This window comes from Kribbella sp. NPDC003505 (assembly GCF_040610875.1).
GTDB lineage: Bacteria > Actinomycetota > Actinomycetes > Propionibacteriales > Kribbellaceae > Kribbella.
Window position 1 is genome coordinate 112,001 of sequence record NZ_JBEXNA010000016.1, and the last position, 48,100, is coordinate 160,100.

At 70.0% G+C, this 48,100-nt stretch carries 62 protein-coding genes (1 of these 62 only partly in view); 24 read left to right on the plus strand and 38 right to left on the minus strand.

What is annotated here, in order from left to right; translation table 11 throughout:
• On the minus strand, window positions 1–220 hold the 5' portion of the coding sequence (locus ABZX12_RS38780; RefSeq protein WP_355700458.1) for a fumarate hydratase. The gene continues 1,445 nt to the left of window position 1, outside the view; only the first 220 of its 1,665 coding nucleotides appear in the window; its start codon is at window positions 218–220; its stop codon lies beyond the left edge, outside the window.
• 80 nt (window positions 221–300) lie between these two features.
• Complete coding sequence (locus tag ABZX12_RS38785; protein ID WP_355700459.1) at window positions 301–630, minus strand: hypothetical protein; 330 nt, start codon at window positions 628–630, stop codon at window positions 301–303.
• Window positions 631–726: 96 nt separating this feature from the next.
• On the opposite strand from ABZX12_RS38785, the gene ABZX12_RS38790 reads away from it, so the two are divergent.
• Window positions 727–1,416 carry a DUF1707 domain-containing protein gene (locus tag ABZX12_RS38790; protein WP_355700460.1) on the plus strand — a complete coding sequence of 230 codons (690 nt, stop codon included), beginning with the start codon at window positions 727–729 and terminating at the stop codon, window positions 1,414–1,416.
• A gap of 4 nt (window positions 1,417–1,420) precedes the next feature.
• Here the strand turns inward: ABZX12_RS38790 and ABZX12_RS38795 are convergent, their stop codons facing one another.
• Window positions 1,421–1,903 carry a hypothetical protein gene (locus ABZX12_RS38795; protein ID WP_355700461.1) on the minus strand — a complete coding sequence of 161 codons (483 nt, stop codon included), beginning with the start codon at window positions 1,901–1,903 and terminating at the stop codon, window positions 1,421–1,423.
• Window positions 1,904–1,980: 77 nt separating this feature from the next.
• On the opposite strand from ABZX12_RS38795, the gene ABZX12_RS38800 reads away from it, so the two are divergent.
• Window positions 1,981–2,844, plus strand: a complete 864-nt coding sequence (locus ABZX12_RS38800) for a hypothetical protein (protein ID WP_355700462.1) — start codon at window positions 1,981–1,983, stop codon at window positions 2,842–2,844.
• On the opposite strand, the gene ABZX12_RS38805 is transcribed toward ABZX12_RS38800, so the two are convergent.
• Complete coding sequence (locus ABZX12_RS38805; RefSeq protein WP_355700463.1) at window positions 2,786–3,574, minus strand: ATP-binding cassette domain-containing protein; 789 nt, start codon at window positions 3,572–3,574, stop codon at window positions 2,786–2,788. The two genes, ABZX12_RS38800 and ABZX12_RS38805, sit on opposite strands and share 59 nt — an antisense overlap.
• A complete protein-coding gene (locus ABZX12_RS38810) occupies window positions 3,562–4,890 on the minus strand; it encodes a 2-isopropylmalate synthase (RefSeq protein ID WP_355700464.1) in 1,329 nt (442 codons plus the stop codon). Before ABZX12_RS38810 ends, ABZX12_RS38805 begins: the two co-directional genes overlap by 13 nt.
• 188 nt (window positions 4,891–5,078) lie before the next feature.
• Here ABZX12_RS38810 and ABZX12_RS38815 point away from each other — a divergent pair, with 188 nt between their 5' ends.
• Window positions 5,079–5,747 carry a FadR/GntR family transcriptional regulator gene (locus tag ABZX12_RS38815; RefSeq protein ID WP_355700465.1) on the plus strand — a complete coding sequence of 223 codons (669 nt, stop codon included), beginning with the start codon at window positions 5,079–5,081 and terminating at the stop codon, window positions 5,745–5,747.
• On the opposite strand, the gene ABZX12_RS38820 is transcribed toward ABZX12_RS38815, so the two are convergent.
• Genes ABZX12_RS38820 through glpX form a run of 3 tightly spaced genes read right to left on the minus strand, consistent with a single transcriptional unit; the run spans window position 5,736 to window position 8,187 of the window.
• Entirely contained in the window at window positions 5,736–6,209 is a 474-nt protein-coding gene (locus ABZX12_RS38820) for a hypothetical protein (protein WP_355700466.1), read from the minus strand. The genes ABZX12_RS38815 and ABZX12_RS38820 overlap by 12 nt on opposite strands.
• 2 nt (window positions 6,210–6,211) lie before the next feature.
• The gene (locus tag ABZX12_RS38825) at window positions 6,212–7,156 is read right to left on the minus strand and encodes a carbohydrate kinase (protein ID WP_355700467.1); all 945 of its coding nucleotides are present in this window, start codon (window positions 7,154–7,156) and stop codon (window positions 6,212–6,214) included.
• A complete protein-coding gene (gene glpX, locus ABZX12_RS38830) occupies window positions 7,153–8,187 on the minus strand; it encodes a class II fructose-bisphosphatase (RefSeq protein WP_355700468.1) in 1,035 nt (344 codons plus the stop codon). The genes ABZX12_RS38825 and glpX overlap by 4 nt, the downstream gene beginning before the upstream one ends.
• A gap of 69 nt (window positions 8,188–8,256) precedes the next feature.
• Between glpX and ABZX12_RS38835 the strand changes: the two genes are divergently transcribed.
• From ABZX12_RS38835 to ABZX12_RS38845, 3 genes are all read left to right on the plus strand, one after another.
• Window positions 8,257–8,883 (plus strand): DUF4245 domain-containing protein, encoded by a 627-nt coding sequence (locus ABZX12_RS38835; protein ID WP_355700469.1) that lies wholly within the window; start codon window positions 8,257–8,259, stop codon window positions 8,881–8,883.
• Window positions 8,884–9,068: 185 nt separating this feature from the next.
• A complete protein-coding gene (locus tag ABZX12_RS38840) occupies window positions 9,069–9,719 on the plus strand; it encodes an NTP transferase domain-containing protein (RefSeq protein WP_355700470.1) in 651 nt (216 codons plus the stop codon).
• Between the two features lie 367 nt (window positions 9,720–10,086).
• Window positions 10,087–10,995: a hypothetical protein gene (locus ABZX12_RS38845; protein ID WP_355700471.1), complete on the plus strand. Its 909-nt coding sequence runs from the start codon at window positions 10,087–10,089 to the stop codon at window positions 10,993–10,995.
• Window positions 10,996–11,245: 250 nt separating this feature from the next.
• On the opposite strand, the gene ABZX12_RS38850 is transcribed toward ABZX12_RS38845, so the two are convergent.
• From ABZX12_RS38850 to ABZX12_RS38865, 4 genes are all read right to left on the minus strand, one after another.
• Window positions 11,246–11,932 (minus strand): response regulator transcription factor, encoded by a 687-nt coding sequence (locus ABZX12_RS38850; protein ID WP_355700472.1) that lies wholly within the window; start codon window positions 11,930–11,932, stop codon window positions 11,246–11,248.
• Between the two features lie 21 nt (window positions 11,933–11,953).
• Window positions 11,954–12,265 carry a hypothetical protein gene (locus tag ABZX12_RS38855; protein ID WP_355700473.1) on the minus strand — a complete coding sequence of 104 codons (312 nt, stop codon included), beginning with the start codon at window positions 12,263–12,265 and terminating at the stop codon, window positions 11,954–11,956.
• Window positions 12,262–12,912: a methyltransferase domain-containing protein gene (locus tag ABZX12_RS38860; RefSeq protein WP_355700474.1), complete on the minus strand. Its 651-nt coding sequence runs from the start codon at window positions 12,910–12,912 to the stop codon at window positions 12,262–12,264. The genes ABZX12_RS38855 and ABZX12_RS38860 overlap by 4 nt, the downstream gene beginning before the upstream one ends.
• 124 nt (window positions 12,913–13,036) lie before the next feature.
• Window positions 13,037–14,200, minus strand: coding sequence for a histidine kinase (locus tag ABZX12_RS38865; protein WP_355700475.1), 1,164 nt, complete (start codon window positions 14,198–14,200; stop codon window positions 13,037–13,039).
• 149 nt (window positions 14,201–14,349) lie between these two features.
• On the opposite strand from ABZX12_RS38865, the gene ABZX12_RS38870 reads away from it, so the two are divergent.
• Together ABZX12_RS38870 and ABZX12_RS38875 are read left to right on the plus strand one after the other, a co-directional pair.
• Window positions 14,350–15,639 carry an alpha/beta hydrolase gene (locus tag ABZX12_RS38870; protein WP_355700476.1) on the plus strand — a complete coding sequence of 430 codons (1,290 nt, stop codon included), beginning with the start codon at window positions 14,350–14,352 and terminating at the stop codon, window positions 15,637–15,639.
• Between the two features lie 59 nt (window positions 15,640–15,698).
• The gene (locus ABZX12_RS38875) at window positions 15,699–16,844 is read left to right on the plus strand and encodes a hypothetical protein (protein ID WP_355700477.1); all 1,146 of its coding nucleotides are present in this window, start codon (window positions 15,699–15,701) and stop codon (window positions 16,842–16,844) included.
• A gap of 19 nt (window positions 16,845–16,863) precedes the next feature.
• On the opposite strand, the gene ABZX12_RS38880 is transcribed toward ABZX12_RS38875, so the two are convergent.
• The gene (locus ABZX12_RS38880) at window positions 16,864–17,184 is read right to left on the minus strand and encodes a multidrug efflux SMR transporter (protein ID WP_355700478.1); all 321 of its coding nucleotides are present in this window, start codon (window positions 17,182–17,184) and stop codon (window positions 16,864–16,866) included.
• Complete coding sequence (locus ABZX12_RS38885; protein WP_355700479.1) at window positions 17,184–17,783, minus strand: flavodoxin domain-containing protein; 600 nt, start codon at window positions 17,781–17,783, stop codon at window positions 17,184–17,186. The genes ABZX12_RS38880 and ABZX12_RS38885 overlap by 1 nt, the downstream gene beginning before the upstream one ends.
• A 93-nt stretch (window positions 17,784–17,876) precedes the next feature.
• Between ABZX12_RS38885 and ABZX12_RS38890 the strand changes: the two genes are divergently transcribed.
• Window positions 17,877–18,452, plus strand: coding sequence for a TetR/AcrR family transcriptional regulator (locus ABZX12_RS38890; RefSeq protein ID WP_355700480.1), 576 nt, complete (start codon window positions 17,877–17,879; stop codon window positions 18,450–18,452).
• On the opposite strand, the gene ABZX12_RS38895 is transcribed toward ABZX12_RS38890, so the two are convergent.
• The 3 genes from ABZX12_RS38895 to xseA all read right to left on the minus strand — a co-directional run bounded on the left by ABZX12_RS38895 (window position 18,430) and on the right by xseA (window position 20,386).
• Complete coding sequence (locus ABZX12_RS38895; protein WP_355700481.1) at window positions 18,430–18,816, minus strand: GNAT family N-acetyltransferase; 387 nt, start codon at window positions 18,814–18,816, stop codon at window positions 18,430–18,432. The two genes, ABZX12_RS38890 and ABZX12_RS38895, sit on opposite strands and share 23 nt — an antisense overlap.
• A 143-nt stretch (window positions 18,817–18,959) precedes the next feature.
• Entirely contained in the window at window positions 18,960–19,154 is a 195-nt protein-coding gene (locus ABZX12_RS38900; RefSeq protein ID WP_355700517.1) for an exodeoxyribonuclease VII small subunit, read from the minus strand.
• A 17-nt stretch (window positions 19,155–19,171) separates the two neighbouring features.
• The gene (xseA, locus tag ABZX12_RS38905) at window positions 19,172–20,386 is read right to left on the minus strand and encodes an exodeoxyribonuclease VII large subunit (protein WP_355700482.1); all 1,215 of its coding nucleotides are present in this window, start codon (window positions 20,384–20,386) and stop codon (window positions 19,172–19,174) included.
• Window positions 20,387–20,431: 45 nt separating this feature from the next.
• Here xseA and ABZX12_RS38910 point away from each other — a divergent pair, with 45 nt between their 5' ends.
• Window positions 20,432–20,920 (plus strand): HAD domain-containing protein, encoded by a 489-nt coding sequence (locus tag ABZX12_RS38910; RefSeq protein WP_355700483.1) that lies wholly within the window; start codon window positions 20,432–20,434, stop codon window positions 20,918–20,920.
• 123 nt (window positions 20,921–21,043) lie between these two features.
• Window positions 21,044–22,084: a 4-hydroxy-3-methylbut-2-enyl diphosphate reductase gene (locus ABZX12_RS38915; RefSeq protein ID WP_355700484.1), complete on the plus strand. Its 1,041-nt coding sequence runs from the start codon at window positions 21,044–21,046 to the stop codon at window positions 22,082–22,084.
• 1 nt (window position 22,085) lies between these two features.
• On the opposite strand, the gene ABZX12_RS38920 is transcribed toward ABZX12_RS38915, so the two are convergent.
• From ABZX12_RS38920 to ABZX12_RS38930, 3 genes are all read right to left on the minus strand, one after another.
• Window positions 22,086–22,889, minus strand: coding sequence for a hypothetical protein (locus tag ABZX12_RS38920; protein ID WP_355700485.1), 804 nt, complete (start codon window positions 22,887–22,889; stop codon window positions 22,086–22,088).
• A gap of 3 nt (window positions 22,890–22,892) precedes the next feature.
• Window positions 22,893–23,411: a SigE family RNA polymerase sigma factor gene (locus tag ABZX12_RS38925; RefSeq protein WP_131334628.1), complete on the minus strand. Its 519-nt coding sequence runs from the start codon at window positions 23,409–23,411 to the stop codon at window positions 22,893–22,895.
• Between the two features lie 81 nt (window positions 23,412–23,492).
• Window positions 23,493–23,855: a helix-turn-helix domain-containing protein gene (locus tag ABZX12_RS38930; protein ID WP_355700486.1), complete on the minus strand. Its 363-nt coding sequence runs from the start codon at window positions 23,853–23,855 to the stop codon at window positions 23,493–23,495.
• 77 nt (window positions 23,856–23,932) lie between these two features.
• Here ABZX12_RS38930 and ABZX12_RS38935 point away from each other — a divergent pair, with 77 nt between their 5' ends.
• Entirely contained in the window at window positions 23,933–24,541 is a 609-nt protein-coding gene (locus ABZX12_RS38935) for an NAD(P)H-binding protein (RefSeq protein WP_355700487.1), read from the plus strand.
• On the opposite strand, the gene ABZX12_RS38940 is transcribed toward ABZX12_RS38935, so the two are convergent.
• The 10 genes from ABZX12_RS38940 to ABZX12_RS38985 all read right to left on the minus strand — a co-directional run bounded on the left by ABZX12_RS38940 (window position 24,525) and on the right by ABZX12_RS38985 (window position 32,953).
• Window positions 24,525–25,646: an aromatic ring-hydroxylating dioxygenase subunit alpha gene (locus tag ABZX12_RS38940; RefSeq protein WP_355700488.1), complete on the minus strand. Its 1,122-nt coding sequence runs from the start codon at window positions 25,644–25,646 to the stop codon at window positions 24,525–24,527. The two genes, ABZX12_RS38935 and ABZX12_RS38940, sit on opposite strands and share 17 nt — an antisense overlap.
• 40 nt (window positions 25,647–25,686) lie before the next feature.
• On the minus strand, window positions 25,687–26,097 hold the full coding sequence (locus ABZX12_RS38945; RefSeq protein WP_355700489.1) for a PPOX class F420-dependent oxidoreductase: 411 nt from the start codon (window positions 26,095–26,097) through the stop codon (window positions 25,687–25,689).
• Between the two features lie 14 nt (window positions 26,098–26,111).
• Window positions 26,112–26,561 carry an SRPBCC domain-containing protein gene (locus ABZX12_RS38950; RefSeq protein WP_355700490.1) on the minus strand — a complete coding sequence of 150 codons (450 nt, stop codon included), beginning with the start codon at window positions 26,559–26,561 and terminating at the stop codon, window positions 26,112–26,114.
• Window positions 26,558–26,908, minus strand: a complete 351-nt coding sequence (locus ABZX12_RS38955) for a metalloregulator ArsR/SmtB family transcription factor (protein WP_355700491.1) — start codon at window positions 26,906–26,908, stop codon at window positions 26,558–26,560. Before ABZX12_RS38955 ends, ABZX12_RS38950 begins: the two co-directional genes overlap by 4 nt.
• A gap of 40 nt (window positions 26,909–26,948) precedes the next feature.
• The gene (locus ABZX12_RS38960) at window positions 26,949–28,142 is read right to left on the minus strand and encodes a glycoside hydrolase family 64 protein (protein ID WP_355700492.1); all 1,194 of its coding nucleotides are present in this window, start codon (window positions 28,140–28,142) and stop codon (window positions 26,949–26,951) included.
• A 194-nt stretch (window positions 28,143–28,336) separates the two neighbouring features.
• Complete coding sequence (locus tag ABZX12_RS38965; RefSeq protein WP_355700493.1) at window positions 28,337–28,930, minus strand: DinB family protein; 594 nt, start codon at window positions 28,928–28,930, stop codon at window positions 28,337–28,339.
• 47 nt (window positions 28,931–28,977) lie between these two features.
• Window positions 28,978–30,147, minus strand: coding sequence for a DNA recombination protein RmuC (locus tag ABZX12_RS38970; RefSeq protein WP_355700494.1), 1,170 nt, complete (start codon window positions 30,145–30,147; stop codon window positions 28,978–28,980).
• A gap of 93 nt (window positions 30,148–30,240) precedes the next feature.
• Window positions 30,241–31,212 carry a methyltransferase gene (locus ABZX12_RS38975; protein ID WP_355700495.1) on the minus strand — a complete coding sequence of 324 codons (972 nt, stop codon included), beginning with the start codon at window positions 31,210–31,212 and terminating at the stop codon, window positions 30,241–30,243.
• Window positions 31,213–31,243: 31 nt separating this feature from the next.
• Window positions 31,244–32,011 carry a polysaccharide deacetylase family protein gene (locus ABZX12_RS38980; RefSeq protein WP_355700496.1) on the minus strand — a complete coding sequence of 256 codons (768 nt, stop codon included), beginning with the start codon at window positions 32,009–32,011 and terminating at the stop codon, window positions 31,244–31,246.
• Between the two features lie 75 nt (window positions 32,012–32,086).
• Window positions 32,087–32,953, minus strand: a complete 867-nt coding sequence (locus ABZX12_RS38985) for a DUF817 domain-containing protein (protein ID WP_355700497.1) — start codon at window positions 32,951–32,953, stop codon at window positions 32,087–32,089.
• A 67-nt stretch (window positions 32,954–33,020) separates the two neighbouring features.
• On the opposite strand from ABZX12_RS38985, the gene ABZX12_RS38990 reads away from it, so the two are divergent.
• A complete protein-coding gene (locus ABZX12_RS38990) occupies window positions 33,021–33,542 on the plus strand; it encodes a GNAT family N-acetyltransferase (protein ID WP_355700498.1) in 522 nt (173 codons plus the stop codon).
• A 44-nt stretch (window positions 33,543–33,586) separates the two neighbouring features.
• Entirely contained in the window at window positions 33,587–34,663 is a 1,077-nt protein-coding gene (gene ychF, locus ABZX12_RS38995) for a redox-regulated ATPase YchF (protein ID WP_355700499.1), read from the plus strand.
• On the opposite strand, the gene ABZX12_RS39000 is transcribed toward ychF, so the two are convergent.
• A complete protein-coding gene (locus tag ABZX12_RS39000) occupies window positions 34,660–34,926 on the minus strand; it encodes a helix-turn-helix transcriptional regulator (RefSeq protein WP_355700500.1) in 267 nt (88 codons plus the stop codon). The two genes, ychF and ABZX12_RS39000, sit on opposite strands and share 4 nt — an antisense overlap.
• 45 nt (window positions 34,927–34,971) lie before the next feature.
• On the opposite strand from ABZX12_RS39000, the gene map reads away from it, so the two are divergent.
• Together map and ABZX12_RS39010 are read left to right on the plus strand one after the other, a co-directional pair.
• On the plus strand, window positions 34,972–35,745 hold the full coding sequence (gene map / locus ABZX12_RS39005; protein WP_355700501.1) for a type I methionyl aminopeptidase: 774 nt from the start codon (window positions 34,972–34,974) through the stop codon (window positions 35,743–35,745).
• Complete coding sequence (locus ABZX12_RS39010) at window positions 35,745–36,104, plus strand: hypothetical protein (protein WP_355700502.1); 360 nt, start codon at window positions 35,745–35,747, stop codon at window positions 36,102–36,104. Before map ends, ABZX12_RS39010 begins: the two co-directional genes overlap by 1 nt.
• An 82-nt stretch (window positions 36,105–36,186) precedes the next feature.
• Here the strand turns inward: ABZX12_RS39010 and ABZX12_RS39015 are convergent, their stop codons facing one another.
• Window positions 36,187–37,239, minus strand: coding sequence for a WYL domain-containing protein (locus ABZX12_RS39015; RefSeq protein WP_355700503.1), 1,053 nt, complete (start codon window positions 37,237–37,239; stop codon window positions 36,187–36,189).
• Between the two features lie 62 nt (window positions 37,240–37,301).
• Between ABZX12_RS39015 and ABZX12_RS39020 the strand changes: the two genes are divergently transcribed.
• Genes ABZX12_RS39020 through ABZX12_RS39030 form a run of 3 tightly spaced genes read left to right on the plus strand, consistent with a single transcriptional unit; the run spans window position 37,302 to window position 39,804 of the window.
• The gene (locus ABZX12_RS39020) at window positions 37,302–38,270 is read left to right on the plus strand and encodes an ATP-binding cassette domain-containing protein (RefSeq protein ID WP_355700504.1); all 969 of its coding nucleotides are present in this window, start codon (window positions 37,302–37,304) and stop codon (window positions 38,268–38,270) included.
• The gene (locus tag ABZX12_RS39025) at window positions 38,267–39,022 is read left to right on the plus strand and encodes an ABC-2 family transporter protein (protein WP_355700505.1); all 756 of its coding nucleotides are present in this window, start codon (window positions 38,267–38,269) and stop codon (window positions 39,020–39,022) included. The genes ABZX12_RS39020 and ABZX12_RS39025 overlap by 4 nt, the downstream gene beginning before the upstream one ends.
• On the plus strand, window positions 39,019–39,804 hold the full coding sequence (locus ABZX12_RS39030) for an ABC-2 family transporter protein (RefSeq protein WP_355700506.1): 786 nt from the start codon (window positions 39,019–39,021) through the stop codon (window positions 39,802–39,804). The genes ABZX12_RS39025 and ABZX12_RS39030 overlap by 4 nt, the downstream gene beginning before the upstream one ends.
• Before the next feature lie 106 nt (window positions 39,805–39,910).
• On the opposite strand, the gene ABZX12_RS39035 is transcribed toward ABZX12_RS39030, so the two are convergent.
• Both ABZX12_RS39035 and ABZX12_RS39040 read right to left on the minus strand, forming a co-directional pair.
• A complete protein-coding gene (locus ABZX12_RS39035) occupies window positions 39,911–40,798 on the minus strand; it encodes an aminoglycoside phosphotransferase family protein (RefSeq protein WP_355700518.1) in 888 nt (295 codons plus the stop codon).
• An 80-nt stretch (window positions 40,799–40,878) separates the two neighbouring features.
• Window positions 40,879–41,529 (minus strand): LysE family translocator, encoded by a 651-nt coding sequence (locus ABZX12_RS39040; RefSeq protein WP_355700507.1) that lies wholly within the window; start codon window positions 41,527–41,529, stop codon window positions 40,879–40,881.
• 146 nt (window positions 41,530–41,675) lie between these two features.
• Here ABZX12_RS39040 and ABZX12_RS39045 point away from each other — a divergent pair, with 146 nt between their 5' ends.
• On the plus strand, window positions 41,676–41,852 hold the full coding sequence (locus tag ABZX12_RS39045) for a DUF5302 domain-containing protein (protein ID WP_355476862.1): 177 nt from the start codon (window positions 41,676–41,678) through the stop codon (window positions 41,850–41,852).
• 64 nt (window positions 41,853–41,916) lie between these two features.
• On the opposite strand, the gene ABZX12_RS39050 is transcribed toward ABZX12_RS39045, so the two are convergent.
• Genes ABZX12_RS39050 through ABZX12_RS39060 form a run of 3 tightly spaced genes read right to left on the minus strand, consistent with a single transcriptional unit; the run spans window position 41,917 to window position 43,386 of the window.
• Entirely contained in the window at window positions 41,917–42,333 is a 417-nt protein-coding gene (locus ABZX12_RS39050) for an SRPBCC domain-containing protein (RefSeq protein WP_355700508.1), read from the minus strand.
• Window positions 42,323–42,640: a metalloregulator ArsR/SmtB family transcription factor gene (locus tag ABZX12_RS39055; RefSeq protein WP_355700509.1), complete on the minus strand. Its 318-nt coding sequence runs from the start codon at window positions 42,638–42,640 to the stop codon at window positions 42,323–42,325. The genes ABZX12_RS39050 and ABZX12_RS39055 overlap by 11 nt, the downstream gene beginning before the upstream one ends.
• A complete protein-coding gene (locus ABZX12_RS39060) occupies window positions 42,634–43,386 on the minus strand; it encodes a class I SAM-dependent methyltransferase (RefSeq protein ID WP_355700510.1) in 753 nt (250 codons plus the stop codon). Before ABZX12_RS39060 ends, ABZX12_RS39055 begins: the two co-directional genes overlap by 7 nt.
• On the opposite strand from ABZX12_RS39060, the gene ABZX12_RS39065 reads away from it, so the two are divergent.
• The 4 genes from ABZX12_RS39065 to ABZX12_RS39080 all read left to right on the plus strand — a co-directional run bounded on the left by ABZX12_RS39065 (window position 43,368) and on the right by ABZX12_RS39080 (window position 46,884).
• Window positions 43,368–43,655, plus strand: coding sequence for a helix-turn-helix transcriptional regulator (locus ABZX12_RS39065; RefSeq protein WP_355700511.1), 288 nt, complete (start codon window positions 43,368–43,370; stop codon window positions 43,653–43,655). The genes ABZX12_RS39060 and ABZX12_RS39065 overlap by 19 nt on opposite strands.
• A 9-nt stretch (window positions 43,656–43,664) precedes the next feature.
• Complete coding sequence (locus ABZX12_RS39070; protein WP_355700512.1) at window positions 43,665–44,846, plus strand: cytochrome P450; 1,182 nt, start codon at window positions 43,665–43,667, stop codon at window positions 44,844–44,846.
• 97 nt (window positions 44,847–44,943) lie between these two features.
• Window positions 44,944–45,573, plus strand: coding sequence for a DedA family protein (locus tag ABZX12_RS39075; protein WP_355700513.1), 630 nt, complete (start codon window positions 44,944–44,946; stop codon window positions 45,571–45,573).
• 75 nt (window positions 45,574–45,648) lie between these two features.
• The gene (locus ABZX12_RS39080) at window positions 45,649–46,884 is read left to right on the plus strand and encodes a hypothetical protein (protein WP_355700514.1); all 1,236 of its coding nucleotides are present in this window, start codon (window positions 45,649–45,651) and stop codon (window positions 46,882–46,884) included.
• Here the strand turns inward: ABZX12_RS39080 and ABZX12_RS39085 are convergent.
• Window positions 46,879–47,703, minus strand: coding sequence for an acyltransferase domain-containing protein (locus tag ABZX12_RS39085; protein WP_355700515.1), 825 nt, complete (start codon window positions 47,701–47,703; stop codon window positions 46,879–46,881). The genes ABZX12_RS39080 and ABZX12_RS39085 overlap by 6 nt on opposite strands.
• Window positions 47,704–48,100 lie beyond the last annotated feature (397 nt).

Below are 48,100 nucleotides of genomic sequence, written 5' to 3' on the forward strand. Positions count from 1 at the left end.
CGATGATCCGCCGCAGTTGCGCGAGGTGCGCGGTCCGCAGGTAGTGCGAGATGTCGTGCATCGCCTCCGCGGTCAGCGCCTGCAGCACCTCCGGCTGCACCTGCAGGAACGTCCGGTCGCCTACGGTGAACGTGCTGACACCCTCCGTCGTCAGCAGCCGGTACTCCGTCTCGTCGGCACCCAACGGCAACAGGTCGGAGTAGTTGAAGTCGGCAGACACCGGGCATACCTCCACACAGACTGGACTGGACGGCCCCAAGCCTAGTTCTCGCGGTACGTCGCGCCGACGCGACCTCGGTCTCACGAACGACTGAGGTCACCCTCACCGGAACGCGCCACGCGCCAGGCACGCCCCAGTTCCAGGCCCACCGACAAACGGTTCCAGGCCGAGGCGCGGCGGTCCCGCGGGCGCCCGCCCGGACGCGAGGGCACCACCTCGCGGAGCCCGAACGACAGCGCGGTGATGACGAGCTGCCCGCCTACGAACAGCACCCCACCGGGGATGCTCAGTTGCCGGTGTCCGGTTGCCCGCGCGCCGAGCACCAGAGCGATGCCGGCGACCATCGCCGGAAAGGCGATCAGGTAGGCGATCGCGAGCGGACGGGCACGGCGTACTCCACCCCAGTTCACGGTGCACAGTATGAGGCACGCTCAGGGGCCGGATCAGGGGTGAATCGGGGAGGAAACGGGTCTGCGAGCGGGGGTGGGCGCGCGTATCGTTCTGGCGTGGCCCAGGATGACGTACCCCAGGAGAACCGACCGCAGGATGTCGTGCCCGCGCAGGCCGGTGACGATCCGGTGCTGCGGCGACGGGTGTCCGATCTGGAGCGCGAGGAGGTCGCCGACATCCTCCGCGACGCCGCGGGCGAAGGCCGGCTGTCCTACACCGAGCTCGAGGATCGCCTCGAGACGCTGTACGCCTCCAAGACGTACGGCGAACTCGTCGAGCTGACCGCGGACCTGCCCACCGGGCCGCGCGCGCAGACCGTGCCGGCCACCACCCCGCAGTACGGCGGCGCGCTGGTGGAGTCCGGGCCGGTCATCAACGTGTTCATGTCCGAGTCCAAGCGGACCGGGAGCTGGCTGGTCCCGCAGCGCCAGGAGATCAACGCGGTGCTCGGCGACGTCACCCTGGACTACACCGAGGCGCAGATCCCGTTCGACGAGGTCCACATCGACGTGAAGTCGATCCTCGCCGACGTGAAGATCCGGGTCCCGCAGAACGCCATCGTCCTGCTGGACAGCAACCCGATCCTCGGCTCCGTCTCCGAACAAGAAGCCGGACTGAAGGCGGTCCCGGACCCGAACAGCCGGCCGGCCGAGCCGAAACGCTTCCACATCCGCGGCACGGCCATCCTCGGGGAGATCAAGATCAAGCGCGGCCCCCGCCTGAGCAAGCGCCTCGGCCTGACCTGAGCGGTTACGGAGCCGAGCGTTGTTCGTCCAGCAGTTCGCCGAGCCACAGGCGGAAGGCTGACAGGTCGTTGACGTGCTGCTGGGTGAGGACGAGGTTCTTCGCCCAGACGTTCTTCGGCTGTACGGGGAGCTGCCGCGCCAGTTTCGGGCCGGCCACGAAACCGATCGACCCGATCTCGCTCCACGCCATGAACCGCCGGCGTCCGACGTGGATGCCGCGGTGGTCGACGACGACGGCCGGGCGCTGGGTGACGAGCTGCCAGACGATCATGATCGCGATGCCGACGTAGCCGGCGATGAGCAGGTAGGCCAGGTACCGCCAGGCGCCGTCGTCGAGCATGTCCGGCAGTCGGCCCGCCGTGAAGAGCCCGAACGCCAACAGGTACAGACCCGGGAACACTGAGAACGACCATCGGCGCAGGGGGAACTCGACCCGCCCGTTCCGGTGCCACTCGACCATCCACGCCTCAGGCAGGCGCTCACCCATGACGCTCATCTCGCCGCCCCCGCCCTCACAACTCCACCCCCGGAGCAGAACCAACTGTAATGCACCACACTTGGCGCATGCGGCGACTTCGCGGGGCGCTGACCTGGGCGTTCGTCCGTGGTCCCGCGGCGGCCTACGCGCTGGCCGATTCCGGCTCGTCGCTGTTCGGCATCGGAGCCTTGCTGGCCATGCTGCTCGTCGCCGCACTCGGCGCCGGCGTCGGCGCTGTCGTCGCCCTCGCAACCGGCCGGCCGGCTGAGGACGCGGCGTTCGTCGGCGGCATGATCGGGCTCGCCACGGTGGTGGCGTACTTGGTGCTGATGGTTGTCGTCGTCGGCATTCTCTGGGTCCGCGGCGTAACACCGTCCGAGGTGGCGACAGGCACGAAGCCGGCCGCCTCCGCGCCTTCCGGGCGGGCCAGCGCCGCGCCCTCCGGGCGGCACGCCGCCGCGTCGTCAGGGCGGGAAGGTACTGGATGGCGGCGGCGCGGGGAGCCGCTGGTGCCCGGCAGCCTGGTGCTGTTCTTCGTGCTGGTCGCGATCCCTTTCGGAGCGCTGGGTCTGCATGCGCGGAGCGCGGCCGCGTCGGCGGACGGACCGACCGCGATCACGGACGGAACCGTCGTGGCGATCCATGAGCCGAGGTTGCTCGACAAGGGTTCGGGCACGGTGGACATCCGGTACTCCGTCGGCGGCGCCGACCACTCGTTCGAGACGGACCGGGATGCCGGCGACGACATCTTCCGGCTCGGCGACGTCGTACCTGTCGAGTACGTCGTCGCCGAGCCGGGGAAGGCTCGTGCTGTCTGGGCGGTTGAGTCGGCGCGGGAGGACGCCGTGTTCTGGCTGTGGCTCTCCGGGGTTTGCGCCGGGCTCGGGGTGCTCAGTGGTGTTGGGTACCTCGTCGGGCGGTGGCGGTCCAGCGCCCGTCGTGGCGGTTGATCTCGATCGGATGGTCGAACGTCTGCGAGATGCGATCCGTCGTCAGTACGTCGTCAGCCGGCCCCGCGGCCAGGACCCGGCCGTCGCGGAGCAGTGCGGCGTGCGTCGTACAGGTCGGAAGCTCCTCGAGGTGATGGGTCACCAGGACCCACGCCAGGTGCGGGTGGCTGCGGTGGATCTGGTCGAGGGTCTCCAGCAACTGCTCGCGCGCGGCGACGTCCAGGCCGGTCGACGGCTCGTCCAGCAGCAGCAACCGCGGATCCGAGATCAGCGCGCGGGCGATCAGCGCCCGGCCACGCTCACCCTGCGACAGCGTGGTCCACGGCGAACCGGCCAGCGCGCCGATCCCGAGCAGGTCGATCAGCTCCAGGGCACGGGCTTCCTGCGCGGGAGCGGGCTGCCACCGAGGCATCCGCTCGATCGTTCCGGTGAGCCCGGTCAGGACGACGTCCCGGATGCTCAACGGCGACCGCAGCGGGTGCCGTGGATTCACGTGCCCGATGGACTCGCGCAGGGTACGGATGTCGACCGTGCCGAGCCGGCGTCCGAGGATCTCGACCGTGCCGCGGGTCGGGTGCGTGACCGCGCCGCACAGGCCGAGCAGCGTGCTCTTGCCCGCGCCGTTCGGCCCGAGCAGCGCCCACCGCTCACCTTCGCCCGCGGTCAGCGACACCCCGGACAGCAACGGCTTGCCGTCCCGGACGAAGTCGACGTCCTTCAGTTCGAGCACCCGTAGACCTCCTCGTACAACGCCTTCAACTCCTCCGCACTCGCTTCCCGCCCGGTCGCCTCGGTGTGCCGCTGCACGTGCCGCGCGAACTCCCGCTCCTGCTCCGGCGACAGGTGGACGCCGTACACAGACTCCAGCACGTGGGCGATCCCGCCCTTCCCGGACTGGCTGTTCACCCGGACGACGGCCTCGTACCCGCGCCCGACATCGGCCGGGTCGATCGGCAGGTAGGGAACCTCCCACGCACCGGGGCCCTGAACGGCGAACCCCTTCCGGATCGCGTCCTGATGGGTCCCGGAGAAGGCCGTGTAGACGAGCTCGCCGACGTACGGGTGCCGCGGGTGGATCGGCATCCGCGTGCAGTACTCCACCACCGAACGGATCCCGTCGATGTCGGAGAAGTCGATCATCGGGTCGACGCCCTGGGCGTGCAGGTTGAGCGCGAGCGTGGCGATGTCGACGTTCCCGGTGCGTTCGCCGTTGCCGAAGACGCAGCCCTCGACGCGTTCGGCCCCGGCCAGCACCGCCAGCTCCGCGCACGCGATCCCGGTGCCGCGGTCGTTGTGCGGATGCACCGACAGGATGACGCCGTCGCGACGCGGCAGGTTCTGGTGCATGTACTCGATCTGGTCGGCGTACACGTTCGGCGTCGCGGCCTCGACCGTCGCGGGCAGGTTCAGGATCACCGGCCGCTCCGGTGTCGCGTCCCACTGCTTGGTGAGGTGGTCGGCCAGCTCGAGCACATAGTCCGGCTCGGTCAGGTTGTACACCTCGGGCGAGAACTGGAACCGCACGGAGTCCCCGGCCAGCCGCAGGATCTCCTCCGAGCCGGCGTAGATCATCGACGCCAGCTCGTCGCGCGACTTCCGCAGGACGACGTCGCGCCACACCGGCGCGGTGGCGGCGTACATGTGGATGACGACATCGCCGCGCATTCCCGCGACGGACTCGACGGTCCGCTCGATCAGGTCCTTACGGGCGGGGGTGAAGACCACGATCGTGACGTCCGGCGGGACGAGATCCGACTCCGCCAGCAGCCGGACGAAGTCGAAGTCGGTCTGCGAGGCGGACGGGTAGCCGACCTCGATCTCCTTGTAGCCGATGGCAACCATCAGCTCGAAGAACCGGCGCTTGCGCTCGGGATCCATCGGGTCGGCCAGGGCCTGGTTGCCGTCCCGCAGGTCGACCGGCACCCAGAGCGGCGCCTGTGTGATCCGGCGGTCGGGCCAGGTGCGGTCGACCGGCGCGACCGGGACCCTGGCGAAGATGTCGCGGTACCGATGGCTGGGCATGGGGGAGGGTTGCTGACGGTTCATGCGTGGGTCCTTCCAACGAGTCCGGGGAGGACCGGCGGACGACTGCACTCCACGGAGGGAGCGCCGGTCGAATCAGCTCCCGCCGTGGCGGCCGAGGAGGAGGACGAGACGCGGAAGCGAGCGCATGCCGAGCACGCTATCAACTCCTCAGACAAGCTGACAACTCAGCTCCCTCTAGACTGACCCGCATGATTCGCCGTCACCCGCTCGCCGAGCAGGCCGCCGAGGAGCTCTTGCGCCGGATCGGAAGGGGTGAGTGGGCGCTCGGTGCCAAGCTTCCCGGTGAGACCACACTGGCCGCGCAGCTCGGCGTCGGCCGGTCCACGATCCGCGAGGCGGTGCGGGAGCTGGCCGGCCGCCGGGTGCTGGAGAGCCGCCAGGGCGCGGGCGTGTTCGTGATCGCGCTGCAGGCCGCCGAGGACTGGGACAAGGTCCTGCGCAAGGCGGACATCACCGACGTCCTGGAGGGCCGGCTCGCGATCGAGACCGAGGCTGCCCGGCTGGCCGCGTCGCGCCGGACGCCGGCGGACCTGAAGAACTTCCGCTACACGCTCGCGGACCGGAAACGGGCGGCCGTGAACGCGCCCGACGACTGGTACATCGAGGCCGACCTCGCGTTCCATCGCGCGGTCGTGACGGCCGCGCACAACGCCGTACTGACCGAGCTCTTCGACACGTTCGTGCCGCGGATCCGGCGGGCGATGATCGACATGCTCAAACTCGACGAGGAGCACCGGCACCGCCACGACCAGGCCGCCCACGAGGCGATCGCCGACGCCATTCGCGCCAAGGACCCGGACCTGGCGGCGGCCCGTGCCCGCGAGCACCTCAGCGCCGTACGGAGCTCAGTCGGCTAGATGGCGTTCGTGGAGTGAGCGCAGCCAGGGGGTGAGGGCGTCCAGGTCCTCGACGTTGTCCTGCGGGATCGAGATCGGCCGGGTACGCCGGTCGGCCGGGTTGACCTGGATTGCGCGCGCCAACGGCCAGCCGGCGGGCTCGTCGATGCTGGTGATGCCCGACCACCGCAGGCTGCGGCCCCTGGTGATGCCCTCGGCGTCGACCGTGATGACCGGGCGGTTCGTGATCAGCTGCCACGCGGTCAGACCGGTGCCGTAGACGAACGCCGCGAGCGCGGTCAGCCGCAGGACGCCGAGTGCGCCCGAGACGCCGTCCGCGCGCAGGTGGTCGATGTTCGTCCACGCCGACAGCACCATCAGCAGGCCGAACCCGGCCAGGCGCACGGCGAGCCGGCCGCGGCGCGGCCGGAAATCCACACTGCCGTTGGACTCCAGTTCGGAGGTCCACGCTTCGGCGGACACCCTCAGGAACCCCACTTCTCCGTGTGCTCGGCCGCGGTCGGCGGGTCGGCGCCGTGGCGGGTGCAGGTGATCGCCGCCGCCTTCACCGCGTAGTCCACGACCTCCCGCAGCTCGTCGGCGGTCATCCCGGCCAGCCGCCGCCCGCCGAGCAGCCCGCGCGCGAGCAGCCCGGTGATCAGCGCGGCCATCAGCGAGTCGCCGGCGCCCACGGTGTCGACCACCTCGATCGGCGGCGCGGGAACCTCGACCCGCAGGCCCCGGCCGACGCCCAGCGCGCCGCTGCCGCCGCGGGTGATCACCACGCACTGCGTCCGCTCGGCCGTCAGCAGCTCCGCCGCGATGTCGTCGAGCGAGACACCAGGACGGAAGAACGCGCAGTCCTCGTCGCTCAGCTTCACCAGGTCGGACAGGGCCGCGAGCTCGCGGACGGCGGCCCAGGCCGGCACGGGGTCGGGTGTGATCGCCGGCCGTGCGTTCGGGTCCAGCGTGACCGTCACGGGCTGGTCGGCCACCGTCTTCAGGAAGTCGCGGATCGCGGTCGCCCCGGGCTCGAGCATCATCGCGATCGACCCGGTGTGGATCGCCGGGCAGCCGCGGGTCAGCGACAGCGCCGGCGGATCCCAGGTCATGTCGAACTTGTAGCTCGCCACCCCGTCGGCATCCAGGGTCGCGGTCGCGGTGCTCGTCCGGACGCCGGGATCGACCGTCCCGGGCGCGAGCTGGACACCGTTGCCGAACAGGTGCGCGCCGAGCAGGTCGCCGTACGGATCGGTGCCGAAGCGCGCCACGAGCTCGGTCGGCACGCCCAGCCGCGCCAGCCCGACGGCGACGTTCGCGGCGAACCCGCCGGGGATCGCCTTCGGCTTGCCGTTGCCGTTGCGGAACTTCCCGGCGGTGCCGACGATGTCCACGAGAGCCTCGCCGATGACGAGGACGGGTGTGCTCATCGGGCGTGCTCGAAGTCGATGGCGGAGTAGGCGCGCAGCTTCTCCAGTTGGTGGACGCTCTCGATGCTGCGGATCGTGCCGCTGCGCGAGCGCATCACGAGCGAGTGGGTGCGCGCGGTGGAGCGCCCGTAGCGGACGCCGCGGAGCAGCTCGCCGTCGGTGATCCCGGTCGCGACGAAGAAGCAGTCGTCGCCGCTGACCAGGTCGTCGGTGTCGAGCACCCGCTCCAGGTCGTGGCCGGCGTCCAGCGCCTTCTGCCGCTCGGCGTCGTCGCGCGGCCAGAGCTTGCCCTGGATCTTCCCGCCCAGGCACTTCATCGCGCAGGCGGCGATGATGCCTTCCGGCGTACCGCCGATACCGAGCAGCATGTCCAGACCGGTGTCCGGCCGGGCCGCCTCGACCGCGCCGGCCACGTCGCCGTCGGAGATGAACTTGATCCGCGCGCCGGTGGCCCGGATCTGCGTCGCCAGCTGCTCGTGCCGCGGCCGATCCAGCAGCACGACCGTGACGTCGTCGACGGTGCTGCCCTTCGCCTTCGCGACCCGGCGGATGTTCTCCGCGACCGGCAGCCGGATGTCGACCACCTCGGCCGCCTCCGGACCGACCACGAGCTTCTCCATGTAGAAGACCGCGGACGGGTCGTACATCGAGTTCCGCGGCGCGACCGCCATCACCGCGATGCCGTTGGCCATGCCCTTCGCGACCAGCGTCGTACCGTCGACCGGGTCCACCGCCACGTCGCACTCCGGGCCTTCACCGGAGCCGACCTGCTCGCCGTTGTAGAGCATCGGGGCGTTGTCCTTCTCGCCCTCGCCGATCACCACGACGCCGTTCATACCGACAGTGCCGATCAGCGTACGCATCGCGTTCACCGCCGCGCCGTCGGCGCCGTTCTTGTCGCCGCGGCCGACCCAGCGCCCGGCCGCCATCGCGGCGGCCTCGGTGACCCGGACCAGTTCGAGGGCGAGGTTCCGGTCGGGCGCGTGCGCCTCGACCTCCAAGTGGGCAGGTGGCGTGGTCGGGTCGGTCATGTCAACGGATCGTAGCCAACGCCCCCGGCCGGTGTTCGGGCGGATTGCGCGTCGCGAGACACTGTGGGCATGAGTTCGACAGGTCAGGGAGCCTCCGACGACGCCGCGGCGCTGGAGAAGGCGCGGGAGCGGGCGCAGATCCAGGCCGAGGCGAACGAGTACCGGCAGGCGTACCGGCGGGACAAGCGCAAGTCGCAGACCGTCGGGAACATGGTCTTCGCGCTGGTGATCTGCCTCGCGGTGGTCGCGTTCCTGATCACCGTGACCTGGCGGCCGAAGACCGAGGAGAAGCCCAACGCCGTCTCGTACACGGCCCAGTTGGAGGATGCCCGGAAGGCCGCGGCCTGGGTGCGCGGCCCGGAGCCGATGCCGTCCGGGTGGACCGCGACCAGCGTGGAATTCCGTACGCCGCAGCAGGCGCCGATCACCTGGCACCTCGGGGTGGTGACGACCGAGAAGAAATACGTCGGTCTCGAGCAGTCGAATGTCAGCGGCGGGAAATTCGTCGCCGACAAGCTCGGCCGGACCTCGGACGACGGCACCGCGACGGTCGCCGGCGTCACCTGGCGGCGCAAGGTGCTGCTCGACCGTAAGAACGAGAACGCCTTGATCCTGGTGGGTTCCGGGGTGACGACGATCGTCGCCGGAAATGCCGGATATCCGGCCCTGGAAACGTTCGCTGCCGCGCTGCGCTGATTCCGGCCCGCCCGGCGGGTCCGCGGGAATGCCCATTTTCCGGGCATTTCCGACCACTTTCCGGACGCACGTTGACATGCGCCGTCGGCGAGCGGTTCGATCGAAGCTCGGCTTGCGGACACTCGGGGACAGCAGAAGGGGCCGTTCCATGGTCACGCCGTCCCGAGTGGGGAGTTGACCCGCCGATGTTCGTCACGGGGCTCTTGCTGGGTGCCGACAGCGCGCCGCATCTCGGTGCGCCCTGGCAGTTGCTGGACTATCGCGGCGGCACGCTGTTCGGCGCCGCCCTCGACGGCGCGCGGGAGTGCGGGTTCGACCAACTGGTCGTGACGCTCGGCAGCGCGTCGGAGCAGATCCACGACCGGGTCGACCTCGACGGGGTGCGGGTGGTCGAGTCGCCGCACTCCGACACCGGGAGCGCGTCGATCGTGCCGGCCCTCGACGCGGTCGACCGGCGGGCCGACGGGATCGTCGTGCTGGCCGGTGACCAGCCCGGCATCACCTCGGCCACCGTCTGGTCACTGGTCGCCGAGGCCGCGACCCCGATCGGCGTCTGCCGGTACGACGACGGCGAGAGCTACCCGTGCTGGTTCGGCCGCGAACTCTTCGGCGAACTCCGCGGCCTGCGCAGCGACGCCGACCTGTGGGAACCGATCGCAGCCGGCGCCCACCCGGTCACCAGAGTCGATGCCATCGGCAACATCCCACCCCGCGCCACCAGCTGGTCGTCGTACCGCCAACTGCTGTCCTCGGGCGGTGGACCGGGGGAGGACCTCCCGCTCGACGCCTACCCCCGTCAGGTGACCGAAGGCGTGCACCGACGCGCCGCCTACTGAGCCGGGTCTCGGGCCTGCCCGCGTCGTCCGTAGCTGCAGCTCAGCGTCCGGCGGTCGACCGTCGCCGGAGGAGGGCAGCCGCACCGGCAGGAGGAGCGCGGAGGGCGGCGATGCCGTGCGACGGTCGACCACAGACCCACCCAAACACGGCGGGGTACCGCTCGGTATCCGCCGAACGGCCGAGTCCGGGCTGCGCTGCGGTCCACGGGCCGCTCAGAGCATCTGCTGCGGGCACGACGCCGATCTGCCGATCGACCGATGGTGTGCGGCGTCGTCCGGGCAGGATGCTGAGCGGGCTATGGCAGACAACGAGCACCAGGTCCAGTTTCCCTCGCGGGACGAGCCGGTCCGGCGCACTCTTCCAGCGGTGACAGCGCGATACTCGCTCGTCGCGGCGGTCGTCGGCATCGCCTCTGCGATCGCACATCTGACGTGGTCCCTGACCGGCCCGCCCGCTTTCGTCCGCATCGAGTCGGTGGTCGGCCCGGTGTGGCTCGGTGCGATCCCGGCAGGCCTGGCCGCCCTCGGCTACTTCTTCCTCCAGGCACCACGGAAAAGCACCCGGACCCTGGCGGTGTGCGCGACGAGTCTGGGATGCGCCGCGCTGGCGGCCTACTGCCTGCTCCTCTGGCCCCACCTGGCGCAACTGGTGACGGTTCCCTTCGGCGAACCGATCAGCGGCAGGGAGCTCGGGGCGACGGTTCTCGAGGCGATCGGGACGGCGAGTGCGCTGGGTATGGCGACCGCGGTCGTCCCGGTCGCCCGCGGTCTGCGCCACGCGTGCCTGGAGTGCGGCCGGAACCACGCGGCACCGGATAACGGCGAGGCCTGGCGCCGGGGCCGCGTCGGGGCGTACTTCGCGCTCACCTGCTTCGTGATCCGGATGATCCCGGCGGTGCGCGAGTGGATCGCCGGCCGCGGTCTCGGCGGTCCGCCAGGCTTCCTGGTCTTCGTCCTGCTGATGGTGGCCGCGGGAACCGTTCTGCCGCTGGCGCTGATCCAGCGCTGGGGACAGTACTGGCCGCGGTGGCTCGGCCCGGTCGCCGGCCGGCCGGTGCCTCGCCGGCTGCTGCTGATTCCGGGCTGGACGATGAGCATCGGACTCTGCCTGTACTTCGGGATCGGCGGCCTCACTGCGGTCCTGCTGGGCAAGACCGGCGGAGCGCTGGAAATCCTCGCCTACACCGGCTGGGGCGCCGGCCTCGCGATCGCCTGTACGTCGTACGCACACCGCACCCGCCCCACCTGCTCGGCCCAGCTCATCGACCGACCGTGACTCCGGCCGGCGGACGGCTCTCGAAGGTGCCGTCGGCCACCCCTTTGAGCTACAGATCCAGGAAGTCTTCCCTGGCTGGATGCCGGTGATCGGCCATCGGCAGGTGCCGATGTGGTTGCCGATGACGCTGGGGGCTGCCACTCGACGGCTGGGCGTATTGGGGAGCGGGTGGGTTGGGCTGGCTGCTGTTCCCGCTGTGGGGCCTCGCCATTGCCTTGGCTCTCGTCGGCTATTACTACCGCTACCGCGATCATCCCCTCGCCGGGTAGCGGCACTCGCTGGGGTCGGCGACGCCGTTTTCCCAGGCCCAGGCCGCGATGCCGACCCGGTTGCGGATCTCGAGCTTGCCGGCGATGTTGGCCAGATGGGTCTTGACCGTCCCTGCCGAGATGAACAGTTCCGCCGCGATCTCGCTGTTCGTCTGTCCGCGGGCGACGTGCCGGGCGATCTCGACCTCGCGCGGACTGAGGATCCGAGCGTCCGGCGCTGTGGCCGGCGGCTCGCTCAGGTGGCTCAGCAGGCGGACCGTGAGTTGCGGGCTGATCAGCATGTCGCCGCTCATCGCCGCCCGAATGCTCTCGATCAGCAACCCCGGCCCGGAGCGCTTGAGGAGGAAGCCGCACGCACCCAGCGCCAGCGCGGTCCGGACGTACTCGTCCAGGTCGAAGGTGGTGACCACGATGATCCGGATGCCGGCCGTCCGTGGGTCGCCCAACAGCCGTCCGCTCACGTCGAGGCCGTCCATCCGGGGCATCCTGATGTCCATCAGCATGACGTCGGGGCGCAGTTGCCGTGCCACCGCGAGGGCCGCCGCGCCATCGGCGGCCTCACCGGTCACCACCATGTCGGGTTGCGAGTCGAGGATCATCCGGAACGCGCTGCGGATGTCCGCCTGGTCATCCGCGATCACCACCCGGATCTTGCCCTGAGCCACCATCGGTCTCCTTCGTTCCAGGGCTCAGAAATTCAGCCAGTAGGCGATGCGCAGCGGCAGACCCTGAGCCGCGAGCGCGAACCACAGCCAGCGCCGTACGAGACACCACCGCCGATGTCCTCTGATCGCTTGGAGAGGCAGACAGATCGCGACGAGCAGCGCGGTGCATCCCAGCACAACGGGGCCGATCGACCGGTGTCCGGCGACCGTCAGGGCGGCACCGGCCGCGGCCCACAGGAGTCCACCGGTGAAGGACGCCGGGCTGTAGAGCGCGTCACGCGTTCGCCACGGCTGTCCCGCGGCCACGCCGCAGGCACACCGGAGTGGTCTGGTCATCCGCGCTTGCTCAGCACGAGCATCTGGTTCGCGCCACGCTGCAGCTCGTAGTTGACCTCGCGGACCTCCGAGCGTGCGTCGAGCTGTTCGAGCACCTCCGGCAGGAACTCCACGGGCCGTCCGGTCCCCTGAAGTACGAGCGGGAAGACCCGGACCTCGCCGGCGCAGACGCGAAGCAATTCCCGCAGTGCCTCGACATGCCACGTGGGACCGAACTGACCGGCCCAGGTGAACAACAGGTGCGAACACAGCGCCAGATCGAAACGTCCGCTCTCGAACGGCAGGTCAGGCAGGGCGGCCGCGACGTAGCGTTCCGGTCGCCGGCGCTTGTCCGCAAGGAAGGCCTCGGCGGCCTCGGCCCGCATCTCGTCACGCTCGGCCGGTGATCCGTACCAGGTCCACACGAACTCGCCGGCGTGGTCCGCATTGATCCGGTGCGTGTCCCGGACGGCCTGCCGCAGCGCGTCGGCGAGTTCGTCCTCCGGCAGGCTGTAGACGGGGTCCACCGCGACGGTCTCGGCTCCCGCCCGGTTCGCCTCGGCGGCGAAGCTCGAACCACCGGCGCAACAATCGAGGATCCGCGCGGGCAGCTCGTCGAGGTCGAACATCGCCGCGTACTCGGCGTACGACCGGGCGGTGATCAACATGGCTGGTCTCCCGGGGATCGATGTCACGCGGTGGTGTTGCCGTCACCAGCCAATACCGGCCGGCTTCGGCGCCGCATCCCCCGTCCGGTGGATTGCGCCCGATCATCGCCCCCCGCAGGAGTGATCAGCCGTCGGTCGTCAGCGGCAACTCGCAGTGCAGCACCCAGCCCCCGCTGTCGTCCGCGCCACCGTCGAGGCGGCCTCCGAGACGCCGTACCCGTTCCGCGAGGGCGGCCAGGCCGGTGCCTCCGGCGGTTCTCCGGACGAACGACGGCAGGCCTCTCCGGGGCCGATCGTTCGCCACCCGCACCGTGAGCACGTCGGCCGAGCAGGGCTCGACCGTCACCGTGACCAGGCGCGCGCTCGCGGCGTGCCGCCGTACGTTGGTCAGGCCCTCGACGACGACGCGGGTCGCCGCCAGCTGAATCTCGGGAGCGAGCCGCGTCAGCACCGCTGCGTCCGCAGTCAGGATCACCGACCGGTCGCGGCGCTCGCGCCGGAAGCTGTCGACGATGGCGGGCAGTCCCTTCACGCCGACCGCGCGGACTCCGAGCTCCCGGTCGGTATCGTCGCGCAGCATGTCGAGGATCGCGTCCATCGCCCCCAGAGCTTCCCGGCCGGTGATCTCGATCCGCTCCAGCGCGGTGCGCATCGCGACCGGATCGTCCGCCGCCGCGAACCGTGCCGCTTGTGCCTGCGCGACCATCCCGGTCACGTCGTGGGCGATGAAGTCGTGCAGGTCGTGGGCGAGTTGCAGCCGTTGGCTGTTCCGCGCCGATGCCACGGACTGCCGGAGTCTGGCCGCGGCGAGCCGCGGATAGCTGCCGGCGACCGCCGCGACAACAGCACCGAAGGACCACATGAAGAGCCCGCCGACAGTGGTCAGCACGTCGGCCTCCGGCAGGAACCGCAGGATCCAGGCGGATGCGGCAATGCCGAGGGCTGCCGAGACCAGGACGGCGGTCAGCGGCGGGGCCCACCTGGCCGTCAACCCGAGGAGGACGAGAAGCCCTGCCATCTCGAGCCCTGCCACGCCGGCCGTACCCGGGCGCGCGCCGTAGGCCACGAGAATCCACCCGGTCGCCGCGAGTGACGTCGCGGCCGCGAGTGCTCCCGGCCACGCGACCCAGGTGCGTGCCGCAGGCCAGCTCACCACGACGGCAACGGCCAGACAGCCGGCGACCGCCGTAGGAACGGCGTTCGCGAAGCCGAGCGCCGGGGACAGCAGCCCGGCCACCGGCACGGCCGCCGTGGCGGCAACGACTCCGAGAACCCCACGTGCCCGCATAGCTGACAAGGTACGCCGAGACTGCACCTGCACCCGCTCCCACCGAACGGGCGATACCTCGGACCGGCCGGTTGCTGATCCACTGGGGCCATGGACGACAACGTCGGAACAGTCACAGCCGCGGCCCTGGCAGCCTGGATGCTGGAGCGATGACGGCCGCTCGGGGAATGCCACCAAGAACGACGAGACTCGGAGCGGGCGTCCTCCTCGGCGGGATCCTCGTCTCCGCTCTGGCCGCAGGTGCGACGCTGCTTTCCGTGGCCCTCGGCGGTCAGTGGCCGGTCGCCGTCGGCACGGCGATCGTGACCGCAGCGGCGATTCCCGTTCTGGTAACCGCCCTGCGCCAGAGGAGGGCGCCTGATCGCCGAGCGCGGTACCGGCGCGCCCTGGCGACCTCCGCGGTCGCATTGCTCGCATGCCTGACCTGGATCTGGCCGCACTCGGCCACGGTGACCCCGCCGATCGTTCCAGGGGCGACAGTCATCACGTCGACCGGCGGGACTCGGCTGACACTGCACGTGACGCGGGCTCCCTCGGCGACCGAGCCGCCCCTGGTCGTCGTGCACGGCGGTCCGGCTGTGGCCGATCTCAGTCACGACGTGGCCGCCCTGGCCAGGCTCGCGATCCACCGCGACGTCTACGTGTACGACCAACTCGGCGCCGGCAGCTCCAGCCGCCTCGACGACCCGCTCGGCTATACGGATCGCCGCGCGCTGCAGGACCTCGAGCGCGTGATCGCGGCGACCGGAGCGCGGAAGGTGACGCTGCTGGGTCATTCGTGGGGCGCTCGCCTGGTCACCAAGTACGCGGTGGCCCATCCGGACCGGCTGTCCGCGGTCGTCCTCAGCGCTCCCGCAGCACCGGCCGGCCCGACCGCGAGCCCGCAAAGCATCGGTGATCCGGCCGGACGCCTCGACGGCCCCCAGCGGCTACGGCTGTACAGCTACCTGATACGGCCGCGAAACCGCTTCACCTACGGCCTCAGCAGCGTCGACCTCCGAGTGGCGCACGCCGCCGCCGGCGACCGGGAGATGGATGCTCGCTTCTCCGCCATCTACCGGCGTACGACGCCCGGGCTCTTCTGCGACCCGAACCTCGCCGACCGTCTGGGAGTGACGGGCGTCGGGTACTACGCCCACCAGGCGCTCGCGGCCGACACGTCACCGCTGTCCGACGGCACTGCCCCGCCGAGGATCTCCGTACCAGTACTCATCATCAAGCCTGCCTGTGACTACCTGCCGTGGAGTGCTGTCACCGCCAATGCTCGACTCGCCCCACAGGCGCAGGTGGTCGTCCTTCCGGACGCGGGGCACCAGGCCTACATCGAGAAGCCCGACGCGTACGGCGAACTCGTGGCCGCGTTCCTGGCCCGCCAACCGCTGCCGTTCCCGGTCGTGGATTCCGCCGAGCCGCCTCCGTCGTACCGCGGTGTGCGCTGAAAGATCCGCCGTTCGGCAGATGGCCGCCGCGGACAGCCGCTGGTTGGCTGATGCGCATCATGAGGAATCCCATCTCCACAAGGTGTGTCAGCAGCCCGTCCTGGCGTCCGGCAGCACTGCTGGCCACGCTCGGCGCGGGCGGCGTCGGGACGCTGTGGCTCACCCGCCCCGACCTGTACCCCTTCGGGTCCGAGGACCGTGTCACGGTCTCCGTGACCCACCGCATCGAGTACTCCACGGCCGGCACCCTGCTTGTCGCCTCCGCTGCCTTTGGGGCACTGCTGCTCGCCGGAGCGTCGGCCCGGCGAACGCGGCTCACCGATCGGGCGGCTCTGCTCGCCGCGCTGGTACAGACACTGTTCTTCGGGCTCGTCATGACCGATGCCTCGGTGATGAGCCTGCTCGGGTACGCCGTCGCCTTCGCCGGACCGGCTCTCGTCGTCGTGGCGGTGGTCGCCGCCTGCCTCCGTCGCAGCACCGCGGGATTCCTGATCGCCGGGGTGACTGTTGCCATCGGCATCGTCGGATCGCGCACCGGGGCGATCGACCTCACGGTGGTGACGACCTTCTGGTCCAATGTGTCGCACAGCTTCGCGTCGTTCGGCACCCGCCTGGGCTGGGGCCTGCTGATGGCCGGCATGGCGGTGACCTGGGGATGGGTCACCGCGCGGTTGATCGGCTGGAGCCGCGGGGCGGGGCCGCCTGCCTTCACCCGCCCCGACGCCGTCCGTCGCTGGGGTCGGGTCGCGACCCTCGCCGCCGCTGCGTGTCCGCTACCGTACGCGTGTCTGCGGTTGCTGTGGCTGACGCCCTGGCCTCTCGATCTGCGCGCCGACATGGATCGGCCGGAGATCAGGATGCAGGGCGCCTTCCTGGGCGTCGCCGCGCTGGTCGGTTGCACGCTGACACTAGGACTCATCAGCCGCTGGGGCGAAGTGTTCCCGCGCCGGCTGCCGTTCGTCGGTGGGAGGACCGTGCCCCCGGCTCTGGCTGTCGTGCCGGGCAGCTTGGTCGCCGCCGCGGCCACGATGGCCGGCCCGGGCCTGCTGCTGTCGAGCCTCGAGAGCGACGGCGGCATCGCGAGCCTCGCGCTGACCGTTCTGATCTTTCCCTTCCCGGTCTGGGGTCCGCTGCTGGGAGCCGCGGTCTTCGCGTATCACCTCCGCCGGCGTGCCCTGCTCACGGCGCCCGCCAGCTCCCAGTAGCCCTGCCCGGCCGGTCGGGTCAGTCGGCGCCGGCCAGGCGGAGGCCGACGACGCCGGTGACGATGAGCGCGATGCAGGCCAGCCGGACGGGTGTGATCGGCTCGTGGAACAGCACGATGCCGAGGGTGACCACGCCGACGGAGCCGATCCCGGTCCAGATCGCGTACGCCGTGCCGACCGGGAGGCGGTCGAGGGTCTTGGCCAGCAGGGCGACCGAGATCACGCCGAACACGAGCACGCCGAGCGTCGGCCACAGGCGGCTGAAGCCCTCGCTCGGTTTCAGGCTGAGCGCGAACGCGATCTCGAACGCCGCCGCGGCGAGCAGGATGAGCCATGCCATCAGGCCGCCAGTGCTCCTCTCAGGTGCCGGTGGGTGACGGTGGCGACCCGCGCGCCGAGCGCGGCCGCGGTCCGCAGGTCGGTCGCCGGCGGCGCCTTCTCCGCGGACAGGTCCGCGTCGGACTGGGCCATCGCGCCCAGCCAGCTGCCGAGCCGGTTGAGGTCCTCGATGCTTGCGGTGCTCTCCGCCCAGCCCGGGTAGACGTCCAGGCCGACCCAGATCATCCCGTGCTGCGCGGCGAACACGGCCAGGTCGACCAGGCTGTTGAGCTTGTCGCCGGACATCGCCTTGGAGTTGGTGAATCCGGCCGCGATCTTGTCCCGCCAGGCGAGGTCTGCCGCCCAGATCCGCACGCTCTCCTCGGCGAACTTCTTGAACACCCAGCTCGGGCTCCCCATGTACGTCGGCGCGCCGAAGACGATCGCGTCCGCCGCGGTCAGCCGCTCCCACACCTGCTCGGTCAGCTCGTCCAACGGCACGAGGTCGGTCACGGTGCCCGGAACCGACGCGGCGCCGGCGGCCACCGCCTCGGCCTGCTTCGCGGTGTGCCCGTAGCCCGAGTGGTAGGCGATCGCGATCCGGGCGTGCGTGTTGGTCATGTCTGCTTCCTCCAGGGTCTTTAGCGGACTACAGTCCGTCTTATGGACGACAATACCGGACCGCAGTCCGCTTCACAACGGAGTCTTCCGGTCGTGGGGGAGCCACGGCCGGAACGGGCCGACGCGCGCCGCAACCGGCTCCGCGTGCTGGAGGCCGCCGAGCGCTTGTTCACCGAGCACGGGGTGAAGAACGTCTCGCTGGACGCGATCGCCGCGGAGGCGGGTGTGGGGAAGGGGACGGTGTTCCGCCGGTTCGGCGACCGCGCGGGGCTGGCGGTCGCGCTGCTCGACGAGCGCGAGCAGGAGCTGCAGGCGAAGATCATCAGCGGCCCGCCGCCGCTCGGGCCGGGCACGTCACCGGTGCTCCGGGTGACGGCCTTCCTCGACGCCTACCTGGATCTGCTCGACCGGCATGTCGCGCTGTTCATGGACAGCGAGAACGCCTCGGACGGCGCGCGCTACCGCATCGGTTCGTACCATCTGTGGCACCGCCACCTGTCCCACCTGATCGAGTCCGCCCGCCCGGACCTGGACGCGGACTACACGGCGCATGTGCTGCTCGCGCCGCTGGCGGCCGACCTGCACAACGCCCTTCGCGAGCAGGGGTACGAGCTCGACCGGATGAAGGCCGGCCTTCGGGCGGTGGCTACAGGCTTGCTGTCAACCTGATCTCGGGCAGGTTGGCCAGCGAGGAGTGCGTCCGGTCAGCTGTCTCGGTGAAGCCGTAGCGGGTGTAGAAGCGGCGGGCGCGGATGTTTGCCTCGAGCACCCACAGCTGGACGACGGTGCAGCCCGCGGCGCGGAGGTCGGCGCACGCGGCGTCAGTCAGGGCGCGGCCGGCGCCTGTTCCCCAGTGGTCGGGGTGGACGAAGAGCGCGTACAGCTCGCCCGTGCCCGGCGGCGCTGCCTGATCACGCTCCGGGCCGACGCCGGCGTACCCGATCACCCGCCCGCCGGCCGCCGCCACGTGAATCCGGGACCGGCCGGCGGCAAGACTGTCGGCCCAGGATGCGGCGATTGAAGCCGGGTCCATGGCGTCGAGAAAGTCCTGCGGAACCAGCCCGCCGAAAGCACCCCGCCAGCTCGCCACCCGAGCCTCAGCAGCCCCCAACAGATCGCCACGACGAGCCGCCCGCACCACCATCTCCCCACCCGGCGCGGGCATTGCCCGGCCGGTCAGTTCGGCTTCTCTTCGTGGGCGGCTTGGGCCTTGGTGAGGCGCTCGCGGGCGCCGTCGAGCCAGCGCTGGCACGTGCCGGCGAGCTCCTCGCCGCGCTCCCACAGCGCCAGCGACTCCTCCAGGCTGGTGCCGCCGGCTTCGAGCTTGCGGACCACGTCGACGAGTTCCTCGCGGGCCTGCTCGTAGGTCATCTCGGGTCGGTCGCCGCTCACTTGTCTTCCTCCGTCTTGACTTCGACCGCGAAGCGGCCGTCACTGACCCGCGCCTGCAGCAGGTCACCCGGCGCCACCTGCGCCACTTCCCGCACGGCGGTCCCGTCGGCCAGCTGCAGCACGGAATACCCGCGCTCGAGCGTCGCCTTCGGGGACAGCGCCCGCACACTCGCCAACCGGTGCGCGATGTCGTCGCTCGCGCGATCGAGCCGATGCGTGAGCGTCCGCCGGTTGCGCTCGACCAGGGCCGCGATCTCGTCCGCGCGCCGCTGCAGGTCCGTGACGGGCGCGGCGAGCGCCGGCCGCGACCGGATCGCCGCCAGCGCGTGCGACTCGCGATCCAGCCAGGACCGGATCGCCCGCAGGCCGCGCTCGCGCAGCAGCCGCACGCCGTCCAGCTCCTCCCGCACGTCGGGGACGATGCGCTTGGCCGCGTCGGTCGGCGTCGACGCCCGCAGGTCCGCGACCAGGTCGAGCAGCGGTGAGTCCGGCTCGTGCCCGATCGCGCTCACCACCGGCGTGCCCGTCTTGGACACCGCGCGGATCAGGCCCTCGTCGGAGAACGGCAGCAGATCCTCCAGGGATCCGCCGCCGCGGGCGATCACGATCACCTCGACCGACTCGTCCGCGTCGAGCTTCCGCAGCGCGGTCATCACCTCGCCGGCCGCCGACGGGCCCTGGACCGACGCATACTCGATCCGGAACGCGACCGCCGGCCAGCGGCGCTTGGCGTTCTCCAGCACGTCGCGCTCGGCCGCCGAGTCGCGCCCGCAGATCAGCCCGATCGTGTGCGGCAGGAACGGCAGTTTCTTCTTCCGGTACGGCTCGAAGAGACCCTCGGCGCCGAGCAGTTGCTTGAGCCGCTCGATCCGGGCCAGTAGCTCGCCGATGCCGACGTGCCGGATCTCGCTGACCGCGAGCGCGAGCGTGCCGCGGCGGGCGAAGAAGTTCGGCTTGGCGTGCACCAGCACCCGCGAACCGTCCCGGACGTCGACGGTCTCGAACACCCGCCGGTTGCAGGTGAAGCGCAGCGAGATGTCCGCGTCGGTGTCCCGCAGGGTGCCGAACACCGTCGTCGTACCGCGGCCGATCGAGACATCCGTCAGCTGCCCCTCGACCCACACGGCACCGAGCTGGTTGATCCAGCTCGCGATCCCGTTCGCGATCGTGCGCACGGCCGCCGGCGCTTCCGGCGAGGTCTCCAAAGCCACTCCCAGACCCTACGACCCCGCACCGACATTCCCTAACGTTGAGTAATGCGCCCCCTCCTGCTGCTGGATTTCGACGGCCCCCTCAATCCGCACCGCGCGGAGCAGGCGCCACCGGGCTACCAGCCGCGGGAGGTCGTCGAGGGCGAGAAGACCTGGCGCGTGCTGATCAATCCGCGCCACGGCGCCGAGCTGGCGGCGCTCGCCGGCAGGTTCGACCTGGTCTGGGCGACCAGCTGGGAGCACGGCGCGAATCGTCTGCTGTCGCCGTTGCTCGGGCTTCCGTCGGATCTTCCGACGATCCTGTGGCCAGATCGCACGTCGGTCCGGCGCGGTTCGTGGAAGACGCCGTACGTCGCGGACTGGGTGGGCGGTCGGCCGTTCGCCTGGGTGGACGACGAGGTGGGGGAGGCCGAGAACGTCCGGTTCCCCGCTGCGCATCAGCTGATCCGACCGGTCGATGCGCGGGTCGGGCTCACCGACGCCGACTTCGCGGCGCTGCGTGCCTGGGCGGCCGGAAAATCCTTTGCGGGGTAGGTGTTTCCGGGGCATTCTTGACTCATCGGTAACACCTCCCACGGAGGAGCCGTCCGGACAGGGCGGGCGGCTCCCCGATGTAAATCCGGCGCGCATCAGGAGCCGTTCGAGGCGGCCCGTACCATGGGGACCGTGACTTCCCAGCCTGACGACACCGGTACGACGACCGCGACCAAGACCAAGCGGGTGCTGCTTGCGGCGCCCCGTGGGTACTGCGCGGGCGTCGACCGAGCCGTGGTGGCGGTGGAGAAGGCCCTCGACCTGTACGGGCCGCCGGTGTACGTGCGCAAGGAGATCGTGCACAACAAGTACGTCGTGCAGACGCTGCAGAAGCGGGGCGCGATCTTCGTCGACGAGACCGCCGAGGTGCCCGAGGGCGAGACGGTGATCTTCTCCGCACACGGGGTCGCCCCGGTGGTGCACGAGGAGGCGGCCGCGCGGCAGTTGAAGACGATCGATGCGACCTGCCCGCTGGTCACCAAGGTGCACCACGAGGCGAAGCGGTTCGCCGCGACCGACTACGACATCCTGCTGATCGGCCACGAGGGCCACGAGGAGGTCATCGGCACCTCCGGCGAGGCGCCCGACCACGTGCACCTGGTCGACGGCCCCGACGATGTGCCGAACGTCACCGTCCGGGACCCCGAGAAGGTCGTCTGGCTGTCCCAGACCACGCTGTCCGTGGACGAGACGATGGAGACGGTCCGGCGCCTGCGCGAGCGGTTCCCGCACCTGCAGGACCCGCCGAGCGACGACATCTGCTACGCCACCCAGAACCGCCAGGCCGCGGTCAAGAAGCTGGCGCCCGAGGCGGACCTGATGCTCGTCGTCGGCTCCCGCAACTCGTCGAACTCGGTGCGCCTGGTCGAGGTCGCGATCGAGCACGGCGCGAAGGCCGGCTACCTGGTCGACTTCGCCGACGAGATCGACGAGGCCTGGCTGGCGGGCGTCGACTCGGTCGGCGTGAGCAGTGGTGCGAGCGTGCCGGAGGTGCTCGTCCGCGATGTCCTGCGCTGGCTGGCCGAGCGCGGGTACGGCGAGGTCCAGGAGGTCACGACCGCGGAGGAGAGCCTGACGTTCGCTCTCCCGCGCGACCTCCGCACCGACCTGAAGGCGGCCGGCCTCCCCACCACCGGCACCTCCGACCACGCCTGGACCATCTGACCTACTTGATCGTCACCTTCGTGGATTTCGTCACCGGCACCCAGCCGTCGGTGCCGCAGTAGCGGACCGTGTACTTGAAGGTGTAGGTGCCTGCCCTCGCGTACGTGTGGGTGCTGGGCGGCGTGGATCCGTCCTGCAGTGTGTAGGTCTGCCGTCCGGTCGTAGGCTTCGTGCCGCTCAGGCAGTCCACCGCGCCGGCATCGGAGCCGCTCTGGCCGCCGTCGCCGAAGAAGTACTGCGTCCCACCCAGAAGGTCGACGAAACCGCTCTGCGAGGTCGAGAGCGGCCGGTGGTTGATGAGATCCGTCGGCACCAACTCGGTTCCCGACACGGTCACCTTCATGGTCAGGGTCCGGCCCTGAACGGTCGGCTTCAGCGTGACCTGCACGCCGAGCGCCGGGGCATCCGGTGTGTTGGAGGTATGGCCGGCGATTGGCGGCGGGGTGGTCGTCGTTCGCGCTGCCCCGGTCACACCCGATGTCGTTGGTCCCGTAGCGGTGGTGCCCGGTGCGGCGGGCGGTGTGCTGGTCGGGGTGCTCGTCGGTGTCGTGGTGGGTGAGCCGGTGACGACCGTCGCCGGTGGGCTCGGGGTGTTGGTCACCGGCGGGGCGCTGTTGAAGTCCGTGAGGTTGCCCGCGGCAACGGCGACGGCGACGACCGCGGCCGCCGCCAGGGTCACGACGCCGGCGGTACGACGGCGGCGCGCCGTACGGACCCGGGCGAACACGGATTCGCTCGGCCGCGCGCTGAGCGGCGGCGGGTCGGCGACGAGGCGTTCGAACTGCTGCTTGAGATCATCGGTCATGCGTCAGCCCTCCTTCTGGGCCGGAGCGGAAACGGCGGCCACCAGGTGGTGTTCGCGGAGTTTGGCCAGTCCACGCGAGACGTTCGACTTCACGGTGCCGACCGAGCAGCCCATGATCTGCGCGATCTCGGCCTCCGGCAGGTCCTCGAAGTACCGCAGGACGAGCGTCGCGCGGGTCCGGCGGGGGAGCCCGGCGAGTGCCCGCAGCAACAGGTCCCGGTCGTCGACCGAGCCGTACTGCTCGCGGGCCTGCGGTTCGGGCAGCTGCTCGGTCGGTGTCTCGCCGCGCCACTTCCGGCGCCACCACTGCGTGCTGGTGTTCACCATCACGGTCCGGGTGTAGCTCTCCAGAGCGCTGCTGCTGCGCAACGAGTTCCGGTGGAACCACACCTTGGTCAGCGCGGTCTGCACCAGGTCCTCGGCCAGGTGCCATTCACCGGTCAGCAGATACCCGAACCTCTGCAGCGCGGTGAACCGCCCGTCCACGAACTCGGCGAATTCGTGGTCGCGTCCTGGATCCATTCCAACCCCCATCTCACTCAACTCGGTCAGCCTTGAGATGGCCCGACCAGAAGGAAAGGTTGAGTGGCGAGGTGGATGATCTCAGGCGGACTCGTCGTACCGCTGCTGGGCCTTGGTGATCGCGGGCATGTGCGTCTCGGCCCAGTCCGTGACGGCGGCGATCGGTGCGGTCAGGGAGGCGCCCATCGGGGTCAGCGTGTAGACCACGCGCGGCGGGATCTCCGGGTAGACCTCGCGGGTGATCAGGCCGTCGCGCTCCATCCGGCGCAGGGTCTGGGTGAGGACCTTCGGCGCGACCCGGCCGATGCCGTCGCGGAGCTCGGTGAACCGCAGCGGGCCGGCGCGCAGGCTCAGCACCACGAGCACCGTCCACTTGTCGCCGATCCGGTCCAGGATCGCGCGGGTCGGGCAGTTCGGGTCGAACGCGTTGCCTTTGGTTACCACAAGGTACTTATAGCACGTTGAAGTAGCCAGTTACCAATGGATACCGTTGGCCGCAGGTCAACGGACAAGGAGCAGAGATGAAGATCGCGGTGTTCGGCGCGAGTGGGATGGTCGGCAGCCGGGTAGCGGCCGAGGCGGTGAGTCGCGGTCACGAGGTGGCCGGCGTCACGCGCTCGGGCGGCGAGGTGCCGGACGGCGTCCGCGCGGTGCAGGCGAGCGCGAACGACGTGGCCGCGGCCAAGGAGCTGGCGGCGGACTCGGATGTGCTGGTCGCGGCGATCGGGCCGAGCCGGACCGGCGGCGACCACCAGGACTACCTGGACGCGGTCGACAACCTGATCGCCGCGGTGCGGGGGACGGCGACCCGGCTGCTCGTCGTCGGCGGCGCCGGCAGCCTGGTTGTCGACGGCAACCGGGTGGTGGACGGGCCGGACTTCCCGGCCGAGTACAAGGGCGAGTCGCTGACCGTCTCGCGGGCACTCGAGAACCTGCGCGCCAGCGACGTGAACTGGACCATGCTCTCCCCGGCGTTCGTGATCGCCCCGGGCGAACGCACCGGCGTCTTCCGGCTCGGCCAGGACGAGCCGGTCGGTGACCACATCTCCGCCGAGGACTACGCCGTCGCCCTGGTCGACGAGGCCGAGACCGCGGCCCACAACCAGCGCCGTTTCACGCTGGGCTACTGAGCGACTTGCCGAGGTATCCGCGGGCGAGCATCGTCACCCATTGGTAGACGGCGTCCTCCGCGGGCGCCAGCGGTCCGGGACGGAAGTGCGGGGACTCCGCGCCGCGCTGCACCGACGCGCAGGCGGCCCAGTCCTCGCGGTTGGTGATGTCCCAGAACTCCACGGCGTACGACGGATCGCGCACCTCGGGCCGGAAGTACCACGAGCACTCGATCGCGGTCAGGCCCGGTGCGCGCGGCTCGAGCCGATGGGTCATGACGTAGTCGGGGTGCAGTGAGATCAGCAGGTTCGGGAACAGCCCGAGGTAGTTGACCTGCCGCGGGTTGACCCCGTCGATCGGTACCCCGAGCGACCGGCCGTCGAGCGACATCGTCTCGGCGTCCGGTCGCAGGTCCATCAGCCCGCCGACCCACGCGCCGGGCAGGTTCCAGTTGTCGCCCGACGTCGGCGGCGACACCTTGCACAGCTCGGGATGGATCAGCGGGCAGTGGTAGCACTCGTGGTAGTTCTCCACGATGGTCTTCCAGTTCGCCGCCACGTCGTACGCGTGCCGCGCCTTCAGGACCAGGGTTTCCGGCGCGTACGGCGCCACGAGGTCGGTGATCCCGCCGAGATGGTCCGCGAACGACGCCGCCGTACCGGTCGCGTTCACGAACAGCCAGCCGTGCCACACCTCGGTCGGCAGCTCGACCAGACCATACGGTTCGGTGTCGAAGGCGTCGCCCATCCGGGGCGCGGCCTTCACCGAGCCGTCCAGCTCGTACGACCAGCCGTGGTACGGACACACCAGGGCGGGCCGGCTGCCCGACTCCGCGCGCTGCAGCAGCTCGTGTCCGCGATGCCTGCACACGTTGGCGAACGCCCGCGGCACGTCCCCGAACGTGATGACGGTCGCGATGTCGCCGACGGTCACCTCGCGGTACGTCGTACCGTCGGAGAGTTCGTCGACGCGGCCGAGGCAGGTCCAGGTGCCGGCGAAGAAGTGCCGGCGTTCCCAGGCGAGCACCTCCGGATCGACGTACGCCGCCCGCGGCAGCATGACGGACTCGCCATGCGGCCGCAGCGAGGCTTCCAGGGCGCGCGCGTCGAGGGGAGGATTCGCCATTCCCCAACTATCGAGCGTGTTCGACGTAGTTGCCCAGTGATCAGTCGGAGAAGGTGCCGACCAGCCGCTGCGGGGTGATGCGGACGACCATCCGCACCACCTCCGGTGGCAGCTCCAGGTACTCGGCTCCGGAGCCAGGGCCCTCGTACTGCTCGGCCAGCGTGACGGCCAGCCTCCGGCCGGGATCCTCGGCCACCGTCGCGGTACCGCGCACCTCCAGGTACCGCAACGGGTTGGAGCGGTCGTAGACCGTCAGGCTGACCCGGCCGTCGCGCTGCATGTTGGTGACCTTGCGGCGGCCGGCTGCTGATGAGATCAGCAGGTCGTCACCGTCCCGGCCGACCCAGACGACGGAAGTCTGGGGACTGCCGTCAGGATTCAGCGTGGCCAGTACGCCGGGATTCACGTCGTCCAGGAGCCGGTGAGCGGCGTCGTTCAACTTGATGGTCACGCGGGCGACTCTAGCTAGCGTGCGTGTTCGACGTACTTGCCCAGTACGTAGTCCCAGCCGGTGTCGTAGCTGAGTCGTGCCCGGCCGCCGTCGCCACGGCGCTCCCAGCCCGAGTGAACGAGCTGGACCTGGGTGCCCTCGTCGGTCGCCTCGAATGTCACGGTGACCTGCCCGGCTTCCGACGGATCCTGGCCGGGATGCCAGCTGAAGGTCAGCGAGGCCGGCGGCTCCCAGTGCGACAGCGTGCCCCAGGTCGCGATCTCGCCGTCGGCGCCGTATTCGACGATGCGCCCGCCGACGGCGCCTTCCAGCCGGACCTCGTTCGCCGCCGCCGCGCCGACGGAGTGGCTGAACAGCGGCCACCACGCCGACGTCTCCGCGGTGAACGCCTCGAACGCCCGGTCCACCCCGACCGGCACGACGACGGTCTTCACCAGTGGTGAGATGTCTTGTTCCACAGTCATTCCCGTTCCTCCTCGGTCCGCTTGACCGTCCGCTGCACATGCTCGGCGTACGCCTGCAATGCGTCGCCCCAGAACCGGTCGAGCCAGCTGCGCAGCTCGTCGAGACCCGCCTGGTGAACCCTGTAGATGTTCCGGGTCCCGCGCGACTCGTGCTGCACCAGACCGACCGCGCCGAGCACCTTCAGGTGCTGCGAGATCGCGGGCCGGCTGACGGGCACGCGCTCGGCCAGTACGCCGACCGAGCACGGCCCGCCGGTGCGCAGCGTCTCGAGGATCACCCGGCGCGTCGGGTCGCCGAGCGCGTCCAGCACCGGTCCGGCGGCTTCGAGTGATCCGTAAGTTCCCACGAACGGTAAGTTGCCACTAACCAAGGAAGGAGTCAAGCCTTCAGCTGAACGGATCGAGGATCAGTCCGGCCTGTTGCGGGTTCCCGTCGTGGACCAGCGCCTCGTGGTTGCCGACGTCGTCGAAGGCGAACCCGTACGCGTGGCCGTCGGCCATCTGGGCGTGGATGATCTTCGAGTACTGGTTGGTGACCGCGTCCTGGTAGAAGTTCGCGTCGTTCGGATCCGGCTGGTTCGGGTTCGTCAGCAGGGTGGAGCGGTTGTAGCCCGCGCAGAGAGTGCGGGAGATCGGGCCGCGGACCTGGTCGTTCGGTGCGTCGAGCAACTTGAAGCAGCCGAACACGCTGGCCGAGTCGGGCTTCTGGAACGACGTGACGACGGCGCCGGAGCTGTTCGTGAAGTTCATGACGCCGCCGGACACGCGACCGAAGTACTTGGTGTCGGGCTGGTCGCCGAACGGCGTGACCGTCAGCGTCTCCGAGCTGTACTTCGACCACACGCGATTGATGTAGTCGTCCATCGTGCTCGCCGGCAGCGCCCCGGTCTCGACGCCGTACAGCGGGGAGAGCGCGCGGAGGACCGAGCCGTCGGGCGCCGTCTGGAGCAGGCCACCCCAGCCGCCCGCGCTGTTGCGGAGCGTGGTGTAGACGGCGTTGTAGCCGCCGGGCTTGAGGTGGCCGGTGGTCTTCGTGGTCCCGTCGGCGCCCTGCACGCTGACGGCGTACGGGGCGGAGACCATGTCGACCTGCGTACTGTTGATCCACAGGCCGCCGTCGTTGAGCGTGTACTCCGACCAGTGGAACAGGATGTTCCGGTTCGGGTCGCTCGGGTTCTGTACGGCGGGCTGGACCAGGCCGCCCGTGGTGAGTTTGAAGACGAGTTTCTGGCCGTAGGAGAAGTAGACGCGGCCGGAGAACTTCGGCATCTGGATCGTTGTCGACTGGCCGTTGGCCGGGCCCTGGATCGAGGCGTCCGGCGCCGGGGTCGGCGGGTCGCCGCCGGCCGGCCACGCGTGGAAGGCGCCGGACGCGTCGGCCCAGCCCTGCTGGCCGGTGGCCAGGTTCGTGCCCAGGTTGTAGATGTAGACCGGGTCGCCACGACCCGAGTTGTTCGTGATCGTCAGCGGGATCGTCGCCGGCACAGCCGCGTCGGCCGGCCGGTCCGGGACCGCCGAAAGCGCCCCGGCCACAGCCACTGCGGCCGCGACGACACCCAGCACTCTGCTTCTGAAGCGCATCTCGTTTCTCCTCACGTCGCCTGAGAGAGCGCTCTCATCGTTCCGTGAGGAGACCACCGACTGTCAACAGCTCGCTACTGTCGGCTTTCCGACAGGGTGGGCGCGGATCGCCGGGCCATCACAATCGCCGGGTAGGCGGGGTGCCGCGCTCAGATGCGCCGAGTGGGAGCGCTTGGGATGGCCTGCAGATCCGCTCAAGACTGCGGGATTCCCTCGCCGGTGAGGCCGTCGATTGATTCGCGGATCAGGTCGGCGTGGCCGGTGTGGCGGGCGTACTCCTCGATCAGGTCGACGAGGATGTAGCGCAGGCTCGGTGATGCACCGCCGCGGCCCTTCCAGTTCGCGAGCTGGTCCACACCGCCGACGGCGAGAACCTCGGCGACCGCGGCGCGGGAGCGGGCGACGGCTGCCTCCCAGAGCGCCATCAGTTCCTCGGGGGAGTCGTCGGCCGCGCTGCCCCACTCCCAGTCCGGGTCCGCGTCCCAGTCGACCGTGTCCCACGGCGCCCCGAGCTCCTTGCCGAGCAGCCGGCGGGTGAAGTAGTCGTCCTCGACCAGCGCCAGGTGCTTGAGCAGCCCGCCGAGCGTCACCGTCGACGGCGGGTGCTGTTTCTTCAGACCGGCAGCGTCCAGCCCCCCGCACTTCCACGCGAACGTCCGGCGGTTGCGCTCGAGCGCCCCGAGCAACGTGTCCGTCTCGCTCCCGGCGACAGGCGGTTCCGTGAGCGGCTCGGTCTGCGGCTCGGTCAGTGGTGCGGTGCGGGCCTCGGTCAGGGATGCGTCGTCCATGGCGTGCACGGTAATCCACGTTCCGGACGATCGCCGTCCGGAACCTCTCAGCCGGCCTGCGTCGGCGGCCACCTCCTGGTCGTCGGCGAGTCGTCGAGCGCCACGAACTCGGGCGCGGTGAGCGGACGCACGGACGCCTCGATCGACTCCATCGCGGTCAGCTCGGCCTCGGTGACGTGCAGGTCGCGGAGTTTCCGCGCGGTGATGAACACCCGGCGCTCGAACGAGCCGACCGTCCCGTTGTAGGCCTCGACCGCGGATGTCAGCGAGCGCCCGACCCGCCCGAGATGGTCGCCCATCGTGCCGAGCCGCTCGTACAGCTCGCGGCCGAGCTCGAAGACCTGCTGGGCGGACTCGGTCAGCGCCGACTGGTTCCACGCGTACGCCGCCGCGCGCAGGGTGGCGATCAGCGTCGTCGGCGTCGCGAGGATCACCCGGCGCTCGGCGGCATACTCGAGCAGGGTCGGCTCGATGTCGAGCGCCGCGGACAGGAACGACTCGCCCGGCACGAACAGGATGACGAACTCCGGCGACGGCGACAGCCGGGTCCAGTACGCCTTCGAGGCCAGCTGGTCCACGTGCGTGCGCAGGTGCCGGGCGTGCGCCCGCAGCCGGTCCTCGCGATACGCCGCGTCGTCGGACTCGCTCGCGTCCAGGAACGCCGCCAGCGGCACCTTCGAGTCGACGACCAGGTTCTTGCCCTCGGCAAGTCTCACGACGAGGTCCGGCCGCAGCACGCCGTCCTCGCCGAACGTCGTCGTCTGCTCGGTGAAGTCGCAGTGCGCAACCATCCCGGCGAGCTCGACGGTCCGGCGCAGGTGCAGCTCGCCCCACCGGCCGCGCACCTGCGGCTTGCGCAGCGCGGTCGACAGCGACGCCGTCTCGCGGCGCAGCGCCTCGCCGCTCATCCGCACCTCGTTCACCTGCTGATGCAGCTGGCTCTGCCACGCCGCGCGGCCCTGCTCGAGCTGGTTCAGCTGCGCGTGCAGGCGATCGAGGGCTTCCTTGACGACGGCCTGCCCGCCCATCTGCTGCCCGACGCTGGTCCGCTCCTGGGTCAGCTCGACGACCCGGTCCTCGGCCGCGTCACGCTCGGCGGTGATCCGCGCCAGCGCGGCGCCGTCCCGCCCGCGCACCCACAGCACGCCGAACACAGCACCGAGCAGCAGCCCCACCACGAGGAAGAGCAGGATCAGCAACACCGTCGTACCCGTCATGTCACAGATAGTGCCGAACGCCGCCGACAGTTTTCGGCAGATCGCGCCCGGAGTTCCGGGAAAGTGCCGGAAGGAGTCCGGTTCGGTTCCGGATCAGCGAGCGGCGGCCTCGATCACGAACGTCGTGCTCGCGGTGGCGACGGTACCGATTAGTTCCAGGCCGGCGGCCGCGAGCAGCGCGGCGTACTCGTCCGTCGTACGCTCGCGGCCGCCGGTCATGATCAGCATGTTCAGGTCGGAGAACGCCGTCCGCACCGGATCCGGCGAGCGGTCCAGCAACTGCTCGACGAGCAGCACCCGGCCCTCGGCGGGCAGCGCGTCCCGGCAGTTGCGCAGGATCGCGATCGACTCGGTGTCCGCCCAGTCGTGGATCACCGACTTCAGCACCAACGCGTCCCCGGCCGGAACGCTGTCGAAGAAGTCGCCGCCGGTCACCTGGAACCGGTCGGTCGAGGCCCCCGCCACGACCTCGGGCTGGTCGAAGAGCACGCCCTTGACCGCCGGGTAGCGCTCGAGGATCCCGAGCAGCAACCGGCCGTGCCCACCGCCGACGTCCACCACGGTGCCGTAGCGGCCGAAGTCGTACGCCGCGACGACCGCGTCGGTCACCGCGTCCGCCATCGACGTCATCGCCGCGTCGAACGCGTCCTGTTCCTCGGGATGCCTGGCGCGGTACTCCCACACCGGCTCGCCGTGCACGATCGAGAATGCCGTCTCCCCGGAGCGAACGCTCTGCTCCAGGGCGGCTTGCGTCTGCCAGTAGGAGCCCGTCCCGATGAACCGCGCCCATCCGGCGACCGAGCGTGGCGCGTCGACCCGCAGTGCCGCGCCGAGCTCGGTGTTCGCGAACGTGCCGCCGTCGTCCGTGTAGAGGCCGAGCGCGGTCAGCGCGCGCATGAGCCGGGCCAGCGACGGTACGTCGGTGCCGGTCGACTGCGCGAGCTCGGACAAGGTCTGCGGGCTGGTGGCGAGCACGTCGCTGATCCCCAGCCGGGCGGCGACCGAGATTGCCTGCGACACCTGGTACCCGCCGATCAGGCCGAGCAACTCCCGGGAAGCATCCATGGCCCATGGTGCACCCGAGAGCGCCTGGCGGTCAGCAGTTCATCGCGGGGAACGAGTAGCCCTGCGCCTTGAGCAGCGGGAGGACCTGGTCCAGGGCGGCGACGGTCTGCGCGCGGTTGCCGCCGCCGTCGTGCATCAGGATGATGTTGTGGTTGTGCGCGTGGGTGAGGATGTTGTGCACGATCGCGTTCGTCCCCGGCCGGGCCCAGTCGCGCGGATCGACGTCCCACAGCACCTGGACCATGCCGGCCGCCAAGATGTCGGCGCGGACCTTCGGGTTCGAGGCGCCGTACGGCGGGCGGAAGCAGGTCGAATCCGGCCCGTCGAAGATCTCGTGGTGCCGCCTCGCGGGCGAGACCGCGGTCAGCTGGGCATGCGTGATCGAGTGGCTGCCGATCGTGTTGCCGGCAGCAAGCACCTGCTCGCGCAGCCCAGGGTGCGCGGTCTGCATCGAGCCGAGCTCGAAGAACGTCGCGTGTGCCCCGTGCTTGGCCAGGACCTGCAGGACCTTCGGGGTCCAGACCGGATCCGGCCCGTCGTCGAAACTCAGGAACAAGACCTTCTTGTTGCCGGTGGCAAGCGCTGCGGTCGGGTCCGGCGCCGGCTTGCGTGGCTTCGACGGCGGGGCGTTCAGTGTCGGCGTCTCGGTCGGTGTCGGGACCGGGGTCGTCGTGGTCTGCGTGGTGGCTGCGGCCGGTCGAGGTTGGTCTTCGTGCCCGAGTGCCAGGACCAGCAACGAACCGGCGACGACGACCAGCGCCACTCCGGTCGCGACGAATGCTGCGAACTTCCGGGACATGACTTTCCCCTTGCAGATCAGGCGGATCTTCCCCAGCTGCGCCCCCTCAGGCGCCCTCACACAAGGGAAGACGCCTTACTCTTCAGGCTGGTTGGCGCTGCTGTGTTGCGGTGAGATCTCGACTGTCGCGGCGCCGCCGCGGTGGTACAGCCGGCCCTCCAGTGACTTCACGCTGGCGACCAGCACGAAGCTCATGCTGACCAGCAACGACCACGCGCCGAACTTCGCCGGATGCACGAGCCGCCACACACTCACCTGGTCCGGATAGTTCCACGCGTCGAGGAACGTGCCGAAGTTCTCCGCGATCCACAGGAAGAACCCGATCAGCGCGAACGACAACGCCAGCGGCATCCGGTACCGGCGGACGCCGACGGTGAAGAAGACCCAGGTACGACGCAGCACGACGAGCAGCGCGAGCGTGATCGGGATCCGCAGGTCGGGGATCCAGTGATGGGTGAAGAAGTTCGCGTAGATCAGCACCGCGCCGATCGTGGTCAGCACCGGGCGGTAGTTGCTGACCCGCAGGTCGAAGCGCCGCCACGCCTGGCAGATGTAGCTGCCGACCGCGCCGTACATGAACCCGGCGAACAGCGGCACCCCCGCGAACTTCGTCACCGCGTCACCCGGGTACTGCCAGGAGCCGACCCGGACCTTGAACAGCTCCAGCCCGAGCCCGACCAGGTGGAAGCCGAAGATCACCGCCACCTCGCGCCACGTCTCCAGCCGCACCAGCCAGAACAGAAGCGTCAGGCCGAGGCAGTAGATCAGCAGGGCGTCGTACCGGGCGATCGGCAGGTCGACGTACTTCGAGATCGCCAGCCCGGCGAACAGGAACGCCGGGAACAGGCACGACACCAGCTCCAGCCACCCGAAGCGCAGGAACTGCAGGCATCCGAACACGAAGCGTGAGGGCAGTCCGATCCGGTCGGTCCATGTGGTCACAGACTGGAGACGTTGCTTGCGATCGCCTGGTTGGGCCGAATATGAACAGGCTTGGGAGGTGGCGGGGATGGTGGTGTTCGAGACGGACCGGGTGCTGGTGCGCGACTGGTCGGAGGCCGACGGCGACCGCGTGTTCGACATCTACCGGCGCTGGGAGGTGTCCCGGTGGCTGGGCGCCGAGCCGCGGGTGATGAGCGACCGCGGGGCCGCGTCGAAGGCCATCCAGCGGTGGAACGAGCGCAGCCGCGAGGCGCCGTACGGCGTCTGGGCGGTGGAGGAGCGGGCCACCGGGACGATCGCGGGGACCGTCCTGCTGGCGCCGCTGCCCGAGCCGTCGGACGGGACCGCGGGCCGCGGCGAGGTCGAGGTCGGCTGGCACCTGCACCCGGACGCGTGGGGCCGCGGGCTGGCGACCGAGTCCGCGCGGGGCGCGATCGAGCACGGGTTCACGGCCGGGATCGGCCAGATCTACGCGGTCGTCCGCCCGGACAACGTCGCCTCGCTGGCGGTCTGCAACCGGCTCGGCATGCGCCCGATCGGCCGCACGCACCGCTGGTACGGCGCCTCGCTGGAGGCCTTCCTCATCTAGCCGGATTGGGGTAGTTGGGGTTCCCCCGCGTAACCTTGACGCCCGTGGCACTCACCATCGGAATCGTCGGGCTCCCGAACGCGGGCAAGTCCACCCTGTTCAACGCGCTGACCAAGAACGACGTGCTCGCCGCGAACTACCCGTTCGCGACCATCGAGCCCAACGTCGGCGTGGTCGGCGTCCCGGACCCGCGGCTGGCCAAGCTCGCCGAGCTGTTCAGTTCGCAGAAGGTGATTCCCGCCACCGTGCAGTTCGTCGACATCGCCGGCATCGTCCGCGGCGCGTCGGAGGGTGAAGGGCTGGGCAACAAGTTCCTCAGCCACATCCGCGAGTCCGACGCGATCTGCCAGGTGACCCGGGTGTTCCGCGACGACGACGTCACGCACGTCGACGGCAAGGTCTCGCCGGCCGACGACATCTCCACCATCCAGACCGAGCTGATCCTCGCCGATTTGCAGACCGTCGAGAAGGCGATCCCGCGGCTGGAGAAGGAAGCCCGGCTGAAGAAGGAGAGCGCCGTCGTCCTGGAGGCGGTCCGGGAGGCGCAGAAGCACCTCGAGGCCGGGACGCCGATCATCGCCACCGACGTGGACCGGGACGCGATCCGCGAGCTGATGCTGATGACCGCCAAGCCGTACCTGTACGTGTTCAACTGCGACGCCGACGAGCTGGCCGACGAGGACCTCAAGCAGAAGATGCGGGAGCTGGTCGCGCCCGCCGAGGCGATCTTCCTGGACGCCAAGTTCGAGGCCGAGCTGGTCGAGCTCGGCGACGAGGACGAGGCCCGCGAGATGCTGTCCGAGATGGGTATCGACGAGCCCGGTCTCGACGTCCTCGCCCGGGTCGGGTTCGACACCCTCGGCCTGCAGACCTACCTGACCGCGGGCCCGAAGGAGTCCCGCGCCTGGACGATCAAGCGCGGCGCCACCGCCCCCGAGGCCGCCGGTGTCATCCACACCGACTTCCAGCGCGGCTTCATCAAGGCCGAGATCGTCTCCTACGACGACCTCATGGACGCCGGCTCGATGACCGCCGCCCGCTCCGCCGGCAAGGTCCGCATGGAAGGCAAGGACTACGTCATGCAGGACGGCGACGTGGTGGAGTTCCGCTTCAACGTCTAGGAGACGAGGCGGTTCTGCTCGGGCTGGTTGACCTCGGACCAGAGGGTGTCGAGGGACAGGCCGAGGACGTCGGCGATCGCGGCGATGGTGGGGAAGGCTGGGGTGGCGACCCGGCCGGACTCGATCTTGCGGAGGGTTTCGGGAGAGACGCCGGCGTCGAGGGCGGTCTGGAGCATCGAGCGGGTGCCGCGGGCGCGGCGGAGCAGCGCGCCGAGGCGTTCGCCGCGCTCGACTTCTGCGGGGGTGAGCGGCAGCCTGACCATGGTCCGATGATAGTACCGGGATAGTTTGGCCGGTATAGTTATTGCATGATCGAGATCTTGGACAGCCGGCAGTTGGCGCAGGCCAAGGAGACCGGCGCGCTGGTCGGCGGCATCCTGCAGACGTTGAAGAGCCGGACCGCCGTCGGGACCAACCTGCTGGACATCGACCAGTGGACGAAGGGCCTGATCGCGGACGCCGGCGCGCAGTCCTGCTACGTCGACTACGAGGCGTCGTTCGGGCGCGGGCCGTTCGGTCACTACATCTGTACGGCGGTCAACGACGCCGTGCTGCACGGGAAACCGTCCGACTACCGGCTCGCCGACGGTGACCTGCTGACGCTCGACCTCGCCGTGCTGCTGGGCGGCGTGGCGGCGGACGCGGCGATCAGCTTCGTGGTGGGCGAGGCCAAGGCGCCGGCGGATCTGGCGATGATCGACGCGACCGAGCGCGCCCTCGCCGCGGGGATCGCCGCCGCCGTGCCCGACGCCCGGATCGGCGACATCTCGCGGGCGATCGGGGACGTGCTGAGCAAGGCCGGCTATCCGATCAACACCGACTTCGGCGGTCACGGCATCGGGTCGACGATGCACCAGGACCCGCACGTCTCGAACACGGGTCGCCCCGGCCGCGGCTACAAACTCCGCCCCGGCCTGCTGCTCGCCCTGGAGCCCTGGGTCATGCAGGACACCGCCGACCTGGTCACCGACGAGGACGGCTGGACCCTCCGCAGCGTCACCGGCTGCCGCACCGCCCACACCGAACACACCATCGCCATCACGCCTGACGGGCCGGAGATCCTCACGAAGCCGAGTGCCTGATGCTCACGCCGATCCTCGCGACGTCCGACCCGTACTCAGCCGCGGACGAGTTCGTCGCCAACGGCTGGACCCTTGCGTACGCGACGCCGAGGGAGTCCGGCGACCCGCTCGCGGTGGTGGAGCTGCACGGTGGTCAGATCATGCTCGGTGTGGACTCGGAGCAGTTCCTGCCTGTTGCGGCCCGGGACCTTCGCGGAGCGGGCGTGCAGTTTTACGTCGAAGTGCCGGTCGAAGCGATCGAGAAGGTTCACGCGGCGCATCGGGAGGCGGGGCCGATCGAGCAGCGGCCTTGGGGTGTGCGGTCGTTCGTGGTGCGCCTCGCCTCGTACAACTTCATGATCGCCACCGCGCAGGGCTAGGGCATGTCTGATAATCCAGCGCCTACTGCGGGGCACTCGGCACGGCATCTCCTCGCGACGGCGCTGGATTATCAGACATGCCCTAGTGGGAGTCGGCCACTAGGCGGGCGGCCTCTCGGACCATCGTGATGAGTTCCGAGGGTGCGACGACCTGGGCGGCGCCGGCTTGCGCGAGGACGGCGGCGCAGGCCTCGTGGGGGTTTTCGAGGTCGGTGTGGATGATCCACCAGTTGTTCTCGGCGGGGTGCATCGGTTGGAGGGTGCGGAAGCGGCGGACGGCGTGGTCGCGGACCTTCAGGACAATCGGGTACGACGGGCGTGAGGCCTGGAACTCGCGCTGCGCCCGGGCCCAGTACGTCGCCAGGTCGAAATCGGCCGGCCGCGTGAAGGTGTCGTCGGTGAGCTCGGCCGAGGTCAGGCGCGACAGGCGGTAGGTGCGCAGCCGGCCGTCGGTGCGGGCGGCGACCAGGTACCAAGTACGCGCCTTCGCCACCAGCCCGAGCGGCGCCACGACGAACGGCCCACGCCGCCGGCCCCCGGCATCGAGCACCCCGGCAGTGCCGTCGTCCGACGATGCGCCGTTGTCTGCCGCCGCGGTGTCGCCGGGCGCTGTCGCACTGCCTGTCGCTGTGGTGTCGGCGGGCGGCGGGGATGGTTCGCCGTACGTGATCTTCAGGTGGCGTTCTTCCCAGACGGCTTGGCGGCAGAGGTCCAGCCAGCGGGGGGTTTCGCGGCGGTCGTCCCAGCCGGCGTGGTCGATGAGGAGACGTTGGCGGGCGTACTCGGCCTCGCGCCGGGTGCCGTCGGGCAGGGACGAGATCAGCTTGGTCACGGCGAGTTCGCTGGAGGCGTCGAGGCCGAGGTCGGCGAGGACGTGGGCGGTCGCGCCGACGAACACCGACATGACCTCCGACGGCGTCAGCCCGGTCAGCCGGCTGCGGTAGTCCGGGAGCACCGTCCACCCGCCGCCCCGGCCGCGGATCGAGTACACCGGCACCCCGGCGAGGCTGAGCGCGTCCAGGTCGCGCTGGACCGTCCGTGGTGACACCTCGAGCGCGGCGGCCAGTTGCGCCACCGTCGACCGGCCGCGTGTCTGCAGGTGCAGCAGCAGTCGGAGGAGCCGCTCGGCGCGCATCCTTCGACTATCTCAGGAAAACAAGCCATCAGCTGTCGTCTTTGCTTCCTACGGTCGGGCCCATGAGTGCAGTCGAGGTGGAGAACCTCTCGATGTCCTACCAGGCCCCGGTGCGCAAAGGCGGGCTCCGCGCGGCCCTCGGATCGCTGGTGCGCCGCGAGTACAAGACCGTCCAGGCCCTCGATCAGGTGTCGTTCACGATTGCCCCGGGGGAGGTCACCGGGTTCATCGGGCCGAACGGCGCCGGCAAGACCACGACGATGAAGATCCTGTCCGGGATCCTCTACCCGACCGGCGGCGAGGTCCGGGTCCTCGATCATGTCCCGTGGCAGCGCCGCGCCGCCTTCCTGAAGCGGATCGCGTTCGTTCGCGGCAGTCAGCCGGTCGGCGGCTCGCAGGAGCTGACCGTGATGGACTCCCTGGAGTACCAGCGTTTGCTGTACGACGTGCCGCGCGCGACGTTCCGCCGTACCCTCGCCGAACTCGAAGCTTTGCTCGACCTGGAGCCCCTGCTGGAGCGCCAACTCCGCGCGCTCAGTCTCGGCGAGCGGATGCGCGTCGGGCTCGCGACGGCGCTGATCTACCGCCCCGAGGTGCTGTTCCTCGACGAGCCGACGATCGGCCTCGACGTCAGCGCCGCGAGCCTGATCCGCGAGTTCGTGCGCGACTACGTCGAGCAGACCGGAGCGACCGTGCTGCTGACCAGCCACTACATGGCCGACGTCGCGTCGCTGTGTCCGCGGCTGATCCTGATCGACCACGGGCAGGTCCAGTACGACGGCCCGCTGGCGGAACTCTCGGCGCGCCTGTCGCCGTACAAGCTGATCCGGATCTCCGCGGCGGAGGATCCGTCGGCGTTCGCGGAGGTGGTCGAGAAGGCCGAAGGTCAGTGGGTCCTGCGGGTGCCGCGGGACGAGGTCGCGGGCACGACTGCGCGGTTGCTGCAGGCGCTGGAGGTGGTGGATCTCGCGGTGGAGGAGCCGCCGCTGGAGAAGGTCATCGACCAGGCGTACCGGGAAGGGCTGCGATGAGAACCGCCGTACTGCTGGGGTTCCGGCTCCGCCAAGAGGTGCTGGAGTGGTCCGGCGCGTGGTGGTTTTTGCTGACGCTCGTCGTGCAGGCGGTCGTCGCGCCGCTGATCGGGTTGTTCGTGTGGTCGGCGGTCTCTCCGGACGATCCGGCGATCGGGCGGTACTACACCGCGGTGATCCTGGTGACGCTGATGACCGAGTCGTTCGAGCAGCACACGTTTTCCGAGCGGATCTACAACGGCACGCTCAGCCACGAGTTGCTCCGGCCGCAGCCGGTGGTGGTCGGCGTGATCGGGACGAACCTGGCGATCCGCGCCTGGCTGACGGTGCTCGGCGCACCGATCGTGCTGCTCACCGGGATCGCCCTACAGATCGGCTTCGACTGGTCGGCCGTGCTGCGGAGTGCGCCGTACCTCGTGCTCGCCGCGGTCCTCGTCTTCCTCTGGACATTCCTGTTGTCGCTGACCGCGTTCTGGACGGATCGGGTGCATGCCGTGGTCGGGTTCGGCAGCCAGTTGGTGTTCTTGTTCGGGGGTACGGCGGCGCCGATCGCGCTGCTGCCGGACGGGTTGCGCCGGGTCGCGGAGGTGCTGCCGTTCTACGGGATGATCGGTCTGCCGGCAGAGATCGCCGCCGGGACCCGAGCTGGTGGATCGCTGGTCTACCAGCTGGCGTGGGTGGTCCTCCTCGTCGGCGTGGTCGCGGTCCTGTGGCGGGCCGGCGTCCGGCGGTACACGGCGGTGGGCTCGTGAAGCCCCTTCGTCTGCTGGCGGCAGGCTTCTCGATGTCGCTGCGCCGAAGCCTGGCGTTCCGCGTCAACCTCGGCTTCGACGTGCTACTCGCGTTCACCGGCCTGGGTACGGCGATCGCGGCCGTGCTGATCGTGTTCACCCGGGCCGACACGCTGGCGGGCTGGTCGAAGGCGGAGTTCCTGGTGCTGATCGGGACGTATCAGCTGATCACCGGTCTGCGGACGACGTTCATCGATCCGAACCTGTCATGGTTCCCCGAGTCCGGCATCCGCAACGGGAAGCTGGACGGCTATCTGTTGCAGCCGGCGTCGAGCCTGTTCCTGTCCAGCTTGTCGCAGTCGTCGCCGCTGCAGCTGATTCAGGTGGTGCTCGGGGTCGCTGTGCTGGGTTGGGGGATCGGAGTCGCGGATCGGCCGCCCAGTGCGGGTGGCGTGGCTGCTTGGCTGGTGCTAGTGATGGCCGGGGTCGTGGTGACGTGGGCGTTGAGCGTGTTGCTGGCGTGCTTGGCGTTCTGGGCGCCGAAGCTGCAGCTGGACGTCTTCTACCATTCGGCCTGGCAACTGGGCCGCTACCCGACCGACGTCTTCGCCCGCCCGCTCCGCGTCCTCCTCACCTACGTCTTCCCGATGGCGCTGATCGCGAGCGTTCCCTCGACCGCACTGCTCCACGACGCCCAACTCCCGACAATCCTCGCCGGCGTCGCCGCGGCAGCCGGCACCGGCGCGCTGGCATTCCTGACCTGGCAAGCAGGCCTGCGGCGCTATACCGGCGCGACGTCGTGACGCTCTCGACAGGACGTGTTCCTCGATTCGGCGGTGAGTCGGCGTCGGCTCAGGCGTGCGGGCGGATATACGTACAGACGTACGTCCTGTCGAGAGTGCTCTCGCGCTAGGCCGCCTCGAGTAGGGCGGTCAGGGTGTGGTGGGCGGTGCGGGACATGACGGGGTTGGTGTCGACGTAGTACCAGAGGCAGCCGATGGCCTGGGCGAACGACCAGCCCATGCCACGGCGCCACTCGTCGTCGTCGCTGCCGAGTGCCGTGCGGAACGCCGCGCGGGCGGTGGGATCGAAGAGGTTCCACGCGGGCTGCAGATCCATCGCCGGATCCGAGACCGTGAACATGCCGACGTCGATGACGCCGGCCAGCCGGCCGTTCGCGGCGAGCAGGTTGCCCGGCATCAGGTCGCGGTGCGTCCAGGCGTCCGGTTCGGTGCGCGGCGTCGTCCGCAGGTCGGCCCACAGCTTGGTGAGCGCGTCCACGTCGATCATCCCGCGACTGCGCTCCAGGCAGTCCGCGACCCATTCGTCCTGTGACGTCAGCACCCCTCCGCGCCCCGGCCCCGTGAACACCCGTCCCTCGGTCGGCTGCGCCCGCAGCGCGAGCACGAACCGCGCGAGATCCTCGGCGAAGGCGGACGACCCGGCGACGTCGGCGTCGTACGCGATCGTGCCGTCGACCCAGGTCTGCACGGCCCAGGGCAGCGGATACCCGGCGGTGGGTTCGCCGATCGCGACCGGCTCCGGCGTCGGGTACGGCGACATCGCGTGCAGTCGCCGCGCGGCCTCGGCCTCGCCTTCGAGCTCCCGCCGGAGGTCTGCCGCGTCACCGGGCTGGATGGGCAAGCGCGCCGCCAGGCCGTCACCGATCCGGAACACCGCGTTGACCGTCCCGTGCGAAGGAACGGCGCGCACCGCGAGGCCGCTCCAGTCCGGGAACTGCTCCTTGACGAGCCCTTCGACCAGCTCGACCGTCACATCCAGTTGTCCCTCGTGCATCACGCCCAGAAGTATCCGGGAGCTCCCGGAGCCCCGCACACGATTTAGACCAAGGCTGCAGGGGCGTGGGCCGGACAGCTTCAGTGTGTCGGCAGCGGGCGGGCGCGATCGGTGGCCAGCCGGATCGCGAAGACCGCGAGGGCGGTCCCGGTCAGGTAGCGGTGGATACGCATCCAGGTCGGGCGGCGGGACAGGAAGACGGCGACCGATCCGGCCGTGATCACGAAGACGGCGTTCATCACCACGCCGACGGTGAGCTGGCCGAGGCCGAGGATCAGGCTCTGCAGGCCGAGGTGCCCGCGGGACGGGTCGAGGAACTGGGGCAGCAGCGAAATGTAGAGGATCGCGATCTTCGGGTTCAGCAGGCAGGTGAGCAATCCCATGCCGAACAGCTTGCGCGGGCGGTCCGGCTCGAGCTCCTGGGTCGCGAACACCGACGTACCGCCCGGGCGGAAGGCCTGCCAGGCGAGCCACAGCAGGTACGCCGCGCCGGCCAGCTTGAGCGCCACGTAGATCTCGGGAACCAGCGCGAACAGTGTGGCGAGGCCGGCGCTTGCCGCCAGCAAGTACGTCAGGAAGCCGAGCCCGACGCCGGCCAGCGAGATCAGCCCGGCGCGGCGGCCCTGCGCGATCGAGCGCGAGATCAGGTAGATCATGTTCGGTCCCGGCACGATCACCAGGCCCAGCTCGACCAGGGCGATCCCGAGCAGTGCCTCACTACTGACCAGCATTCCGTGTCCCTCCCTCGGCGTCCTCACGAACCTAACAGCGCCGCCGGGGGCGCCCTGGAGGATTTCCGCGAACTGGTATTCCACTCGCACCCACGCTCACCCTCGGTTAGCGTGGGTGCGTACGCCTACGGTTTGAAGGAGACGGTATGAGCGACAAGTCCAGCGAGCCGGCGGACGATCTGCAGAAGAAGTTTCGGGAAGCGCTCGAGAAGAAGAACGCGGGCAACCATTCGCACCCTGGTAGCGGGGTCCGGGGCCAGGGCGTCGGCGAAGCGCACAACGACAAGCAGAAGCGCCAGTTCCGGCGCAAGTCCGGCAGCTGAGTAACCGCCAAACTGTCCATCCATCCGCATGAGCCCCGGGTTGCCGCCCGGGGCTCGACTCTTGTCAGACCCGAACGCCGAGGACGGCGGCCAGGCGCTCCACCTGCGGGTCCCAGCCCATCCGGTGGTTCGCGGCGTCCTCGGCCGTCGCGAAGCCGGTGTGGCTGAGCACCATCCGGGTGCCGTCGGCGACCTCGGTGAGCTCGACCTCGACCCGGGTCGGCTCGTCGTCGGTGCCGTCCCACTTCCAGCTGAAGACCAGCCGGTGCGGCGGATCCACCTCGAGGTACGTGCCCCGCACCACGTGCGGACCCATCTCCACGACGTACGAGCCGCCGGCCCGGACGTCGGCGTCGACCTTCAGCTCGAGCTTGGGGTTCGGGCAGTACCACCGGACCAGCACCTCGGCCCGCGTCCAGGCGTCGTACACCCTGCCGATCGTTGCCGGAAGCACTCTTTCGATCCGGATCTCAGTGTCCATCGCCGTCCCCTCGCAGAAGCTCTTCCAGCCGGTCAACGGTGCTGTTCCAGTACGTCGTGAGGTCGCCGAGCCACTGCCCCACCTCCGCGAACGCCTCGGGCCGCAGCGAGCACACCACGGTCCGGCCGACCCGCCGCCGGCTCACGAGGCCGGCGTCGACCAGCACCCCCACGTGCTTGGTCATCGCCGGCGCGGTGAGCCGGTGCGGCTCGGCGAGCTCGCCCATCGTGGCGTCGCCCCGGCTCAGGCGGCCGACCACGGCCAGCCGGGTCGGGTCCGCAAGCGCTCCGAAGGTCCTACTCAGCACACGCGATACTTCACCAACTGGTGAACTGTTCTGTCAAGGGCGGACCTCGAACACCAGGTTGAACGGCGTCTGCGCGACGGTGCGGAACCGGCTGAAACCGGCCGCCTTGGTGACGTCCTGGATCCGGGCCGGGCCGGCCTGGGTACCGAGTGCGAGACCCCACCGGCTGCGACAGCGAGGCCGGCGTCCTGGTGGTAGTCCGAGCCGGCGAACGTGGACCGCGGGAACGCCTCGGCCATCAGGATCGTGGACGCGCCGTGCCCGCAACCGATGTCGGCCACCTTCGCGCCGCGCTGCAGCTTGTCCACCACGCCGTCGAGCGCGGGCAGCCAACTGGGCAGCAGGTTCGCGTTGTACGACGGCCGGAAGAACCGCTCGCACCCGACGTATACGTCGGAGGTGTGCTCGTGCCAGCCCACGCCGGCGCCGCTGCGAGCCGCCTCGATCGTCTCCGTGGTGTGTTGCACGGTGCCGAGCGCGATCTGGAAGAAGCCGGGCAGGTACGCCGGGCTCGTCGGATCGGTCAGCGCCACGGTCTGCTCCGGCGGCAACGTGAAGCGTCCGGTACTGGCGTCGTACTCGACGAACTCGCCGGCCGCCTGGGCCTTCAGCCACTCCCGCGTGTAGTGCTCGTCCGCTCGGCGAGCTCGGCCGGCTGGCTGGCGTACGGCGCGTTTCTGCCGCGGGTACGGCGGCGTGTGGACACTCGAACCAGCTGCGACTCGCAGTGGAGGGTTTCGACGCACTCGGTGCGCTGAAGTGGGCCGACGGGGCAGCGGCTGAGCTCAGGGCGACGGGGGAGACCGCGCGGCGTCGTGTGCCGAGCACGGCCGACGAGTTGACGCCGCAGGAGCGGCAGATCGCCGTACGGCTCGTGGACGGGAACAGCATCCGGGAGGCGGCGGCCCGGTTGTTCCTGAGCCCGAAGACCGTCGAGTACCAGCTGCGCAAGGTCTACGCGAAGCTCGGCATCCACTCCCGCACCGAACTGACCGAGGACCTCGGCCGAACGTAGGCTGGCCGCATGCGGCAGCCGTTCACGGAAACCAGCGGAATCGCCCGGCACTGGGGCTTCGAGGACCTGGCGGCCACGGGACCCGTGCAGCGCATGACGCTGTTCACCGGCGTACCGGTCCAGCTCGTCACGGGGTACGCCGAGACCCGCGAACTGCTCGCGCATCCGGACGTGGTGCGCTCGCCGATGGACGGCCCGCACCGCGACACCGTCATGGACGACCTGATCGCGCGCACCGAGCAGCACATGCTCGGCGCCAACCCGCCCGACCACACCCGGCTGCGCAAACTCGTCACCGCCGCTTTCACCCGGCGCCGGATCGAGGCGCTCGAGCCGCGGATCCGCGAGATCGCCGCCGGCCTGCTCGACGAGATGGCCGCCGCGACCGGCCCGGTCGACCTGGTGAACGCGTACAGCTACCCGCTGCCGATCACCGTGATCTGCGAGCTGATCGGCATCCCCGCGGTCCGGCGCGACGACTTCCGCCGCTGGTCGTCGGTGTTCGTGAACGCTGCCGTGTACACCGCGGAGGAGTACGTCGACGCGATCACGTCCATGCTCGGATTCGTCCACGAGCTGATCGTCCAGAAGCAGCAGGCGCCGACCGGCGACCTGCTGTCCGGCCTGATCGCGGTCCGCGACGGCGGCGACAAGCTCAGCGAGGACGAGCTGACCTCGATGGTGTTCCTGCTGCTCGCCGCCGGCCACGAGACGACGGTCAGCCTGATCACGAACGGAGTGCACGCTCTGCTCCGGCACCCCGACCAGCTCGAGCTGCTCGCGGCCGAGCCGGAGCGGCTGCCCGCGGCGGTCGAGGAACTGCTGCGGTACGACGGCCCGCTGCAGGCCGCGATCCCGTACATCGCCCAGGCCCCGATCGACATCGCGGGGACCCGGATCGAGGCCGGCGAGGTGATCGTGTTCGCGCTCCTCCCGGCCAACCGCGACGTCCGCAAGGTGGAGCGGCCGGACGAGCTCGACATCACCCGGGCGGACACCGCGCACCTCGCGTTCGGGCACGGCATCCACCACTGTCTCGGCGCCCCGCTGGCTCGGTTGGAGGGCCGGATCGCGCTCGGCATGCTGTTCGAGCGGTTCCCGCGGCTGCGGCTCGCCGTCCCCGCGCAGGATCCGCCGCGGCACCCGAGTCTGCTGATGAACGCAATCAGCGAGCTCCCTGTGCTGCTCTGACCGCAGTGAGTGGCGCAGCCTGAACATCGGATGAAGCGCAGCTGAATCACACCGATGGGATTGCGGCACTTTTGCCGATGGATGGCACACTGCCGGGGTGACAGAGTTCATGGAGGTCGCCCGGCACCTGCTCGGGATCGCTATGGCCTCGCATTGGCTGCTGCTCATCCTGTTCGCCGCTGCGGCGATCGACGCGGTGTTCCCGGTGGTCCCCAGCGAAGGCATGGTGATCACGGCCGGCATGGCCGCGGCCGCCGGTCACCAGAACCTGCTGCTCGTGATCACGGTCGCGATGGCCGGATCCGTGATCGGCGAATCAGTCTGCTACTTCCTGGGCCGCGGCTCCGGCCCGGCGCTGCACCGGTGGATGAAACGCCAGCAGCGCCGCCAGCAGCTCTACGAGAAGGTCTCGGCCGCGCTGCACTCGCGCGGCGGCCTGATCCTGATGACGGTGCGCTACATCCCCGGCGCCCGGATGGTCGCGACGCTGACGGCGGGCGCGACGCGGTACTCGTTCAAGAAGTTCATCGTCTTCACGTTCGCGGGCGTGACGGTCGCGTACACCTACGTCGCCCTGCTCGGGTATCTCGGTGGTGACGCGTTCGCGCACGACCAGCTGAAGGGGCTCGTGTTCAGCCTGAGCCTGGCCGGGGTGATCGGTCTGGTCATCGAGACCTCCCGCCGGATCGCGGTCCGGCGCCGCGCGGCGAAGATCACGGCCGCTTAACGATCCCGGCCCCGGTTTCCCCGCGGCCGCGTGTCCAACTCCAACCTCTGAAGGCTCTCGTGCGTCAGTAGAGCCGTGGTGAGGCCTGGGGCGAACCTCGCGGCCGCTGCGGTGGTCGTCGCGGCGGTCCTGGCCGGATGTGCCGACGTACCGCTGGAAGGCGCTCCCGCTCCCGGTGCGCCGACCTCAGAGAAGCCCACGCTCAAGCCGACTTCCAAGCCGTCGCACAAGCCCACCCCCGGGCCCAGCAGACCGTCCCCGTCGCCGTCCTCCTCCCCGTCGCCGAAGCCGTCGACGCCGGCGGCCACGCAGTCGACGCCGCCTCCGGCCGGGAACCTGCTCGCCGCCGCGCCGGTGACGCGTTCCTTCCCGGGCCGGCTCCCGGACGGCAAGCCGCCGCTGTTCGTCGTCGTCTCGTTCGACGGCGCGGGCGATCTGATGCTCTGGTCGCGCTGGCGCGCCGTCGCGAAGCAGGTCGACGCGCGGATGACGTTCTTCCTCTCCGGTCCGTACCTGTACCCCGGCGACCGGCGGAGCGACTACACGCCGCCGTACAAGAAGCCGGGCGCCTCGGACATCGGGTGGGGTGACACGGCCGGCATCCTCGGGCGGACCAAGGTGCTGCGCGAGGCGATCGCCGAGGGCCACGAGATCGGCACCCACGCGAACGGGCACTTCTGCGGCACGAACGGCATCGGCCGCTGGACCACCGCACAGTGGACCGCGGAGCTGGGCGCGTTCGACCGGATGGTGCGGACCGGGCCCTCACTGGCAGCCGGTAAGACCGTCGCGCCGCCGTTCGACCCGGCCACGGTGAAGGGTATGCGGACACCGTGCCTGGAGGGCGACCGGCCCGCGTACCGGCTCGCGATGGCGCAGCGCGGCATGCTGTACGACGCGTCCGCGCCCGGGTACATCGCCTGGCCGAAGAAGGCGAACGGGCTGTGGAACTTCCCGCTGGAGTCCGTCACGCTGGCCGGCACCAGCAAGAAGACCCTGACGATGGACTACAACCTGTGGTTCGCACAGACCCAGGCACGCAAGGCCCCGCTCGCCCAGGCGCCGGCGTTGAAGGCGCAGGTGCTCGCGACGTACCGGCAGGCGCTGGCGAAGTCACGCGCCAGCGGCAACCCGCCCCTGTTCCTCGGCAACCACTTCAACCGCTGGAACAACAGTGTGTACTCCGACGCGCTGACCACCTTCGTCATGGAGACGTGCAAGCAACCCGACGTACGCTGCGTCTCCAACATGGAGCTGGCGACCTGGCTGACGAAATACGGCGTACCGCGAGGGCCGCGCCAGCCGTCATAGGCGGAGGTAGCCGTAGCCGCTCTGCCAGGTGCCGCCGTTCTTGATGCGTTCGACGACGAGGCGCTGCAGGCGGGTGTCCTGGGGGAGGTCGTCCAGGTGGTCGGTGCCGTGGGTGCGGAAGGTGAAGAAGATCGCGCTGTCCTGGCTGTCGTTCGGGGTGCCGTACGGCGTGAAGCGGCGGCCGAACTTCACCGTGTTCGAGTCCTGCGGGAGATGGTCCAGCAGGTACGGATCGATCAGCCAGGACCACAAGTTCGCGGTCCGTACCGGGTACTCCGGGAAGTAGCGCGGGAAGAACTCGCGCGCCTGCTGGAGACTGTCGTCGACGAGCTCGGGCGTGAGCGGACCGGTCTCGGGGATGTGCACGCCGATGATCCACTCGCCGGGCTCGGTGCCGGGGACCGGCTTGTCGGCGGGGACCTGGTGCAGCAGGTACTGCAGCCGGCCGAGCGCGTAGATCTGACCGGTCCAGTGGATCGTCATCCACCAGTGCGTCTCCAGGCCGTAGTCGCCGTGGGTCCGCCGGTTCACCTTGATCTGCTGCCCGAGGTCGGCGAGCGTCGCCCAGCTGATGTCGTCCGGGATGCCGCGCTCGGCGTGGTACCGGCGAATGTCCGGGACGGTATCGAGGAACGCCTGGATCGAGTTCCGCGGGTCCTCGGGCATCCGGAACTCCGGTTCGCTGCCGAGCTTCCCGATCGCCCCCCGGATCTGGTCCGCGAGCTCCTTCACCGCCACCTGATCCGGCGAGAACGCCTCAGCCGCATCCCGATCCACGTCGGCGAACCCCAGCAGCCGATACACCTCGTCACTCGTCACTCGTCAACGGTAACCGATCCAGCCGAGCCAGAGACTTACCACCTGAACCCCGGACAACCAGTCGCGCAGCACTTGCTGCGGCCGCGGCCAGGCGGCCCAGGGAAGAGGTTGCTGTTCTGGGCCGAAGCAGCTACCACAGGAACAGCAAATCTCGCACTGCAGGGCGCCGCATCGCCGGCTTCGTTGGTGACTGCTGCGAGTAGCGGGTGGTCGGGCGCGCGCGTCCGTTCGACGGCGTCCGTGCGAGCTCCGACCAGAGTTGTGCGCAGGTGTTGGTGTGTGTGGGCCGGGGTGTTTGCTGGGTGTGGGCCCACGAAAAGCCCACAAAATAAGGGGATTCCGGCTCGGAAACTGTCGGTGGCGCCGTCTAGAGTCGGTGCCATGGAACTTCTGGGTG

Bases quoted from the DNA above. Each gene is read 5' to 3' on its own strand.
- ABZX12_RS38795 (WP_355700461.1), bottom strand. From the start codon at position 1,903: ATGGGTGAGCGCCTGCCTGAGGCGTGGATGGTCGAGTGGCACCGGAAC.
- ABZX12_RS38800 (WP_355700462.1), top strand. From the start codon at position 1,981: ATGCGGCGACTTCGCGGGGCGCTGACCTGGGCGTTCGTCCGTGGTCCC.
- ABZX12_RS38810 (WP_355700464.1), bottom strand. From the start codon at position 4,890: ATGAACCGTCAGCAACCCTCCCCCATGCCCAGCCATCGGTACCGCGAC.
- ABZX12_RS38815 (WP_355700465.1), top strand. From the start codon at position 5,079: ATGATTCGCCGTCACCCGCTCGCCGAGCAGGCCGCCGAGGAGCTCTTG.
- ABZX12_RS38825 (WP_355700467.1), bottom strand. From the start codon at position 7,156: ATGAGCACACCCGTCCTCGTCATCGGCGAGGCTCTCGTGGACATCGTC.
- glpX (WP_355700468.1), bottom strand. From the start codon at position 8,187: ATGACCGACCCGACCACGCCACCTGCCCACTTGGAGGTCGAGGCGCAC.
- ABZX12_RS38835 (WP_355700469.1), top strand. From the start codon at position 8,257: ATGAGTTCGACAGGTCAGGGAGCCTCCGACGACGCCGCGGCGCTGGAG.
- ABZX12_RS38840 (WP_355700470.1), top strand. From the start codon at position 9,069: ATGTTCGTCACGGGGCTCTTGCTGGGTGCCGACAGCGCGCCGCATCTC.
- ABZX12_RS38850 (WP_355700472.1), bottom strand. From the start codon at position 11,932: ATGGTGGCTCAGGGCAAGATCCGGGTGGTGATCGCGGATGACCAGGCG.
- ABZX12_RS38855 (WP_355700473.1), bottom strand. From the start codon at position 12,265: ATGACCAGACCACTCCGGTGTGCCTGCGGCGTGGCCGCGGGACAGCCG.
- ABZX12_RS38860 (WP_355700474.1), bottom strand. From the start codon at position 12,912: ATGTTGATCACCGCCCGGTCGTACGCCGAGTACGCGGCGATGTTCGAC.
- ABZX12_RS38865 (WP_355700475.1), bottom strand. From the start codon at position 14,200: ATGCGGGCACGTGGGGTTCTCGGAGTCGTTGCCGCCACGGCGGCCGTG.
- ABZX12_RS38870 (WP_355700476.1), top strand. From the start codon at position 14,350: ATGACGGCCGCTCGGGGAATGCCACCAAGAACGACGAGACTCGGAGCG.
- ABZX12_RS38875 (WP_355700477.1), top strand. From the start codon at position 15,699: ATGAGGAATCCCATCTCCACAAGGTGTGTCAGCAGCCCGTCCTGGCGT.
- ABZX12_RS38880 (WP_355700478.1), bottom strand. From the start codon at position 17,184: ATGGCATGGCTCATCCTGCTCGCCGCGGCGGCGTTCGAGATCGCGTTC.
- ABZX12_RS38885 (WP_355700479.1), bottom strand. From the start codon at position 17,783: ATGACCAACACGCACGCCCGGATCGCGATCGCCTACCACTCGGGCTAC.
- ABZX12_RS38895 (WP_355700481.1), bottom strand. From the start codon at position 18,816: ATGGACCCGGCTTCAATCGCCGCATCCTGGGCCGACAGTCTTGCCGCC.
- ABZX12_RS38900 (WP_355700517.1), bottom strand. From the start codon at position 19,154: ATGACCTACGAGCAGGCCCGCGAGGAACTCGTCGACGTGGTCCGCAAG.
- ABZX12_RS38910 (WP_355700483.1), top strand. From the start codon at position 20,432: ATGCGCCCCCTCCTGCTGCTGGATTTCGACGGCCCCCTCAATCCGCAC.
- ABZX12_RS38915 (WP_355700484.1), top strand. From the start codon at position 21,044: ATGGGGACCGTGACTTCCCAGCCTGACGACACCGGTACGACGACCGCG.
- ABZX12_RS38920 (WP_355700485.1), bottom strand. From the start codon at position 22,889: ATGACCGATGATCTCAAGCAGCAGTTCGAACGCCTCGTCGCCGACCCG.
- ABZX12_RS38925 (WP_131334628.1), bottom strand. From the start codon at position 23,411: ATGGATCCAGGACGCGACCACGAATTCGCCGAGTTCGTGGACGGGCGG.
- ABZX12_RS38935 (WP_355700487.1), top strand. From the start codon at position 23,933: ATGAAGATCGCGGTGTTCGGCGCGAGTGGGATGGTCGGCAGCCGGGTA.
- ABZX12_RS38940 (WP_355700488.1), bottom strand. From the start codon at position 25,646: ATGGCGAATCCTCCCCTCGACGCGCGCGCCCTGGAAGCCTCGCTGCGG.
- ABZX12_RS38950 (WP_355700490.1), bottom strand. From the start codon at position 26,561: ATGACTGTGGAACAAGACATCTCACCACTGGTGAAGACCGTCGTCGTG.
- ABZX12_RS38960 (WP_355700492.1), bottom strand. From the start codon at position 28,142: ATGCGCTTCAGAAGCAGAGTGCTGGGTGTCGTCGCGGCCGCAGTGGCT.
- ABZX12_RS38965 (WP_355700493.1), bottom strand. From the start codon at position 28,930: ATGGACGACGCATCCCTGACCGAGGCCCGCACCGCACCACTGACCGAG.
- ABZX12_RS38970 (WP_355700494.1), bottom strand. From the start codon at position 30,147: ATGACGGGTACGACGGTGTTGCTGATCCTGCTCTTCCTCGTGGTGGGG.
- ABZX12_RS38975 (WP_355700495.1), bottom strand. From the start codon at position 31,212: ATGGATGCTTCCCGGGAGTTGCTCGGCCTGATCGGCGGGTACCAGGTG.
- ABZX12_RS38980 (WP_355700496.1), bottom strand. From the start codon at position 32,011: ATGTCCCGGAAGTTCGCAGCATTCGTCGCGACCGGAGTGGCGCTGGTC.
- ABZX12_RS38990 (WP_355700498.1), top strand. From the start codon at position 33,021: ATGGTGGTGTTCGAGACGGACCGGGTGCTGGTGCGCGACTGGTCGGAG.
- ABZX12_RS39000 (WP_355700500.1), bottom strand. From the start codon at position 34,926: ATGGTCAGGCTGCCGCTCACCCCCGCAGAAGTCGAGCGCGGCGAACGC.
- map (WP_355700501.1), top strand. From the start codon at position 34,972: ATGATCGAGATCTTGGACAGCCGGCAGTTGGCGCAGGCCAAGGAGACC.
- ABZX12_RS39010 (WP_355700502.1), top strand. From the start codon at position 35,745: ATGCTCACGCCGATCCTCGCGACGTCCGACCCGTACTCAGCCGCGGAC.
- ABZX12_RS39015 (WP_355700503.1), bottom strand. From the start codon at position 37,239: ATGCGCGCCGAGCGGCTCCTCCGACTGCTGCTGCACCTGCAGACACGC.
- ABZX12_RS39020 (WP_355700504.1), top strand. From the start codon at position 37,302: ATGAGTGCAGTCGAGGTGGAGAACCTCTCGATGTCCTACCAGGCCCCG.
- ABZX12_RS39025 (WP_355700505.1), top strand. From the start codon at position 38,267: ATGAGAACCGCCGTACTGCTGGGGTTCCGGCTCCGCCAAGAGGTGCTG.
- ABZX12_RS39035 (WP_355700518.1), bottom strand. From the start codon at position 40,798: ATGCACGAGGGACAACTGGATGTGACGGTCGAGCTGGTCGAAGGGCTC.
- ABZX12_RS39040 (WP_355700507.1), bottom strand. From the start codon at position 41,529: ATGCTGGTCAGTAGTGAGGCACTGCTCGGGATCGCCCTGGTCGAGCTG.
- ABZX12_RS39045 (WP_355476862.1), top strand. From the start codon at position 41,676: ATGAGCGACAAGTCCAGCGAGCCGGCGGACGATCTGCAGAAGAAGTTT.
- ABZX12_RS39050 (WP_355700508.1), bottom strand. From the start codon at position 42,333: ATGGACACTGAGATCCGGATCGAAAGAGTGCTTCCGGCAACGATCGGC.
- ABZX12_RS39070 (WP_355700512.1), top strand. From the start codon at position 43,665: ATGCGGCAGCCGTTCACGGAAACCAGCGGAATCGCCCGGCACTGGGGC.